We start from the raw sequence: 56,393 nt of genomic DNA, 5'->3' as shown, positions 1-56,393 counted from the left end.
CCGCGCGCCGCACAGGGCGGACAGCCGCTGCCCCAAGGGCCGGGACTCCTCTTCAGCAGCCCCCGCCGCGCCACAACCGGCACTCCTCCTCAGCGCCCCCGCCGTGCCTCAGCTTTGGCACTCCTCCTCAGCAGCCCCCGCCGCGCGGCAGCCGGTACGCCGAGTCCAGGCGGTACGTCCCGCCCTTCGGCACGGTCAGCCTCGTCCACTCACCGTCCTGCCGCAGGCAGCCCCCGGTGGCCCCGTCCACGCCGCGCACCCGCAGCCACGGTGAATGGGCGACGCGGATGGTCACCGATCCCGCCTCGGGCATCCGCACCACCAGCTCGGCATCGTTGCCGCCCGCGACCTCGGCGGGGGCCTCCACCAGCGGCCTCGCGTCCCGCACCCGGTAGATCGTCCAGCCCTCGTCCCGCCACACCCGCTTCAGCCAGGGCTGACCGGACCTGACCAGCGCCGCCTCGGCCTCGGCGGGGCCGTCGGGCTGTCCGTGGTGCAGCACCACGTAGCCCACGGCCCACCGGTCCAGCCAGGCCCGGTAGGCGGCGGGGGTCAGCGACCCGTCGTAGAAGAGCCGACCGCGTTCGACGTCGAGCTGGCGGTTCCAGCCACGCGCCATGTTCACGTGCGGGGCAAGTACCGTCGCCTCGCGGTGATTTCGGGCCGGGACGACCTCCACGCGGCCGAGCCCGGCGTCGAGCCGTCGGAGTTCACCGACCACACCCTCGGTACGGGACGCCCAGGGCGGCACCTCGGTGGACACCCGGAGATCGTCCACGGTCTTGTCGACCAGCCAGTTCGCGGACAGCACGAGCGCCACCGCCATCATGGCCGTCCGCGCCCACGCCTTCTCCCGGACGAGGGCGAGGATCACCATGACCAGTACGGGCACGGCGACGAGACCGAGCAGCCGTTCCACGTTCGTACCGATCGGGGACGCGACGAGGAAGGTGAGGAGCACGCCGGCGGCGTACACCATGGCGCCGTACCGCAGCAGCCGCCATTCCCGCCCCACTGGTGCCGCGACCGCGAGAACGGCACAGACGACGACCGGCATCCACAGCCTGTTGGCGGCCATGGGCTGTTCGCCCTGGAACGGGAAGAGCACCGTGGTGGCGCCCACGACGGCGAAGAACGGCACCATCAGCACCGCGCCCTTTCGCCACTGCCGGTCCAGGAGGTAGGCGGCCCCCGCCACCACCAGGAACAGCCCCGCGACCGGACTGGCCATCGTCGCCAGCGCCCCGGCCACCACGGCCGTCACCGAGCGGTGGACGTAGAGGCAGGCGACGAGACCGACGGCGACACCGAGCGCGAAGGTCGTACGCCCTGACGCGACGTTGCACCACAGGGCGAGCGCGGCGAGAACCGCGGGAAGGAGGGCATGCGGCACACCCCTGCGTACGAAGAGGAGGGCCATGAGCCAGGTGCCCGCGATCCCGGCGGCCACGGACACCGCCCGGACACCGAAGAAGGCCATCAAGTACGAGGAGAAGACGCTGTAGTTGGCCGTGTGCGTCCCTCCGTACCAGGAGAGGTTGTAGGCCGCGCCCGGGTGGCGGGCGGTGAACCCCGACCAGGCGAGCTGCGCGGCGAGGTCACCGCCGCCGGTGGCCAGAACGGCGGCCCACACGGCATAGAGCGGGATCACGACGGCCACGGCGACGACCGGCACACTGTGCCGCCGCCACCATGACTTCCCGGCTTCCGGCTTCCGGTCCCCCCGCTCCCCGTCCCGCTGGCGGGGGATGCGGCCCCGCTGGATGTCCCCTGCTGCTGTCCGCAACTCCCCGTTCGCATACACCCGGCAACCCTAGGTCAACACGCCCCGCAGGTGAGGGGCGATATTCTGAGGAGAGCGGAGACCGGCGACGGTCACCGCACGGCGGTGGGGCCCGCCGTACCCGAACCGCGGCCGGAGTGCCGTCAACGGTCCCTGCTTGCGTACGTGCGCAGCCGCGTCCGGCGGGTGCCCCGGCAGGTAGGAGACGTGTGCCCACGAAGTTCCGCAACCCGCAGACCGCAGTCGTCGCGGTGGTCGCGCTCGGCGGCGCGGTGGGCGCGTCCGCCCGCTACGGGGCCGCGCTCCTGTGGCCCACCGCGACGGGCACGTTCCCGTGGACGACCCTCGTGGTGAACGTCGTCGGCTGCGCTGTGATCGGCGTGTTCATGGTGGTGATCACCGAGGCGTGGTCGGTCCACCGTCTGGTGCGGCCGTTCTTCGGCACCGGGGTACTGGGCGGGTTCACCACCTTCTCCACGTACGCCGTGGACATCGAGCGTCTCGTCGACGGCGGCCGGGTCCGTACCGGTCTGGTCTATCTGGGTCTGACACTGCTCGCGGCACTCGCGGCGGTGGGGAGCGCGGTGTGGCTGACGCGCCGCGCACTGGCGTGGAGGCAGGCATGACGACACCGAGCACGGCACCGGGCCTGCGGCTGACCGTCCTGGTCGGCGAGTCCGACACCTGGCACCACCGCCCGGTCTGCACGGAGATCGTGCACCGGGCGCACGCGGCGGGTCTGGCGGGCGCCAGTGTGTTCCGGGGGGTCGAGGGCTTCGGCGCCTCCTCGATGATCCACACCCAGCGGCTGCTGTCGCTCAGCGAGGACCTGCCGGTCGCGGTCGTGATCGTGGACACGGAGGCGAGGATCCGCGCGTTCCTGCCGCTGATCGCCGAACTGACAGGCGACGGCCGGGTCACGCTGGACGCCTGCGAGATCGTCCTCCCGGGGCGGGATTCCGGGGAGCGCCCGTGAACTGGCTGCTGGTGATCGTCGGCGCGGCGGTCGGTGCCCCGCTGCGGTATCTCACCGACCGGGCGGTGCAGGCCAGGCACGACACCGTCTTCCCCTGGGGGACCTTCACGGTGAACGTCAGCGGCTGTCTGGTGCTGGGCCTGCTGACCGGCGCGACGGCGGCCGGCGCCGCGTCCTCGCACGTGCAGCTGCTGCTCGGGACGGGTCTCTGCGGGGCGCTGACCACGTACTCGACGTTCAGTTACGAGACGCTGCGGCTGGCCGGGGGCGGGGCACGGTTCTACGCGGCGGCCAATGCGGTGGCGAGCGTGGTCGCGGGTCTCGGCGCGGCGTTCGCCGGAGTCACGCTCGCCGAGGCGCTCTGGGCCTGACACCGCACGCGCCGAGGCCCGGCCTCCCTCTCGGGGAGACCGGGCCTCGGTGTGTGACGGTGCCGGCTCAGGCGTCCTGGCCGGGAGTCCCCAGTGCGGCCGAAGCCGCTTCCAGGGGGCTGAGCACCGCGGGTGCGGCGGGGGCCGGGACGGACCTGGTGGTGAAGCCGAGGCGCGAGAGCGCCCTGGTCACCTCACCGGCCGAGAAGTCGCGGCGGTCCTGCCGGGTGATGACCTCGCCCACCTGCTTGACGGGGTACACACGACGGCTGATGATCACCGATTCCCCGGTGACGGGTTCGGGCTTGATGCCCTTCATCGATTCCTCGACCTCGTGCTTGAACAGGTCGAACGGGAAGCGGGCGATGACGCAGCGCATAGTGCCTCAACGGGGTCGGGGAGCGGAAACCGGGCAGGGAACGCGGGTGGCAGCCTCTCAGGCGGCGCGGTCGCCGGAGGAACGGCGCGGTGCGCCGCCACTCCGCGACTGGGAGGAGGACGCCGCCGACGAGGACGCCGACGAGCGGCGCGCCTGGGACGGCCGGCTGCGCCGGCCGCGTGAGGAGGAGCCGCCCTTGGGACGCTCGGAGGGCGGCGAGGTGATGGTGACGGGGATGCCCGAGGGAGCCTGCGCACCGGTGATCCGGTTCAGCTCGGCCTCGCCGGAGCGGACCTCGGCGATCTGCGGGGTGATCCCGGCGTCGGACATCAGGCGGGTCATCTCACGGCGCTGGTTGGGCAGCACCAGCGTGACGACGCTGCCGGACTCACCGGCGCGGGCGGTGCGGCCGCCACGGTGCAGGTAGTCCTTGTGGTCGCTCGGCGGGTCGACGTTGACGACCAGGTCGAGGTTGTCGACGTGGATGCCGCGGGCCGCGACGTTCGTGGCGACCAGCACCGTGACGTGTCCGGTCTTGAACCGCGTCAGGGTCCGGGTGCGCTGCGGCTGGGACTTCCCGCCGTGCAGCGCCGCCGCCCGTACCCCGCTGCTGAGCAGGTGGTCGGTGAGCTTGTCCACGGCGTGCTTGGTGTCGAGGAACATGATCACCCGGCCGTCGCGGGCGGCGATCTCCGTCGTGGTGGCGTACTTGTCGGCGCCGCGGACGTAGAGCACGTGGTGCTCCATCGTCGTCACCGCACCGGCGGCCGGGTCGACCGAGTGGACGACCGGGTCGTGCAGGTAGCGGCGGACCAGCAGGTCGACGTTACGGTCCAGGGTGGCCGAGAACAGCATCCGCTGGCCCTCCGACTGCACCTGGTCGAGCAGCTCGGTGACCTGCGGCATGAAGCCCATGTCGGCCATCTGGTCGGCCTCGTCCAGGACGGTGATGGAGACCCGGTCCAGGATGCAGTCGCCGCGCTCGATCAGGTCCTTGAGCCGGCCGGGCGTGGCGACGACGACCTCGGAGCCGCCGCGCAGCGCGGCGGCCTGCCGGCCGATCGACATGCCGCCGACGACGGTGGCCAACCGCAGCTTGAGCGAGCGGGCGTACGGGGTGAGCGCGTCGGTGACCTGCTGGGCCAGTTCCCGGGTGGGGACGAGGACCAGGGCCAGCGGGCGTCGGGACTCGGCGCGCCGTCCCTCGATACGGGCCAGCAGGGCCAGACCGAAGGCGAGCGTCTTGCCCGAACCGGTGCGGCCGCGGCCGAGCACGTCACGGCCGGCGAGCGAGTTCGGCAGCGTGGCCGCCTGGATCGGGAAGGGCACGGTGACGCCCTCGGTCGCGAGCGCCGACAGCAGCGGCGCCGGCATGTCGAGGTCGGCGAAGGCCTCTACTGCGGGCAGTCCCGGGGTGATGGTCTTCGGCAGGGCGAACTCGCCCTGCTTGGCGGCGGGGCGGCGGCCGTAGCCACCACCGGAGCGCTGGGCCGGGGCGCCGAAGCGTCCCTGGCCGCCGCCCTGGCGGCTCGGGGCCTGCGAGCGGAAGCCGCCGCCACCCGAACGGGAGCCGCCGGAACCGGTGGCTCCACCGCCGCGGGTGGTACGGGAAAAACGGTCATTGGAGCGAGCTGTGCGATCGCGGTTCATACAGAACCTTTCCTCGATATGGCGCGTATCGAGGAATTCATTGCGGCGACGAGCGGCACAAGAATCGCAAGAACGGGCCGTTGGCATACGTGAACGAAGCCCGGCGGCCGGTCTTGAGCCGATACGGGCCCGGCAGAGCCGGGTCCGGCGCTTCGCAATGACGGACGAGCCGGCCCGGGACACGGGCCTGCGGGTCTCGTCACGGGGCTCCGGCGGACCGGTGGTCCGGGAGCCATGGCGGATCGTCCGCCGCACGGTGAAGAGCGTGGGTCCTGTGTGCTTCCCCGGCGGCTCGTGGCGGTGGAACCGGCACGGCGTGCACGGGGGCGGACCCGGGAAAAGCAACGAGCTGGGGCCCGCACCCAAGGTGCGGGCCCCAGCTGTGGATGCGCACTCAGCGCGTGAGCGCCGGTGTCATCAGATTCACGCGGGGGTGATGTTCTCCGCCTGCGGGCCCTTCTGGCCCTGCGTGACGTCGAAGTTCACCTTCTGGCCCTCCTGCAGCTCACGGAAGCCGCTGGCGGCGATGTTCGAGTAGTGGGCGAAGACGTCAGCGCCGCCACCATCCTGCTCGATGAAGCCGAAGCCCTTTTCCGCGTTGAACCACTTGACGGTGCCAGTAGCCATGTTTTATCTCCTTCTGGGGCAGAGCCCGGGGACTGGCACTGTGCCAATCCCGCGTCGCCGCGATGATTACCCCATCCGGATAATGAACCGGAAAATACAAAAGCGCACCCACCGGCCCATTTAGCCGAGGAGAGCACTTGGAGTCTTTGGGAACCACAACTGCAACTGAGATCTACAGTAGCACAATGAATGCGAGCGGGCGCGGCAAGTAATTTCACTCCGCCCGGCGCGTCATAAACCTTCACCGGACATTGCACAGAATTCTGTGCTTGCGGCTATAGATATTCGTCGCTCCGTGCTACGGCTCCTCGGGGCCGGCGTCCAGCCCTCCCCCCGGTCCGGGACCGGGGGGAGGGGCGTACCGGTCAGCCGCGCGTGAACCGCAGCGTGACCAGCTCGAAGGGCCGCAGCGCCAACTCCACACCGCCGTCGCGGAGTTCGGGCACCGCCACGTCGGCCAGCGGGCGCTCCAGCAAGTCGCACACCGTGACGCCGCCGGCCTCGAAGCCGGTCGCGAGCCGGAGCTTGGCGCGGCCACCCGTCGACTCGTAGAGGCGCACGACGACGTCGCCGCTCGCGTCGTCCGCCAGCTTGACCGCGCTCACGACGACCGCGTCGTTGTCGACGGCCGCCAGCGGGGCAACCGCCCGGTCGCCGGTGACCCGGCGCTCCGGCAGGTTGATACGGAAGCCCTCGCGGACCGCGTCGCCGATCGCCGCTCCGGGGACGAGCGCGTGCCGGAAGCGGTGCACGCCCTGGTCGGTCTCCGGGTCGGGGAAGCGGGGGGCGCGCAGCAGCGAGACCCGCACGGTGGTGGTCGTACCGGCGTCGGAGTCGCGGACCGTACGGGTCACGTCGTGGCCGTACGTCGAGTCGTTGACGAGTGCCACGCCCCAGCCCGGCTCCTCCAGGTGGACGAAGCGGTGGTTGCAGGCCTCGAACTTGGCCGCCTCCCAGCTGGTGTTGGTGTGGGTGGCCCGGTAGAAGTGCCCGAACTGCGTCTCGGAGGCGTACCGCTCGGCGTGGACGTCCAGGGGGAACGCCGCCTTGAGGAACTTCTCCGTCTCGTGCCAGTCGACCTCGGTGTCGATGTCGAGCCGCTTGGCGCCCGGCGTGAGGGTCAGCAGCTGGGTGACCTTCGAGTCGCCGAAGCCGCGCACGATCCGTACAGCGGCGGCGCCGCCGTCCTCGACGGGGGTGAGCTCGTCGAGGTCCGTCAGGTCGGTGACGGTGTTGCGGTAGAACTCGTCGACGTCCCACGCGTCCCACATGTTCGGGAAGTCGGGGTGGATCTGCAGCAGGTTCGCGGCCTGGCCCGGCGCCACCGTCTCGCGCTCGGCGCCGATGTCGTACGCCGAGACGACCAGTCCGCGGGCGTCGATCTCCACCCGGAGCAGACCGTTGTCCAGCACGTATCCGCCGCCCTCGCGCGGGGCGGGCGCCTGGCCGCTGCCGGCCCGGACGGCGGCCGCCGCGCCGGCGGCGACGCCGCCGCGCGCGTGCGGCGCGGAGTTGAAGACGAGGACCTCGCCCGTCGCGGAGTCACCGGCCAGGGCGCGCTGGGCGGCGTCGATGATGCCGTTCAGCTCCTCGGCGACAGCCGCGTACGTCTTCTCCGCCTCACGGTGCACCCAGGCGATCGACGACCCGGGCAGGATGTCGTGGAACTGGTGCAGCAGCACCGTCTTCCAGACCCGGTCCAACTGCTCGTACGGGTAGGCGGATCCGGTCCGCACCGTGGCGGTGGCGGCCCACAGCTCGGCCTCCCGCAGCAGGTGCTCGCTGCGGCGGTTGCCCTGCTTCGTCTTCGCCTGGCTGGTGAGGGTGGCGCGGTGCAGCTCCAGATAGAGCTCGCCGACCCACACCGGTGCGTTCGGGTATTCCGCCTCCGCCTTGGTGAAGAAGTCGGTGGGCGTCTCCCACGTGACCGTCGCCGAGCCCTCCAGGCTGCGCATCCGGGCGGCCTTGGCGATCATCTCGCGGGTGGTGCCGCCACCGCCGTCGCCCCAGCCGGTCGGGGCGAGGGAGTGCTGCGCGACTCCCTTGTCCTTGAAGTTCTTCGCCGCGTGGGCGATCTCGCTGCCCTTCATCGAGCAGTTGTAGGTGTCGACGGGCGGGAAGTGCGTGAAGATCCGGGTGCCGTCGATGCCCTCCCACTGGAAGGTGTGGTGCGGGAACTTGTTGGTCTGGCTCCACGAGATCTTCTGGGTGAGGAGCCACTTGGAGCCCGCGGCCTTGATGATCTGCGGCAGACCGGCCGCGAACCCGAAGGTGTCGGGCAGCCACGCCTCGTCGTTCTCGATGCCGAACTCGTCGAGGAAGAAGCGCTTGCCGTGCACGAACTGGCGGGCCATCGCCTCGGAACCCGGCATGTTCGTGTCGGACTCGACCCACATGCCGCCGGACGGCACGAACCGCCCGTCCGCCACGGCCTTCTTGACCTTGGCGTAGACCTCCGGGCGGTGCTCCTTGATCCAGGCGAACTGCTGGGCCTGCGACATCGCGAAGACGAAGTCCGGCTCGTCCTCCAGGAGCGCGGTCATGTTGGACGTCGTACGGGCGACCTTGCGGACCGTCTCGCGCAGCGGCCACAGCCAGGCGGAGTCGATGTGCGCGTGGCCGACGGCACTGATGCGGTGCGCGGACGGCTGGGCGGGCGTCGCGAGGACACCGGCGAGCTGCGCGCGGGCGGCGGCCGCGGTGCCGTTGACGTCCTGGAGGTCGACCGCGTCCAGGGCCCGGCCGATGGCGCGCAGGATGTCCCAGCGCCGGGCGCCGTCGACGGGCAGCTCCTGCATCAGTTCACCCAGCACCTCCAGGTCCTGGACGAGGTTCCAGACGTGCTCGTCGAAGACGGCGAGGTCCATCCGGGCGAGGGTGTACTGCGGTTCGCCGCCCGCGGTGTCCTTGTCGCCGAGGGTGGTCGGCAGGAAGGGGTGGTAGTCGAGGATGACCGGGTTGGAGGCCGCCTCGATGTGCAGCAGCACCTCCTCGCCACCGGCGGCGGGGGCCCCGACGCGCACCCACTGGTTGCGCGGGTTGAGGCCCTTCACCGGGGTGCCGTCCGGGCGGTAGACGAGGCCCTCGCACTGGAAGCCCGGCATGTTCTCGTCGAAGCCGAGGTCGAGGAGCGCCTCGACGGTCCGGCCCGCCCATGCCTCGGGGACCGTACCGGACACCCGGAACCAGCAGGTGCCCCACGGAGCGCCCCAGCGGTCGCCGACAGCGATCGGCTCGGTCGCACCGGCCAGCCCCTCGGCGACGGGGACGGGCTCACCCGGTGCGTTCCAGACGGCGACGTCCAGCGGAACGGATTCCGGGTATACGGCCGGCCGGATGCGCTCGTCGAGGACGCGCTTCAGACGGGCTTCGACCAGGCTGCGGTCGTCGTGCATGAGGGTGGCTCCGTTGCGAGGTGAGTGCGGATGGGGGGTGTGCGGTGCTTACCGGCGGTGCGTGGTGTCTGCCAACGGTGCGTGGGGCCTACCAGCGGTGCTTGGCCGAGGCCGCGCCTGATGTCGTGTAGAGCTCGCCAACGGCCCTGACCTGGAAACGAGCGGCTTTTTCACCCGGTTCCCGCTGGATGTCCGGAACGAAGAAGGCGGTGCCGCAGGTACCGCCGAGGAAGCGCCGGGTGCCGTCGGGGAGGACCCGGTGCAGCTCGTAGTGGCGCGGGGCGCCTGCCGCCCGCTGCCAGCGGAAGCGCAGAGCGGTGCCGTCCGGGCCGGACGACGAGCCGGTGATACGCAGACCGGCGGGCGCGGACGGGACCTCCGGCGCGTCACGGACGGCCAGAGCACCCAGCCGCCAGCGCACGGGGCCGGCCGCTGTGAGCCGTACTCCCAGCGCGTGGACGGTCCCGGAGAGGGAGTTCAGCCGGAGGGTGGCGGTGGCCCAGCCGGAGCCGCCCGCCCGCAGCTCGCCCGCCGGGACGTAGGTGTACGCGATCGGGTCACCCGGCCGGTCGGGCTCGTGCAGCGCGACGGCCAGTTCGACGGTCACCGGGCCTGATCCGGGGTCGGTCCTGTGCGTGAGCTCGACAACGGTGCGCCGGGAGAGCGGCAGCCGGGTCCCGTACAGCTCGACCGTGGCCGGGGCGTCGAAGTCACCGTCGACCAGAAGACTGCTGCCGCCGCGCCAGGCGTCGGCGAAGTCGAAGCCGACGGACGGGGTCCGGCCGTCGGTACGGACGACCCAGCGGCGGCCCGGCAGCCGGTCCTGCAGCCCGAGATGGTTCCACTCGGCGTCCGAGGTCGCCCGGCCGTTCTCGTACCAGCGCAGGCCATGGCCCGTGTTGAAGGTGGTGGCGAACGGCAGGCGGTCGACGGTGGAGCGGTCGGCGACCGCCGTGGCGGGGGCGCGCCAGCCGTCCGTGCGGTCCGGCCGGGCCGGGTCGAGCGACTGTCCGGTCCAGAACCGCTGGTCGGCGCCGTGGAACTGAGCGGGGGTCCGGCCCTCCGGAAGATGACTGCGGGTCCACTCCGGCCGGTAGAAACCGTACGAGACGGTGTGCGGCCCGTCGGCGGGGATGATCGCGTCCCAGTCGACGGCCTTGTTCCAGCCGGCCGATTCGACGTCGACGCCCGCCCACAGGTCGTAGCGGCTCCGGTCGACGGCCTCGGCGTTCGCACCGGAGGCGGTGAGCGTCCCCGGGGTCCAGCGAAAGTCCACGAACATCGAGTCCGCTTCCTCGAACAGCGCGGTGTTCTCGGCGTTCAGCGCCCCCTGCCAGCCGACCTCGCCGCGCACCGTCATCGCGTCGTACCAGGTGATGCGCAGACCCGCGGCGTCGCTGCGCGCCCGCAGATCGGCGACGAAGGCGAGCATCCCGGTGCCGAGCGCGGCGTCCCCGCCCTCGGTCTCCGCGTTGATGAACCAGCCGTCGAAGCCGTACGCGACAGCCACTTCCACGAGCTTCGCGGCCAGCGGGAACCGTCCGGCTCCGTCACGCTGCACGAGGTCGCGCGTCCACCGCAGATCGCCGCCGTGGTGCACGGGCGGCAGGAACACGGTGCCGAGGACGGGGACACCGTTACGGTGCGCCGCGTCCACGACCGGGGCGTTGGGCGCGAGGACCAGGCCCTCACCCGCCGAACCGCCCCAGAAGACGAGTTCGTCGATGTACGCCCAGTGGCTCAGGGCGTAGTGGTCGGCGGTGGCGGAACCCTGGGACGGGTTGCCCGCGGTGTTCCCGAAGGCGACCAGCGAGGAGATGCGGGCCTGGTCGGTGCGGGCCGTGGTGTTCACCGGGACCGGGGTGAAGCGGTCGGCGAGCGGGACGGTCGCGGTGTTGAACGGCAGGTCGGGGTCGTCCTCGGCGCGCCAGGCCTTCAGACTGCGCCAGGTGACGCCGTCACCGGGGGTGCCGGTGGGCAGCGAGTCGGGGAACCAGTAGGAGGCGAACGGCCGGGACGCGGCCTTCGCCGAGGCGGCGGGTGCGGCCTCGGCGGAGCCGGTGAAGGCCGGGGTCAGAAGGGCGGCGGCCGTTCCGGCGCCCGCGAGGACGACGGTGCGGCGGGTGGGGGCGGCCGGGCGGGGCTGGGGCTGGGGCTGGGGCTGGTTCATGGTGTGCTCCGTATCGTGTGAGGTGCGATTCCGGTGCTGTGCGGGCTGGTTCTGTGCGGGTGGTGCTGTGCCGGGGCGTGGTCACCGGACCTGGTCGGGCGTGACGACCTCGGTGATGCCGCGGGCGGCGAGGTGCCCGGCGTTGTCGGCGTTGCTCGCGAGGACGGCCGTGGGTCGGGCCCCGTCCGCGGTGAGCCTGGCGAAGGCCTCGAAGACGGCCCCGCCGGGGGCGCACACCGAGCGGTGGGGCGCGGTCGTGTCGTCGCCGGTGTCGACGACGACGGCCGTGGTCCGGGGAGCGGGGCGGCGGGTGCGGCCGCGGTGCTCCTCGACGATCCGGGCGATGGCCCGGCCGGCCGGCTTGACCTGCCGGTTGTTGGTCAACAGGCCGAGGCTGTATTCGAGTTCGGGGAAGTCGGCCAGCGAGCGCGACACGTCGTGGGAGCACCACCAGGTGACACCCCACACGTCCTCGCAGTCCAGGGCGTTCTCGACGGTCGCCTTCGTGAACGCGGCGGCGTGCCCGGCGGGGATCAGCGGGGCCGGTGCGCCGACCTCCTGGAGCCAGACCGGCCGGTGCGGGTCGAGCGCCCAGGCCTTGGAGAGTTCGATCAGGTAGGCGGCGTGGTGCTCGGTGGCCGTGCCGGTGCGGCCGTGCCGCTGGGCGGTGCCGTTGAAGACCCAGGAGTGCACGGCGGTGACGGCGCCGATGCGGGCCGCGTGCGCGGGGGTGAAGGCGTGGTCGTCCTGGTACCAGGCCGCGTCGTACTCGGCGTGCAGGTGGAGCTTGCCGGGCGCCCCCTCCTCGCAGGCGTCGAGCATCCTGGTCAGCCAGGCACCCGCCTGTTCAGGGGTGATGCGGTCCGGGTCGGGGTGCGGTTCCCCGGAGAACTGGTTGATCTCGTTGCCGAGGGTCATCCCGATGAAGTGCGGCCGGTCGGCGAGGGCGGCGGCGAGCGTGCGCAGGTACTCGGCCTGCCCGGCGAGCACGTCGGGGTCGGTGAAGAGGTTGCGCCGGTGCCAGGTCCCGGTCCAGGCGGGCAGGAAGTCGAAGCTCGACAGATGCCCTTGCAGCCCGTCCACGCTGACGTCGAGCCCGCGCTCGGCGGCGGCGTCGGCGAGCTGGACGAGCTGCTCGACGGCGCGCGGGCGGATCAGGGTGCGGTTGGGCTGGAAGAGAGGCCAGAGCGGGAAGACCCGGATGTGGTCGAGGCCGAGACCGGCGATCGAGTCCAGATCGGCCCGTACGGAGTCGAGGTCGAAGTCCAGCCAGTGGTGGAACCAGCCTTCGCTGGGCGTGTAGTTGGCGCCGAAACGCAGCGGGGATGAGCTCATACGGAACACGGGTCCTGGTTCTGTGGTGCGGGGGGGGCGGCGGCGGTGAACGGTCAGCCCTTGACGGCGCCTTCGCCGACACCCCGGAAGAAGAAGCGCTGCAGACCGGCGAACAGCACGATGAGCGGGAGCACGGCGATGATCGTGCCCGCGGCGACGAGCCGTTCGTCGTTCGCGAACGTGCCGTGCAGATAGTTCAGTCCGATGGTCAGGGTGAAGTTCTCCGGGTCGCTGAGGACGATCAGCGGCCAAAGGAAGTCGTCCCACGAGCCCATGAAGGCGAAGATCGCGACGACGGCGAGCGTGCCCTTGACCGAGGGCAGCGCGATCCGCAGGAAGCGCTGCCAGACGTTGGCGCCGTCCACGAAGGCCGCTTCCTCCACCTCCTCGGGGAGGTTCAGGAAGGCGTTGCGCATCAGCAGGACGTTCATCGCCCCGATGGATCCGGGCAGCAGCACGCCGAGCAGGGTGTTGTTCAGTCCGAGATCACGCATGGTGGTGAACTGGGCGATGATGATCCCCTCCACCGGTACGAGCATGGCGAGGATGAACGCCAGCGTCGCGGCCCTGCGGCCCCGGTAGCGCAGCCGGGCCAGCGCGTAGCCGGCAAGCGCGGCTCCCACACAGTTGGTGACCACGTTGGCGGCGGCGACCTTGAGCGAGTTGAACGCGTAGTCCCACACCGGGATGGTGTCGGCGACCCGGCTGTAGTTGTCCAGGGTCGGATCGCTGGGGAAGAACTTCGGCGGCGAGCTGAAGATGTCCTCGCCCGGGCCCTTCAGCGAGGTCGAGAGCTGCCACAGGAACGGTCCTACGGTCAGGACGAGTACGGCGAGCAGCAGCACGTACCGCAGGACCAGCTGCCACGCCGGGACGCGGCGCCCTTCGGCATCGGTGGTCTTCAGGATGCTCACGCGTCCTCCTTGCGGTCGGCGCGGAGCACCAGCAGCATCAGGCCGACGGTGACGACGAAGATGACGACCGAGATGGCGGAGGCGTAGCCGACCCGCCCGGTCAGTCCGGTGCCGACCCGCTGGACGAGCATCACCAGGGTGGTGTCCTCACCTGCCGGGCCGCCGGAGGGGCCGGCCATCAGATAGACCTCGGAGAAGACCTTGAACGCGGATACCGAGGACAGCGCCGCGACGAGCACCATGGTGGAGCGGATGGCGGGAACGGTGACGGTGAAGAAGCGGCGCACGACTCCGGCACCGTCCACGGAGGCGGCCTCGTGCAGCTCCCGCGGTACGTTCGCCAGCGCGGCCAGGTAAATGATCATGTAGTAGCCGAGGCCCTTCCAGACCGTGACCGTCATCGCACTGCCCAGCAGCAGCCACTGGTCGCTGAGGAAGCCGACCTTGCCGATGCCCACCGCCTCCAGGAGCGCGTTGATCAGCCCGCGGTCGTCGAGCATCCAGACCCAGATGAGTCCGACGACGACGATGGAGGCGACGACCGGCGTGTAGAAGGCCGAACGGAAGAAGGAGATGCCGGGGATGTGCCGCTGGACGAGCATCGCCAGCAGCAACGGCAGGATGACGAGTGCGGGCACGACGCCGAGGACGTACAGCGCGCTGTTGCGCAGCCCGATCCAGAACATCTCGTCGTGCAGCAGTTCCTGGAAGTTCGCCAGGCCGACGAACTTGCCCGGGATCAGGGTCCGTCGGTCCGTGAAGGCGTTGACCAGCGTGCTGAAGAACGGGAAGAGGCTGAAGGCGCCGACCACGATGAGTCCGGGAGCCGCGAACAACCAGGGACTGAGGGGCAGATGGCGGCTGATCCGGCCGGTGGGCGGGCCGTTGCGCCGGACCACCGTTCCCGCCGCGCCGGGGCCCGGCGTGCTCGCCGGGACTCCGGTACGGACGGTCCCGGTGCGGGACTTCGCGGGGGTGGGGGTGGGTGCGGGGGAGTTCACGAGGCGGCTCAGCTCTGCTGCAACAGCCGGTCACAGGCCTTGACAGCGTTGTCAAGAGCTTCCTTGGGGCTCTGCTTCCCTTGCAGGGCCTTGGCGATCTGGTTGCGCAGTTCGGTCTTCATCTGCTCGCTGAACAGGACCGGCGTGTAATTGACGGCCGTCTTCAGGGACTTGGCGGCGGCGACCCGGACGCGGGTCTCGTCCGTGCCGTCCTCCTTCGTGAAGTACGGGTCGTCGAGGGATCCGGCGGTGCTCGGGAAGATGGCGACCTGCTTGGCGAAGTCCATCTGCCGGGTCGCGTCGGTCATGTAGTGGGCGAAGGCCACGGCGGCGGGCGTCTGCTTCGTCTGCGCGTTCACCATGATGCCCATGACGTACATGTTGGCCTTGCCGGTGCTGCTGACCTGGTCGGTGATGCCGATGTTCTTGTAGAGGCTCGGGGCCTGCTTCTTGAAGTTGGCCAGGTCCAGCGCGCTGCCGGGGTTCATCGCCACGGACCCGGTGAGGAACTTGTGGCCGGACGACTCGGGGGTCGCGGTCAGCGCCTGCGCGTCGAGCGCCTTGGCGTCGTACAACTCCTTGTAGTGCGTCAGGAGTTCGACACCCTTGGCGTCGTTGAAGGCGAAGCCCGTGCCTTCCTTGTTCATCAGCTGCCCGCCGTAGCGGCCGAAGTCCTCGATGGTGGGCACGTTGGCGAGCGTGGCGACCTTGCCGTTGCTCCTCCCGGCCAGTTTCAGACCGTCCGCGAAGACCTGGTCGTAGGTGGTCGGGGGCTTCTCCGGGTCGAGTCCGGCGTCCTTGAGGAGGCTCTTGTTGTAGAACATCGGCCCGGTGTTGAGGTACCAGGGGAAGGCGTACGTCCCCTCGGTGCCCGGTATCTGATGGGCCTTCCAGGCGCCGTCCAGATACTCCTTGCGGTACTGCGGCGCCGCCTTGTCGAGGTCCAGTGCGATGCCCGCCTTGGCCAGGGGGGCCACCAGGTCCGGTGACACGTTGACGACGTCCGGCAGGGTGCCGCCGGCCGCGTCCGCGCTGATCTTGTCCGCGTAGCCCTCGCCGGGCCGGTCCACCCACTTGACGTCGGTGCCCGGGTACTTCTTCTCGAAGTCCGCGATCACGCCGTCGAAGTAGTCCTTGAAGTTCGCCTGAAGGTTCCAGGTCTGGAAGGTGATCTTCCCTTCGACCTTGCCGGAGGCGTCGGCCGAGCCCGGTCCGGACCCACCGCCACACGCACTCAACGGCAGGACGGTTGCGAGGACGGCGGCAGTGGCGACTGCTCTGCGGGAGATGCGCACGGTGAACGGCTCCTTTGCTCGGACCAGGCGTGCGGACGGCGAACCACGGTGCTGACCCGTCGGCTGCGTTCGCCCAGCAGACCCTGCAATGCCCCTGACTGAAAGTCAATACATTCATCGAAAATTAGCATCGCTCAACGACATACATGCAGGTCAGAGTGATGTTGAGGTCTATTCAAGTTCTTGGACTAATGCGCTTTAGGCATGCTCGGCTCAAGCGCATTAGTCACTGCCGTACATCGCTCGACCAATGATCCGGAAGCGCCTACGATGCCCCGGGGGCGAGCGAACCCGACGTCCGAAGAGCACCACTGGGAACGCAGGGAAAGAGGCACCGGGTGACACCGAAGCGGCCGCCGGCCGGGGACACTTCGCCGGTCAGACGCACACCCACGCGTCGGCCGACGATGAAGGACATCGCCCAGCGGGCCGGGGTCTCGGAGAGCGCCGTCTCCTTCGCACTCAACGACCGTCCTGGCGTCTCGGAGATCACCCGCGACCGGGTCCGGCGCGTGGCCGAGCAGTTGGGCTGGCGCCCGAGCACGGCAGCCCGTGCGCTGTCGGGCGAGGGATCGGCCACCGTGGGGCTCGTGGTGGCACGGCCGGCGGCAGGCCTGGGCGTGGACTCGTTCTTCCTGCAGCTGATCTCCGGCATCCAGGAGGTCCTGGCCGAGCGCCAACTCGGCCTGCTCTTCCAGGTGGTGGAGGACGTGGCGGCCGAATGCGCCGTCTACCGCCGCTGGTGGGCCGAGCACCGGGTCGACGGGGTGCTCGTCGTCGACCCGCGCACCGACGACCCCCGTCCCGGCCTCCTGGACGAACTGGGCCTGCACGGCGTCGTCATCGGGGCCCTCCCCGGCGGCGACACCGACCCCCATCCGGGCCTCTCACAGGTGCGAGCCGACGATGTGGGCGCCATGGCGGCCATCGTCGGCCGGCTGCACGAGCTGGGCCACCGCCGCATCGTGCACATCGCCGGCCTGCCCTCGCTCGCGCACACCGACCGGCGCATCCGGTCCCTGCGCGTCGAGGCCGACCGGCGCGGTCTGACCGAGGTCCACTCGGTGACCACGGACTACTCCGACACCGAGGGCGCGGCCGTGACCCGCAGGGTCCTGGAGCGGCCCCACCCGCCGACCGCCCTCATCTACGACAACGACGTGATGGCCGCGGCCGGGGTGGCGGTCACCGCGGGGCTCGGCCTCCAGGTCCCGGGCGATGTGTCGGTGGTCTCGTGGGAGGACTCGGCGCTGTGCCGGCTCACCGCTCCGTGGCTCACCGCGCTGTCCAGGGACACGGTCGCGTTCGGCCGGCTCGCGGCGCGGGAACTGACCGCGCTGCTCGACGGCGGCGAGGCGCGCACGGTCCAGGTGCCGCTGCCCCGGCTGATCGAGCGGGGCAGCACGGCGCTCGCGCACGGCGGCGGGGGCGACGCGCGCGGAGAGAACCGGCAGATGCGGGACGGGACCGACGCGCGCTGAGGCGGGCCCCGCGCGTGCGGCGCCCGCGCCCGCTCAGGCCGTGTCGCGGGACGGGGTCGGCCGGCGCAGCTCCTCGTTCAGCCGGAGCGCCTCTTCGAGCTGGTCCTCCAGGATCACGATGCGGCACGCGGCCTCGATGGGCGTTCCGCTGTCGACGAGCTCACGGGCGCGGGCCGCGATGCGCAGCTGGTAGCGCGAGTAGCGGCGGTGGCCGCCCTCGGACCGCAGCGGAGTGATCAGCCGGGCCTCACCGATCGCACGGAGGAATCCGGGCGTGGCACCGATCATCTCCGCGGCGCGGCCCATGGTGTAGGCGGGGTAGTCGTCGTCATCGAAACGGTCCGTGGCATGCGGAGGGGTTTCGGGGGGCATGTGCACCTGCCGCGTATCGCTGACTTCGTTGACCGAACGAGCAACTCTCATTGTGCGAGCCATCGTGTCTAGCATAGCCGCGACAGATTTCCAGGGCCGGACGGGGGAAATAATCTGATCCGACCCGGTCCCGACGCTCTTGGGCCCGTTGCCGGACCCCGTCTCCCGGACCTGTCCCGGGGCCACCGCGACCGCGCCCTCCGGGAGGGCGGTCCGGGGGCCCGCCAAGAACACTGACCGACCGGTCAGTTGATGGCTGCCTGGCCAGAGGTCATAATGCACACGTAGCCCTTCACGCATCCCCCGTCGTGAAGGGCTACACCCATGTGCGCGCCGGGCCCTCGCACACGTGGCGGGTTCGCGCAGGCGTTTTCACGGGCAAGGGACTCCCCTCGTGGTCCCCTGCCCATGTTTTTTCGAGTTAACAGTGACGTAGAGTGTTTACGCAAGCCCGTTCCGGACACCGGAGCAGGATGCTCCACTTCATCCCCTTACGGTGCCCCTCCAGGGCTCCCCGGGCAGCGGACGGCGCGCCGGGGTTGGTTACAGTACGAGCCCGTTGACCGAATCGAGCACCGCGCGGAGCCGGACAGACGCCCGGGCGGTGGACGTGAACGTGGGGGCCGGATGGACAACGGCGAAGAACGCGCGCCGGAGCTGCGAACGCTGCGGCAGAAGGTCGAGTACATGGTCGAGAAGACCTTCCCCGGCCGCAAGATCTCGGGACGGGTCTTCGCCGACCTGGTCAAGGAGCGCGGCGGGTCCCTCTCCCACAGCTACTTCTCCAACATCCTCGCCGGCAAGGTGACCCAGCCGTCCGAGGAGATCCTGAAGGCGCTCGGCCTCGGCTTCGGCGTGGACTGGCGCTTCTTCAAGGAGGAGTCCGAGGTCGTCGACGACGTCGTCGCGGGACTGCAGTTCCTGGCGAAGCGGCGGACCGGCGAGATCAACGGGCTGGCCGGACGGGGCCTGGACGAGGACGGACTTCCGCCGGAGCTGCTGCAGTTCGCGCTCGCCCTCCTCCAGGACGCGAAGGACCGGCAGCCACCGGCCGACGGCGAACCACGGAGCTGACGCCGTGTCCCTGCGCGAACTGCGGAAAGAGTGCGAGGCCGGGCTGGCCGGACTCCCGCTGCCCTCCCCCTTCACGGTCGAGGGGCTGGTGGCGAACATGGAGGCGGCCCGCGGCCGCACCATCGTGCTGCACGAGATGCCCGACCGGCTGGCCCGCGTCAATGCCGCCTGCGGTCTGCGGCTGAAGGCCGGCGGGACCAGCTTCGTCCTCTACCGCCGTCGCCCCACCGAGTACCAGACCCAGCACGTCATCCTGCACGAGCTGTGCCACGAGTGGTTCGACCACGGCACCTCGCTGGACGCGGAGCAGCTGCGGCGGCTGCTGCCCGTCTTCGACACCTCCCTGATCGCCCGGGTCGTCGGCCCGGACGCGCTGGAGCGCCCGGACGCCGTACAGGCCCGCGCCCAGTACGACACCCATGACGAACGCATGGCCGAATTGGGTGCCTCGCTCATCCCTCGCATGGCCAGGGACGTGACGAGCGATGACATGGTGGGGCGGCTCGCCAACTCGCTCTCGCGCCCCGTCGCCCACCGCCGCCGCGGCCTGTTCCGCCGTACGTAGCGCCGCTTTCCCCGATCCCCGTCCCCCCACCACAAGGACCTCCGCCGTGACCCCGCTCGACGTCGCCGGTTATCTGATAGCCGGCCTGATGACAGCCGTCGCCCTGTGGCGCATGCCTGCCGCTCTGTGGGGCGACGAGGAGGACCGGCGCCGCCGTGCCCTGTGGGGCTGTTACGCGGGATTCGCCGCCGCGCTGTGGACCAAGACCCGTGCGGTGCGCATCGGGCTCAACGACAGCCCGGTCACCGACCTTTCGGTGCTGATCAAGCACTACACGGCGACGATCGCGATTCTGGCCATTCTCAGCTACATCGTGGCGATCTACGGCCAGTACGCCGACGCCGGGGCCGTCCCGCGCCACGTACGGTTCGCCCGGATGATCCAGCAGGTCGCGGCGAAGGCCTCCGTAGCCACCCTCGTACTGTTGACGGTGCTGTTCTTCACCGTCGTCGACCGGTCGACGCCGTCGGACCGCTTCGTCGCCGACCACGCGGGGCAGTGGGGCGCGACGCTCTACATGAGCGTGTTCTATCTCTACCTCGGTGCGGCCTCCGCCGTCTGCGCCTACCAGTGGGCGCTCGCCACCGCGAGCGCCGAGCGGCGCCATCTGCGGGTGGGCCTGGGGATGATGACGTTCGCCATGTTCATCGGCGTCGGCTACACCGTCAGCCGGACACTGTTCCTCTGGGTCAGCGTCGTCGACCAGCCCGGCGAGGCCTTCGCCCTGAAGTTCGACGAGGTCACCGAGGCCGCGCAGGTGGCGCTGTTCGCCTTCTTCGCGATCGGCGCCTCCATCCCCGCACTGAGCAACGTCCGCCGCCGGGCGAAACTCTGGCGCGCCCAGACGCAGCTGCACGCGCTCTGGTACGAGCTGATGGCGGCCTTCCCCGACCAGCCCTTCGACCCCCCGGCGCCGCTGCTGCGCGAGCTGACCCGCTTCGGCACCCCGGCCGATCTGCGGGTCGACCGCTGGTCGGCGGACATCGCCGACGCGGTGGAGAAGCTGCGCCACTACGTCCCCGACGCGCTGCTGCCGGCCGCCGAGGCCGCCGCCACGGCCGGGAGTGCCGACCGGAAGCAGGCCGGGCCGCTGGCCGACGCCTACTGGATCAAGGCGGCGCTCTCGGCCCGGAGCGCCGGGGCACCGGCGGGCGAAGCGGCCGCAGTCGGCACCCAGCACGCCACCGACCAGGACGGCGAGGTCGCCTGGCTGGTCCGGGTGGCGACGGCGTACCGCACGGTCACGCCGGAGCAGGCCCGGCAGGTACTCGAATCCTCCGCGGCGGTCACGACCGGACGGTCCAGGGAGCAGGAGCAGCAGGCATGAGCACGAGCACCACCCACGACGCCGGAACGTCCGCCGCGCGCACCGTGACCGACGTCTTCCAGCCCCGCAACCTCCTGCTGACCGGCATGCCCGCCATCGGGCTGGCGGCGTCGGGCCACTGGACCGGGCTGCTCTGGGGACTCCTCGGCGCCCTGTGCGCCGGGCTCGTCCCGGCCGGCTACATCGAGTGGGAGCGGGGGCGCGGCACCTGGGGCGACCGCCATGTCGTCGACCGGACCAAGCGGGCCCCGATCTTCCTCGTCATCCTCGGCTCCATCGGCATCGGTTCGGCGGTCATGCTGCTGGGTGACGCCCCCTCGGGCATCCTGACCGCGATGCTCGGGCTGTGGGTGATGACCGTGGTCCTGCTGGCCGTCAACACGGTCTGGAAGATCTCGGTGGACGCCTCGGTCGCCTCGGCCGTGGTCGCACTGCTGGCCGCCGTGCACTCGCCGTGGTGGCTGTCCGGGTACGTGATGACGGCCGCCGTGTGCTGGTCGCGGGTCGCGCTCGGCTATCACACGGTGGGCCAGGTGACAGCCGGTACGGCGCTGGGCGCGGCGACGGCGGGCGCGTTCCTGTTCGTGTGAGCGGGGCGAGGCGTCGTTGAACGGGCCGCCCGCCGGGTCCATGGTGGGTCCGTGCCGACTTTCGAGATCACCACAGCAAGCGCGGACGACATCAGGATGATGGCGGACTGGGCCCATGCCGAGGGCTGGAACCCCGGGCTGACCGACGGTCAGGCGTTCTTCGCCGCCGATCCGTGCGGCTTCCTGATCGGCCGCCTCGACGGGGTGCCCGCCTCCTGCGTCTCCGTGGTCCGCTACGGCGCCGGCTTCGGCTTCCTGGGCTTCTACCTGACCCGCCCGGAACTGCGCGGACAGGGGTACGGGATGCGGCTCTGGACCGCCGGGACGGCGCGGCTGGCCGGACGGAACACCGGTCTCGACGGAGTGGTCGAGCAGCAGCCCAACTACCGCAGGTCCGGCTTCCGTCCGGCGTGGACGAACCTGCGGTACGAAGGGCTCGTCCCGGTCGACGTCGCGCCGCCGCCCGGCGTCACCCTGGTGGACGCCCGCACACTGCCCTTCGGCCAGGTCACCGCGTACGACCGCCGGTTCTTCCCGGCGGAACGGGACAGCTTCCTCGCCGCCTGGACGACCACGCCCGGACGCACGGCGCTGGTCGCGCTGTCCGAGGGCGAGGTGCGGGGGCTCGCCGTGCTGCGCGCCTGCCGTACCTCGTCGCGCATCGGCCCGCTGTACGCGGACACGCCGGAGATCGCGGGCTCGCTGGTGAGCGCACTCGCGGCCACGGATCCGTCCTCCCCCGTCGCCGTCGACGTACCCGGCGTCAACCCGGCGGCGGTGCGGCTGGCCGAACAGCTCGGGCTCACCCCGTCGTTCGAGACGGCCCGCATGTACACCGGTGCGGCGCCGGACGTCGATCACACGGGACTGTTCGGCATCACCAGCCTCGAACTGGGGTGATCCGAGGGACGGGCCCCGGGACTCAGCCGGTCGCGCAGTCGCCGTCCGGGGCCGCCGCCCTCGCCCGTGAGGCCATCACCGCGATGTCGTCCTCGGCTCCCGGGCCGAACCGGTCGAGCACCTCGTCCAGCAGCTCCTCCAGTCCGCCGCTCTCCGGCAGGGTCAGTCCCTTGAGCCGGCCGACGGACACGTCGATGTCCTCGCCGCGCCGCTCCACCAGTCCGTCGGTGTACATGAACAGCACGGTGCCCGGACCGCACTCCAGCCTCGTCGTCCGGTAGCCGCCGAACCCGGTGCCGAGCGGCGGGCCCGCCGACACATCGCCCAGCCGTGTGCCGGCCGGGCCGGGGTCGATGAGCACCGGCGGCAGATGGCCGGCGCTCGACACCTCGCACACCCCTCCGGTCCGGTCGACCACGGCGAGCAGGCAGGTCGCCGCCCGGTCGAGCCCGGACCGCTCGACCATCCGGTCGAGCTGTTCCAGGATGCGGTGCGGCGGCAGCTTCTCGTCGGCCAGCAGCCGCAGCAGGGAGCGGTAGTGGCTCATCGCGACGGCCGCCTCGACGCCGTGCCCCATCACGTCGCCCATCGCCTTGAGGTGGCGGCCGTCGGGCAGCGGGATGACGTCGAACCAGTCGCCGCCGACCAGCACGCTCCGGTCGGCCGGCAGGTAGCGGGTGGCGATCTCGATGTGCGGGTGCGGCGGACGCGGCTCGGAGAGCAGGGAGCGCTGGAGTTCCAGGGCGATGGTGTGCTCATGCGTGAAGCGGCGCGCGTGGTCGAGGTCGACGGCGGCCCGCCCGGCGAGCTCCCGGGCGACCACCACGTCCTCGTCCGTGAAGACGGGCGAGTCCCCGGCCCTGACCAGGCCGAGAATGCCGATCGGGCCGCCGCGCACGGCGACCGGCACGATGACCGCGGAGTGCATCCCGAGGGCCCGGTAGGCGGCGACCCGTTCGGGGGAGGGTGCGGAGCGGCCGAGCTGTTCGTCGCCGGTGTGGTTCTCGACCACGGGCTGGTTGGTGGCCAGGCAGCGCGGCACGGCCGCGTCCTCCTGGTAGTCGACGTAGTCGCCGACGACACCGAACTGCACGACCGCCTCGCGCAGCCCCGGCACCGCCGTCAGGGCCGCCCGCCGAAGCCGGAGAACCCCGGGCGGGGCGGGGCGCACCGGCGGGGCGACGTCCGGCGGGAAGACCTCGACGGTGGCGAGGTCGGCGAGCGCCGGGACGACGAGGTCGACGAGTTCGGCGCAGGTGGTGTCCATGTCGAGGGTGGTGCCGATGCGGGTGTTCGCGGTGTCCAGGAGGTTCAGATGGCGCCGGGCCTGGGCCAGCTGGCGCTGTTCCTCGTCGGATGCCATGACCTCCAGCACGATCCCGGCGACGCCCACGACCTGGCCGGCCACCTCCAGCCGGTGGTAGGCGCCGTGCCAGTAGCGCATGGCGGTGCCGGACTCGGCCGGGGTCCGGCCGCTGGAGGTGATCTCGCGCGCCCGGCCGTCGGCGAGGACCGCGCGCATCAGGTCCTCGCGTGCGTCGACGTCCGGAAGCACCTCGGGCACCGTGCGGCCCAGATGTGCGGCTGCCGGGATGCCGTTGAGCCGTTCGAGGGCCGGGTTCACGTACAGATAGCGCAGCTGGGTGTCGAGGACGCCCACCCCGGCCGTGGTGCCCTCGATGAGCGCCGCGAGCGCCACGATGTCGAGCGGCGACGGGACGTCGGCGTGCGCATCGGCCAGCAAGACAACCTCCTGGGGCAGGGCGCGGGCCGCCCGACTGCCCGGCCCTTCATCGTCGGCCGACCGCACCGCGCCCGCATCCGCAGACCACCCGCCGCACCGCCGGTTTCAGTGCACCGGCATCGCGCCCCCGGTCTCCGGCTTCCCCCGGGGCACCAGCACCGCGGACACCGCAGCGCAGCCGCCCGCGGCCACCGCGCACACGAGGAACGCGTCCGCGAAGCCGGTCACCGTGCCCGCCACCCCGCCGATCCCCGCGGCGGCCACCGTCGACACGACCGCGACACCGATCGACCCGCCCACCTCGTGGAAGGTGTTGACCACTCCGGAGGCGAGCCCCGCCTCCTCGTGCGCGACCATGCCCAGCGCCGTCGTGGTGGCGGTGACGAACACCGCGCCGAGGCCGAAGGCGGCCACGGCGAGACCCGGCAGCAGCACCCCGTACACACTGCTGTCCGCGTCGAGCCCGGTCAGCGGGGCGCAGGCGGCGGTGGCGATCACCATGCCGCCGACCGCGGTGGCCCGGCTCCCCACCGACGTGACGAGCCGCGAGCCCAGGTGCGCGCCGGCACCGACGGCCACGGCCACCGGCAGGAAGACGAGCCCGGTCTTCAGGGCCCCGAAGCCGCGGCCGTGCTGGAGGTAGACCGAGCCGAGGAAGAAGAACGCGATCAGCAGCCCGGTGGCGATCAGCATCAGGAACGCCCCGGCGAGCACCGGCCTGCGGATGAACATCCGCAGGTCCATCAGCGGCTCCCGGGCCACCCGCTCGACCGCCGCGAATCCCGCGTACAGGACGACGGCGGCCGCCAGCGGAAGCAGCGTGGCGGGAGCGCCCCACCCACCGTCCCCGGCCTTGACCAGTCCGTAGATCAGCGCGCCGGTACCGGCCGTGACGAGCACCGCCCCGGGCACGTCGAGCCGCGCCGACGGCTGGGGTGCGCGCGCCGGTACGAAGACGGGAAGGGTGGCGAGCAGGGCGATGCCGACGGGCACGTTGACGTAGAAGACCCAGCTCCAGCCGGGCCCGCCGGCCAGGGCACCGCCCACCAGCACCCCGACCGCCGAGCCGGTGCCGCCGATCGCCGCCCACACCCCGAGCGCCTTGTTGCGTGCGGGCCCGTGGAACGACGTGGTGACGAGCGAGAGCGCCGCCGGTGACAGCAGCGCGGCGCCCACACCCTGCGCGATCCGGCCGCCGATCAGCATCGAGGCGCTGCCGGCGAGCCCGGAGGCCAGCGAGGCGGCGGTGAAGACGGCCAGACCGGCCAGCAGGGTGCGCCGGGCCCCGAGGGCGTCGGCGAGGCGGCCGCCGAGCAGCATCAGCCCGCCGAAGCAGAGGGTGTACGCGGTGACCACCCAGGTCAGCGCGGTACGGCTGAGATGCAGATCGGCGGCCATGTCGGGGAGCGCGACGTTCACCACGGTGACGTCGAGCACCAGCATGAACTGGGCGACGCAGATGAGCGCGAGCATCACCCCGGGCCGGCGGACAGCAGGCGGCCGGTGGTGACCGTGCGCGTCGCCATGGCCGTGCGGTGTGCTGTCGCCGTGCGGTGGACCGTCGCCGTGGACGGAGGTCTTCGATGAGGTGTCATGAACCATGAACTGAACTGTACGGCTCAGTACATTTGAACTCAACTGTTCAGTTCAGCTCGCTGTTAGCATCGCCTCATGGACAACAAGCCCCGCCCCGCCGGCCCCCGCGCCGAGGCCAAGCGGCAGGCCATCGTGAAGGCGGCCCGCGAGGCGTTCCTCCGGGACGGGTTCGGTGTCGGCATGGACGCCATCGCCGCGGAGGCGGGCGTCTCGAAGGTGACGGTCTACAACCACTTCGGCAGCAAGGAAGCGCTGTTCACCGCCGTGATCGCGGGGGCGCTCGACGAGCCGCTCGGCGGCGCGTCCACGACAGCGCTCGCCGCCCTCGCCGACGCCCCCGACCTGCGGGCCGCCCTCGCCGACGCGGCCCGCGCCTGGGTGGCGGCCGTCCGCGGCAACGCCGATGTGATCGCCCTGCGCAATCTGGTGGCCGCGGAGCTGCACCGCTTCCCCGAGATCGCGCAGGCCTGGCAGGGCCATGGCCCCGAGGGCCACCACCCCGCCGTCGCGGACGCCCTGCGCGAGCTGGCCGGCCGCGGCCGGCTGGTCATCCCCGACCTGGAGACGGCGATCATCCAGCTGTACGCGCTGCTGGTCTTCCCGCACCTGGTCTTCGGCTCGTACGGCACGACGATCGACGACGACGCCACCGACCGGCTGATCACCCACGGGGTGGACATGTTCCTGGGCTACTACGCCCCGCCCGTGCCGCCCGACGCGTAGGACCCGGGCGCGTTCACGACCCGACGGCCGGCAGCAGCCGGTCCAGGTCCACCGTCCCCTCGTCGGCCGTGGCCCCGGGCGGCAGCCGCAGCGCCTCGGCCACGGGTCCGGGGAGCGGTGCCCGGTCCAGCAGCCCGGCGACCAGAGCGGTCGTCAGGCGGTGCCAGGCGGGGGCGCGCCGGAGCATCGCGTGGTCGCCGCCCTCCACGGTGACCAGGCAGGTCCGGGCGCCGTCCTTCCTGGCCCGTTCGGTGAGCGCGCGGGAGTCCGCGGGGTTCGTGACGCGGTCGCGGGTGCCGTGCACCAGGACGACGTCCCGTCCGGCCAGTTGGGCGACCGGGTCGCCCTCCGGGCACCACGGGGCGAGGCCGACCACGCCCCGCACCAGCGGATGTCCCCCGGCGGCCAGGGCGGCGCGGCCGCCCATCGAGTGCCCGAGCAGCACGACCGGGACCTCCCCCGCCTTACGCCACAGCTCGTCCAGGACGCGTACGGCGTCGTGCAGCGGATCCGCCCGGTCCCCGTTCCAGCCCCGGTGCCCGTACCGGACCGACCGCACCAGTACGTCGCCGGGCAGCGCGTCCCGCAGACCGCGCGCGAACGGCCGCATCCGCACCGCGGGCAGGTTGAGCGGGCCGGGCGGCGGCACCCCGAGACCGGTCTCCCGGCCACCGTGCAGCAGGAGCACCGCGGCCGCCGGCGGGCGTGGTTGCGTCATAGGTACCTCCGGGTGCGGTGATCGAAGCCGTACCGAGCATGCTGTACGGAGCACGGGCAGCACCCTCACGCAGCGCCGGACAGCGAAGGACATCACATGGGATCGTCACCTCAAATCGGCTCGCAGGTCCAGGACTTCACCCTCGCGGGAGGCGCCCTCGACGGGGACTCCTTCGAGCGCCGCGACTACACGCTCTCCGCCGCGCGCGGCCGGGCCGTCGTCCTCGCCTTCTACCCGGGCGACAACACGACCGTGTGCACCAAGCAGCTCTGCTCGTACTCCTCGGGCATGGAGACCTTCGAGGGGCTCGACGCGGAGGTCTGGGGAATCAGCCCGCAGGATGTGGACAGCCACGAGTCGTTCGCCCGCGGCCATCGGCTGCGCATGCCGCTCCTCGCGGACACGGGCCGCGAGACGGCCCGTGCGTTCGGGGTGGCGGCGCCCGGGATCGGGGTGCGGCGCGCGGTGTTCCTGATCGACGCCGAAGGGGTGCTGCGCTGGAAGCACGTGGCGCTGCTCGGTGCCACGTTCCAGTCACTGGACACCCTCGCAGGCCACCTCTCCGGCATCAACAAGGCGTAAAAGACTGCCGGATCCCGGCAGTGTCGCAAGACGGCCAGGTATGGGATCATCCAGCCAGTTCGACGGAAATGTTCGGGGGGTTCCGCAGCCGGGAGGGGTGATCACGTGACCTTGTTTCTCGGTCTCGGCATTGCGGGAGTCGCACTGCTCGCCCTGTCGCTGGTCTTCGACGGGATCCTCGAAGGACTCTTCGGGGGCTTGCTGGAAGGTCTCTTCAGCGGGCTGGTCTCCCTTCCGGTGATTGCCGGTTTCGTCTCGATGCTCGGATTCGGCGGCGCCATCGTGCTCGGCACGACCGGTGCCGGCACGATCGCCGCCACCGCCGCCGGAGTACTCGCCGGCCTGGTCGCGGCCTGGCTGACCTGGAAGTTCAGCCGGGCCCTGATGCGGGATCAGACCCATGTCACGCCGCGGGACGAGGACCTCGTCGGCACGTCGGGTTCCGTGGTCACGGCCATTCCGGCCGACGGCTACGGCGAGGTGCTGCTGCGACTCGGGGGGCAGCCCTTGAAGCTCTCGGCGAAGAGCCCGGTACCGGTCGAACGCGGCACCGAGATCTGGGTCGAGGCGACGCTCTCGACCACCTCGGTCTCGGTCCGTCCCGTCGAACGCTGAGCCGGCACGCCGGCCCGCACGCCACCGCTCGCCACAGAACTGCCGTCCCCGTCGGGAGGCAGAGGGGGACACCCTTATGAGTCCAGTCCTGATCGCCATCGCCGGAGTAGTCGTACTCCTCTTCCTGCTCGCCCTCGCCGTCATCACCCGCTACAAGGTCGCGGGCCCCAGCCAGGCGTTCATCATCACCGGCCGCCGGGGCAAGAAGTCCGTCGATCCGGTGACCGGACGGGCCAGCATCGACAACAGCGGCCAGAAGGTCGTCGTCGGCGGCGGCGTCTTCGTCGTGCCGTTCGTCCAGCAGAAGTTCACCCTGGACCTCTCCAGCCGGCACATCCCCGTCGCCGTGCGCGGGGCCGTCACCCTGCGCGGGGTCAAGTCCCACCTGGAAGGCGTCGCGATCGTCAAGGTCGGCGGCAGCGAGGACGCCATCCGGGCCGCCGCCCAGCGCTTCCTCCAGCAGCAGGACGGCATCGTCGGCTTCACCCAGGAAGTGCTCTCCGGTGCGCTGCGCGCCATCGTCGGCCGGATGTCGGTCGAGGACATCATCCGAGACCGGGCCGCGTTCGCCGGCCAGGTGGCGGAGGAGGCCGAGGCGAGCCTGTCCGGGCAGGGCCTGATCCTGGACGCCTTCCAGATCCAGGACATCACCACCGAGGGCTCCTACCTGGAGGACCTCGGCCGCCCCGAGGCCGCTCGCGCCAAGCAGGAGGCGGACATCGCCGAGGCGAACGCCCGCCGCGCCTCGGAGCAGGCCCGGCTGAAGGCCGCCGAGGAGATCGCCATCGCCGAGCGGACGTTCAACCTGAAGCAGGCCGAGATCAAGGCCGAGACGGAGGCGGCCGCCGCGAGGGCGAACGCCGCGGGTCCGCTCGCCGAGGCCGCACGTCAGCAGGAGGTCCTCCAGGAGCAGGAGAAGGTCGCCGAGCGCCAGGCCGCCCTGACCGACCGCGAGCTCGACACCAAGGTCCGCAAGCCCGCGGACGCCGCGCGCTACCAGGCCGAGCAGGAGGCGGAGGCCCGCCGCATCGCCCAGGTCAAGGAGGCCGAGGCGGACGCGGAGCGGTCCCGGCTGACCGGCCAGGGCGAGAAGCTGCACCGCTCGGCGCTCGCCGACGCCGTGCGCATCGAGGGTGAGGCCGAGGCCGCCGCCATCGCCGCCCGCGGTTCGGCCGAGGCGGAGGCCATGCAGAAGAAGGCGGACGCCTTCGCGCAGTACGGCGACGCGGCCGTCCTCCAGATGCTCGTCGAGGTGCTCCCGCAGGTCGTCGCCAAGGCGTCCGAGCCGCTGAGCGCCATCGACAAGCTGACCGTCATCTCGACGGACGGCGCGAGCCAGCTGTCGCGCACGGTCACCGACAACGTCGCCCAGGGCATGGAACTCCTCAGCTCCACCACGGGGGTCGACCTCGCCGCCCTGCTGCAGAACCTCAAGGGCGCGGGCGCGAAGCCGCAGGTCCCGGCCCAGCAGGACACCGCCGCCGCAACGAACGGCAAGATCGAGATCGGCGACTGACGCCTCGCATCGACCACCGCGTGCCCGGCCGGCTGCGCACCGGCCGGGCACGCGTGTGTTCGGGCCGGGAAGACCGGCCACAAAGGCGGCGGGACCCTCCGGATAGGGTAATGCGGAGCTAAAGAGATCACCAAGTACGTCAGAGCACACCGCGCTCCTCGGGAGGAAGCCATGGGAACCCACCGCACCACACTGCCCGGAGTCGGCGTGCAGTACGACTACACCACCGAGTCGGGGCAGCACATCTCCGTCGTCGTGCACCACGACGGACGCCGGTTCATCGGCTTCTACGACCAGGACGACCCCGATTCCTGTCAACTCTCCGTACCCCTGACTCCACAGGAGGCCACCGGGCTCGCCCACCTCATCGACGCGGCGCCGATCGACGCCGTGCGGACCGAGGGCATCGACCTGGTCACCGAGCACATCCCGCTCGGGACGCGTTCCCCGTACGGCGGACGGCTGCTCGGGGACACCCGGGCGCGGACCCGGACCGGGGCCTCGATCGTGGCGGTGCTGCGGACCCACAGCGCGCATCCGTCACCCGGGCCGGACTTCCGGCTCGCCATCGGGGACACGCTCGTCGCCGTCGGTACGAGGGAGGGCGTCGACACGCTCTCCGAGATCATTGCGGAGGGCTGACCGTGCACGACACGACCGCACTGCTGGTGGAGCTCGGCTCCGTCATCCTGGGACTGGGCATCATCGGCCGGTTCGCCGGCCGCGTAGGACTCTCGCCCATCCCGCTGTACCTGCTGGCCGGGCTCGCCTTCGGCGAGGGCGGCCTGCTGCCGCTGGGGGCGAGCGAGGAGTTCACCGCCGTGGGCGCCGAGATCGGCGTCATCCTGCTGCTGCTCCTGCTGGGGCTCGAGTACAGCGCCTCCGAACTCGTCACCAGTCTGAAGACCCAGTACCCGTCCGGCGCCGTGGACTTCGTACTCAACGCGACCCCCGGAGCCGTCGCGGCCCTGCTGCTCGGCTGGGGACCGGTGGGCGCCGTGGCTCTGGCCGGAGTCACCTGGATCTCCTCGTCCGGGGTGATCGCCAAGGTCCTCGCGGACCTGGGGCGCCTCGGCAACCGTGAGACGCCCGTCATCCTCGGGGTGCTGGTCATCGAGGACCTGTCGATGGCCGTCTACCTGCCGCTCCTCACCGCGATGCTCGCGGGCGTCGGCATCGCCGGCGGCAGCATCGCGCTGCTCATCGCACTCGGCACCGTCGGGTTCGTGCTCTACCTCGCGCTGCGGCACGGCCGACTGATCAGCCGGGCCGTGTCCTCCGACAACCCCGAGATGCTGCTGCTCGTCGTGCTCGGACTGACCGTCCTGGTCGCCGGTGTGGCCCAGCAGTTGCAGGTGTCGGCGGCCGTCGGCGCGTTCCTCGTCGGCATCGCGCTCTCCGGAGAGGTCGCGGAGGGCGCGCGCAAGCTGCTGACCCCGCTGCGGGATCTCTTCGCCGCCGTCTTCTTCGTGTTCTTCGGGCTCTCCACCAATCCCGCGGAGATTCCGCCGGTGCTGCTGCCGGCCGCGCTGCTGGCAGTCGTCACCGTCTTCACCAAGATCGCCACCGGCTGGTACGCGGCCCGGCGGGCGGGCATCGGATCGCGCGGACGCTGGCGGGCGGGCGGCACGCTCGTCGCCCGCGGTGAGTTCTCCATCGTCATCGCCGGTCTGGCCGTGGCAACCGAGCCCCGGATCGGACCCATCGCCACCGCGTACGTCCTCATCCTCGTGATCGTCGGCCCGCTCACCGCACGCTGGACCCAGCCGGCGGTCGAGCTGATCCGGAAGTGGCGCGGCAAGGGGGACGGCCCGGCCGCCACACCCGGTGAGCCCGGCGTGGTCCCGGCCGCGCGGGTGACCGCCCCCAAGGAGGAACTGGCCACGTCCGCGGACTGACTCCGCGTCCGTGCCGCCGTCAGCTGTCGTGGGGGGCGGGGAGATCGGGCGCCCAGCCCAGGGGGTAGGCGTCCGCGCCTCCCCCGGGCACGGGCGGTTCCCCGCCCGCCGCGGCGAACGCGTTCAGCGCCTCGATCAGCGCGGTGCACTGCTCCGGCGCGAGGCGTTCGACGATGGCGGCGACCTCGCGGCGGCGGGCGGATGTCACGTCCTCCACCAGCCGGCACCCCTCGGGGGTCACCCGTAGCGAGGTCTCCCGCCGGTTGGCCGGCTTGATCTGCCGTTCCGCCAGACCGGCTGCGATCAGCCGGTCCACCATGCGCATCGCGGTCGACGGGTTCACGCCGAGCCGCTCGGCGAGCGAGACGAGCTTGGCGTCCCCGTGCGTGGCGAGCACCACGAGCAGCCGGAACTGGGGCAGCGTCACCCGGTCCTCGACCGTCGCCAGCGACCGGGCGGACACCGCCACCAGCAGGCGCGACGCCGTGAGCACCGCACGCGTCACCGCGTCGACGTCGTCCCTGCCCGGGGCGGACGGTCGTTCCTCAGATGACTGTTCGCGCTCGGCCATGCCTCTTTTTACCGTGCGGAACGGCCGTACCCGAACCCGGCCCGCACCGAAGCCGGAACGGTGTCGAACCGGTACCGAATCCACCGCTCAGGACCATGACACCACCATTGGACTGTGCAACGTTTGCACAGTGATGCCTGAACCCGCACCTTCGCCCGGACCGCAGCGCCCTCCGTTGCCGACCGGACTGCGGCGCACCGCCGCCCGGCTGCCCGTCCACATGTTCCGCGCGGGGCTCGGACCGTTGTTCCGGGGCCGTCTGCTGCTCCTCGTCCACACCGGGCGCACCACGGGCCTCTCCCGGCGGACGGTGATCGAGGTCGTCGAGTCCGCGACCGTGGACGGCCGGCGGAGCTGGGCGGTCGCCTCCGGCTTCGGCCCCGGCTCCGACTGGTACCGCAACCTGCTCCGCACGCCGCACGCCACCGTGCAGGCCGGGCGCAGGTTCCACGCCGTGACGGCGCACGCCCTGCCTGTCGGCGAGGGCGGCGAGCTGATGGCGCGGTACGCGCCCCGCCACCCCAGGACCGCCCGCCGGCTCGCCGCGTTCATGGGGTTCGCGGTCGACGGCGGCGCGGAGGACTACCGGCGGGTCGGCGAGTCGATCCCGTTCGTCGCGCTGGTGGAGAGCGCCGGGCCCCGCGGGCACGGCCGCTGAGGAACGGGCCGCGTGCCGTCAGACCCGGGCCGCCCCGGTCTCCTCCACCAGGTGGGGCCGGGGCGCGCCCCGGCGGTAGAGGATCACCGTGACCAGCAGGCCGAGGGCGAAGAAGCCCGCCGACCACCAGTACGCGGTGGAGTAGCTCTCCAGCTGGGCCTGGGCGACGGCGGACGGGGTCGGCCTGCGGCCCACCAGGTAGTCGGCGGCGGCGCTGGTGGCCAGGGTGTTGAGCAGCGCCGTACCGATGGAACCGCCGACCTGCTGGCTGGTGTTGACCATCGCGGAGGCCACCCCGGCGTCCCGCGCCGCCACCCCGGCCGTGGCCAGGTTCATCGCCGTGGCGAAGATCATGCCGAGGCCGAGGCCCAGGCAGATCAACGGCGGAAGCACATGGGCGAGGTAGCTGCTGCTCAGATTCAGAGTGGTCAGCCACACCATCGCGGCCGCCGAGATGCCCATGCCGAGCGGCACGATCGGCTTGGCCCCGAACCGTGGCACCAGGGAGTTGGTCGTCGTCACGGACGTCACGATCATGACGGCGACCATGGGCAGGAAGGCCGCGCCAGTGGAGACCGGCGAGTACAGCAGGCTCTTCTGGAGGTAGTAGGTGAGGAACAGGAACACACCGAACATCCCGGCGCCGGAGATGAACATCGCGAGGAACGACGCCGCACGGTCCCGGTCCAGCACCACGCGCATCGGCAGCAGCGGGTGCGCGGCCCTGGTCTGCCACCACGCGAACGCGGACACGAGCACCGCACCGGCCAGCAGGAACCCCCAGGTCTGGGGCGAACTCCACGGATTCGTCTCGGCCTTGGAGAAGCCGAACACGATGCAGAAGAGTCCGGCGGAGACCAGCAGGGTCCCCGGGATGTCGAGCTTCGGGCGGTTCGCGGGCGCGCCCGCGGTGAGCAGGCGCGAGCCGCCGATGAAGGCGAGAGCCGCGAACAGCAGGTTCACGTACAGGCACCAGCGCCAGTCCAGGTACTCGGTGAGCACCCCGCCGAGCAGCAGCCCCACCGCACCGCCCGCACCCGCGATGGCGCCGTAGATCCCGAAGGCCTTCGCCCGCTCCTTGGGCACGGTGAACGTCGTGGTGAGGAGCGAGAGCGCGGCCGGGGCGAGGAGTGCGCCGAACATGCCCTGCAGGGCACGGGCCAGCACCAGGATCTCGAAGCTCGGCGCGGCGCCGCCGATGGCCGAGGCGACCGCGAAGCCGACCAGCCCGGTCAGGAACACCACCCGGCGGCCGACCAGGTCGGCGATGCGGCCGCCGAGCAGCAGCAGCGAGCCGAAGGCGAGCGCGTACGCCGTCACGATCCACTGACGGTTTCCGTCACTGAAGCCGAGGTCCTGCTGGGCGGAGGGCAACGCGATGTTCACGATCGTCGCGTCGAGGACCACCATCAGCTGGGCCAGCCCGATCACCCCCAGCACCCACCACCGGTGGGAGGGTCCGCGCTCCTGGCCGGGCGCCGCCCGGGGCGCCGGCTCGGTGACCACCCGCCCCCGCGTTCCGTCCTCGGCCGGTTCCCCCGGCTGACGTGCATGTCGGGCCATGGTGCGGTTCTCCCTCGCTGCACACCGGATTCCCCCGACTGATCACGCTAGGCGGAGGTCGGCATCCCCGCATGTGGGGAGCGGTGGCGACGAGTGATGCTGCCGGAACCCGGCAGCGGCCGGAGCGGCCGGGCCGCCTCCGGGGCTCAGACCTCCTTGGCCGGCCAGTCCAGCAGCCGGGCGCCGATGACCGCGGTCTGCAGGGTGTAGCGGTGCATCGGGTCGGACGGGTCGGAGCCGGTGAGCTGGTGGATCCGCTCCAGCCGGTAGGTGAGCGCCCGCACGCTCAGCGCCAGCCGCCGGGCCGTCTCGGCCGCGACACAGCCCGCGTCGAAGTAGACGGTGAGCGTCTTCAGCAGCGGTTCCGCGCCGCCCCGCGCCTGCTGGAGCGGGCCGAGTTCGCTGCGCACCAGATCGGCCATCGCCTGCCGGTCCCGGGTCAGCACGGGGTAGACCAACAGATCGGCGGAGTACAGCACGGGGTCGTCCAGGCCCATCCGGTCCGCGAGGTCGAGGGCGTCCAGCGCCTCGTCGTACGACTGGACCACTCCGCCGGGCCCCCGGTGGGCACGGCCGATGGCCACCCGGCCGCCGTCCGTCGCCGCGTGCGCCTGCTTGGCGAAGTACCGCAGGACATCGGGCTGGCTGCCGGGCGCGATGCAGATCAGCCGGCCGTCCTTCGTCGTGAGCAGGATCTTGCGGCCGCCGAACCGGGCCAGCAGCGCCGACTCCACCTGCCGCGGCACGGTGTCGGTCTCGGTGTACGCCTCCGGGCCCGTCGCCACCGCCACCGCATGGGCGCGGGAGAGCCGCAGCCCGAACCGGGTGGCGCGCTCGGCGAGCCGGCCCAGGTCGCTGCGCCCGTACAGCAGGTCGTCGATGAACTCCCGGCGGGCCGCCTCCTCCCGCCGGACGGTGAGGCGCTGGGCCCGCTCGAAACCCTCGGCGAACGCGTCGACGGCGTGTTCCACCGCGGCCAGCACGCTCTCGGTGGACGCGGCGGCGGCCGCCGGCGTCGCTCCGGGGGCAGCGGCCGGCCAGGTGCCGCGGGCCTCGGCCAGATGCATGCGGACCAGCGCGCGCAACTGGTGCCCGGCCTCGGCGGCCTCCCTGCCGAGGGTGCGGCGGGTGTCGAGCTCCTCCCGGGTGAGCCGGCGGCCCGAGACGGCGACCTCGCCCAGGATCCGGGCGTAGCCCTCCAGAAAACTGCCGGGAATCACCGGTTCCGCCACTCGCCCGCCTCCACTCCTGATGCGCCATTGATATTTACACAACGCATACGCGGGCATGCCGGTGCCCGGCACCGAGCGCGGAGAAAGATTGCCGGAATCCGGCAATGCGGCCGACCGGCCGTGGCTGACACGATCCTGTCAGCACCAACCGGGGGACCACGGGGGAAACACGGGGGTGCAGGGGGACGGGGGAAGACCCGGCTGTCGCGGTGCCGTTGGGACGGCGCCGCGACTCCGCGGTCACCGCCTGACCCCGCACGGACGGCAGGGGTGGACCGATGCAGGAGTTCCTGACCGCGGCGCAGTCCTTCCCGGCCGTGCTCTTCTCCGCGGCGCTGGTCGTCGTCATCGCCTTCTGGCTGCTCGTCCTGGCCGGTGCGGCCGACCACCACTCCTTCGACGCGGACCTCGACACCGATCTCGCCGGCATCGGCGGCGTCCCGGTGACCGTCTCGGTATCCGTGATGGTGGCCGTCGGCTGGTTCACCGCCCTGACCGGTTCGGTGCTGGTGCACCGCAGCGACGCCACCGGGACCGCCCGGGCCGCGCTCTCCTTCGGCGTCCTCGTCGGGGCACTGCTGGTCGCCTGGGCCGTGGCGCGGCTGCTGGTCCACCACTTCCGCCGCTTCTTCGCCGACCAGCCTCCTCCATCGCGCCAGGACTTCCTGGGCCGCGTCTGCACGGTCCGCACCGGCTCGGTCGGTACGGACTTCGGCCAGGCCGAGGTCGCCGCCGCCGACGGATCCACCGCGATCGTCCAGGTACGTCAGCTGGCACCGGCCGACACCGCGTTCACTGCGGGGAGTTCGGGGCTGCTGTACGCGTACGACGAAGCGGGCGAGTTCTTCTGGGTCTCCCCGTACGACCGTGCGCTCGACCCGGGACCGCCGCCGGCACTGCCGCGTCCGCACCGCCGTACGCCGCCCGGCCGCACCGCCTGATCCGGGCGTCCGCCCGCGCCCTGCGCCACACGCCTCGTCGTGCGCGTGCTGCCCGTGCCCGTACTGCCCGGCCCGTGCACCAGGCGCGCCCACGTCACCTCTTCCTTTCCTTTTCCGCACCACCAGCCGCCAAGGACTGTCATGGAAGCCATCTCCTTGGGCCTCGGCCTGCTCATCGCCGTGGTCCTGCTCATCGCGATCGCCCTGCTGCTGATCGTCACCCGGCTCTTCCGCAAGGTGGAGCAGGGCAAGGCCCTGATCATCTCCAAGACCAAGAAGGTCGACGTGACCTTCACCGGTGCCGTCGTCCTGCCGGTGCTGCACCAGGCCGAGTCCATGGACATCTCGGTGAAGACGATCGAGATCCGCCGCACCGGGCGCGAGGGCCTGATCTGCCAGGACAACATCCGCGCCGACATCCACATCACCTTCTTCGTCCGCGTCAACAAGACCGTCGAGGACGTCATCAAGGTCGCCCAGGCCATCGGTACGGCACGGGCCAGCGACAAGGTGGCGATCCAGGAGTTCTTCGCCGCGAAGTTCTCCGAGGCGCTCAAGACCGTCGGCAAGCAGCTGGACTTCGTCGACCTGTACACCAAGCGCGAGGAGTTCCGGGACCGGATCATCCGGGTCATCGGTACCGATCTGAACGGCTACCACCTCGACGACGCCGCGATCGACTTTCTCGAGCAGACCCCGATGGTGCAGCTGGACGGCGCCAACATCCTCGACGCACAGGGCATTCGGAAGATCACCGAGCTGACGGCGATCGAGCACGTACGCACCAACGAGTTCCAGCGCACCGAGCAGAAGGAGATCACCCGGCAGGACGTGGACGCCCGGGAGACCATCCTGGAGCTGGAGCGCCGGCAGGCCGAGGCCGAGATCAAGCAGCGCCGCGAGGTGGAGACCCTGCGCGCCCGCGAGGAGGCGGCCACCGCCCGGGTCCAGGAGGAGGAACGCCTGGGCGCCCAGGCCGCGTTCATCCGGACCGAGGAGCAGCTCGGCATCCAGCGGGAGAACCAGGCCCGGGAGATCGCCGTCGCGCAGAAGAACCGCGAGCGGGTCATCGCCGTGGAGAACGAGCGCATCGAGAAGGACCGCATGATCGAGGTCATCGGGCGCGAACGGCAGACCGAACTCAACCGCATCGCCGCGACGAAGGAGGTCGAGGCCGAGCGCCGCGAGGTCGCCGACGTGATCCGCGAGCGCATCGCGGTGGACCGTACGGTCGCCGAGCAGGAGGAGTCCATCAAGACGCTGCGGTCCGTCGAGGAGTCCGAGCGCACCCGCAAGTCGGTGATCATCGCCGCCGAGGCGGAGGCCCAGGAGCAGCTCGTCAAGGACATCAAGGCGGCGGAGGCCGCCGAGGCCGCGGCCACCCACCGGGCTGCCGAGCAGCTGACGCTCGCGGAGGCCCGGCTGAAGACCGCGGACCTGGACGCACGGGCGAAGCTGCGGCTGGCCGAGGGGATCCAGGCGGAGTCGGCGGCCCTCGGACTCGCGGATGTGCAGGTGCGGGACGCGGCGGCCGAGGTCATCGAGAAGACAGGTCTGGCCGAGGCCGAGGCGACGTCCGCCCGGCTCAGGGCCGAGGCGGAGGGCGCCCGGCTCAAGGCGCTCGCGGCGGCGGAGGGCACCCAGGCCCAGGCGACGGCCGACGCGGCGATGATCGGCGAGAAGCTGAAGGCCGAGGCGGCGGGGCTCACGGACAAGGCGGCCGCGATGGCGGCGCTGGACGACGCGTCGCGCGGGCACGAGGAGTACCGGCTGCGGCTGGCCGCGGAGAAGGAGATCAGGCTCGCGGGGCTGGAGGTCCAGCGCCAGGTCGCCGAGGCGCAGGCGACGGTGCTGGCCACGGGCCTGGAGAACGCCGACATCGACATCGTCGGCGGGGACTCGGTCTTCTTCGACCGGCTGGTTTCTTCCATCTCGATGGGCAAGAGCCTCGACGGGTTCGTCGAGAACTCGGACACGGCGAAGGCGCTGGGCGGGGCGTGGCTGAACGGCACGTCGTCGTTCACGGACGACCTGACCCGGGTGCTGGGCTCGGTGTCGTCGGGTGACGTGCAGAACCTGACGGTGTCGGCGCTGCTGATGCGGATGATGGCTGCGCCGGGGGTGGGGGGTGCGGGTGCGGACCAGGTCCGCGAACTCCTGGACCACGCCCGGTCCCTGGGCCTGGCGGATGTTCCGGTGGGCGCGGTGCCGAGCCCTTCGCCCTCGCGGAACGGTACGCCGGTGGGGTAGCCGGGTCCCTTTGTCCTCAATCGCCGGACGGGCTGGAAGTGACCGGACCAGCCCACTGGAAGCTCCCCCGAGCACCGTCCGCCCTCAATCGCTGGACGGGCTGGAAGTGGCCGCACTACGGGGATGCGGCCGGCCGACCGGGATCGCTCACCGCGGGCTCGCGACAACGGCGGGCAATCCAAGCCCGTCCGGCGATAGAGGACGGACAGCACGCCCGGAAACCCGCACGCTCAACCGCCCCGGGCCCCGATCAAGCCCGTCCGGCGATTGAGGACAACGCCGGCCGCAGGCCATCCAACCGCCCCTGAGGAGCCGCACGCATGGACACCGCCACCCCGCCGCCCCCGGACGGCCCCGAGGACGGGGCGTACGACGTGCTGCGGCGGCGGCTCCGCACCCAGGCCGCCGAGCTCGCCCGCCGCGCCGAAGCGCTCAACGAACGCCGGACCGAGGAGTTCGGCTCCACCGGGCTGCGGCTGCTCGGCAGCGAGCAGGTCCGGACGGCGCAGCCGTCCGTCCCCCGCGACCTCGTCGCGATCGGCGGACGACTCCTCTTCGGCTTCGAGCGCGGCCCCGGCCGGGCCGACGGGCCCGCCGTCGACGACGTACTCACGCTGTACGACGCCGAGTTGGCCCCCGCCACCGGCCCCCTCCTCGCCGACGAGGCCTTCGTACGCGAGTTCAGCGGCCTGCACCGCTACTACCGGGATGCCAGGCTGCTGCGGCTGCGCCGTACCGACAGCCGGCTCCTCGCCGTGTTCCGTACCGGCGAGACCGCCGAGGACATCCGCGTCCTGCGCTGGGCGCTCGACGCCGACGGCTCACCCGGTGCCTTCCTCGACGCCCGCGGCGAGCGCGACCACGTGTTCCCGCCGTCGCACGACTTCACCTGGACCGTCGCGGGCCGCGAGGCCCACATCGCGGGCCCGCATCCGCACATCGCCGTCGGCGGCCCGGGGGACGGGGCGCGTGCCCCGCTCTTCGTCTCCACGCTCGGCGGACATCTCACGCTCAAGACCGTCGACGACACGGAATCCCCCGACGGGATCTACCGCGAGCCGGTCACCGAACCCCTCCAGTCGCTCGCCGACGCCGAGGTCGAGTACGCGGAGTCCGGTCCGCTCGTGCTGCTGCGCATCCGGCCGTACAAGGAGGAGGCCTGGCGCCATCTCGTCTTCAACGGACTCCTCGGCACCGTGCAGCGGCTGGACGGGATCGGTCCCGCCTGCCACCGGCTCCCCGAGGACCAGGGAATCATCTTCCCCGGCGGCTACTACCTGACCTCCGGCACCGCCAAGACCTTCGACATCGCCCGGCCGCTCACCGACCCCGTCTTCGAGGGTGCCGTCCGCTCCCCCAACGGCGAGGACGTCCTGTACGTGTTCCGTTCGCGGGAGGACGGGCGCAGCCTGCTGCTCCCGTACAACGTGATCCGGCAGGAGGTCGCCACCCCGCTCCAGGGCCGCGGCCACGCACTGCTCGACGACGGCTCGCTCGTCGTTCTGCGGGACCCGGTCGAGGGCCCGGACGGCGGCCCGGCCCGTGTTCACCCGGTGCAGCGCTGGCAGACGCCGTACGTCTCCGACACCTGTGCCGCCTCCCGCCCCGCCGGGGCGGGCCCCCTCGCCCGGATCGGCAACGCCGATCTGGTGCGCGGCATCTCCGACTGTCTCGCGCTCGCGCACAGCGCCGACGGGACCACCCCGACCGGTGCCGTGTACGCACAGCTGGTGGCCGACTGCGCCCGCGCCACCGACCGGTACCACTGGCTGGACGAGAGCGAACTCGGAGCTCTCGGCGCGCCGTTGGCCGCGCTCCGCGACACCGCACAGCAGGTGCTCGCCGAGTTCGACGCCGTGCAGGAGCAGACCCGACGGGCCGCCGACGCGCTCGCCGAGACGGCCGAGCGGATCACCGCTCTCGTCCGCCGGGTCCGCGGCGAGGCCCCCCGGTCGGCCGCCGAATGGGTCGGACGGCTGACCGAACTGCGCGCCGCCCACGGCCACCTGTCGACGCTCTCCGAGATGCGGTACGCGGACACCGGGCGGATCGCCGAACTCACCGCCGCCACCGCCGACGACGTCACCGCGGCGGGCCGGCGTGCGGTCGCGTTCCTGTCCGGGGACGACGCGTTCGCCGACTACCACGAGGACGTCGCCCGGCTCACCGAGGAGGCCGCCGCCCTCACCACCGTCACCGACGCCTCCGCGCTCGGCGAGCGGCTGGCGGGGATGACGGACGGGCTGAGCACGGTGACGGACGTCGTCGCCGGGCTCGACATCGGTGACGGCGTGGTCCGCACCTCGATCCTGGAGCGGATCGCCGAGGTGCTCGGCGGGGTGAACCGGGCCCGCGCCACGCTCGACGCCCGTCGGCGCGCGCTGCTCGACCAGGAGGGCCGGGCCGAGTTCGCCGCCGAGTTCGCCCTGCTGGGGCAGGCCGTCACGGCCGCACTGGCCGCCGCGGACACCCCGGACGCCTGCGACGACCAGCTGGCGCGGCTGCTGCTGCAACTGGAGAACCTGGAGGCGCGGTTCACCGAGTTCGACGACTTCCTGGCCGAGCTGGGCGAGCGGCGGACGGAGGTGTACGAGGCGTTCTCGGCCCGCAGGCAGACCCTTCAGGACGCCCTCGCCCGCCGGACCGAACGCCTCGCGGCGTCCGCCGCCCGGGTGCTGGAGACCGTCGCGCGCCGCAGTTCCGCGCTGCCCGACGCGGACGCCGTGCACACCTACTTCGCATCCGATCCGATGGTCACCAAGATCCGCCGCACCGCCGGGGAGCTGCGCGGACTCGGCGACACGGTCAGGGCCGAGGAACTCGACGGGCAGCTGCTGGCCGCCCGCCAGGAGGCGGGACGGGCGCTGCGCGACCGCAGCGAGCTGTACGCGGACGGAGGGGCGACGATCCGGCTGGGCCGTCACCGCTTCGCCGTGAACACCCAGCCGTTCGAGCTGACGCTGGTGCCCCGGGGGGACGGACTCGCCTTCGCCGTCACCGGAACCGACTACCGGGCCCCGGTCACCGACCCGGACTTCCGGGCCACCCGCGCGTACTGGGACCAGCTGCTGCCCTCCGAGTCGCCGTCCGTCTACCGGGGCGAGCACCTGGCAGCCCGGCTCCTGTCCGAGCAGGGCGCGGACCGGCTGCGGTCCCTGGAAGCCGGTGAACTAGCTTCCCTGGTACGGGAGTCGGCTGCCGCCGCGTACGACGAGGGGTACCAGCGCGGTGTCCACGACGAGGACGCCACGGCGATCCTGGACGCTCTGCTGCGGCTGCACACGGCCGCGGGACTGTTGCGCTTCCCGCCCGCCGTCCGGGCGGCCGCCCAGCTCTTCTGGGCGTACGGGACGGACGAGGCGCGCCGGACGTCCTGGACGCGCCGGGCCCGCTCCCTGGCCCGCGCCCGCGAGACGTTCGGTCTCACCCCGGCCGTCGCCGCGCTTCAGGAGGAGTGGGCCGCGGCCATCCGGGGGGACGGCTCCCGCGCCGTCGCCGCCTACCTCTTCGAGGAGCTGACGAGCGGCCCGGAAGGGTTCGTCACAGGCGAGCCGGTCCGCACCTTCCTGGACAAGTTCCGTCGCACGACCGGCACTTCGGCGTACGACGAGGATCTGGCCGCTCTGGCGGACGATCTGCCGGCCCGCCGCCAACTCGTGGAGGGCTGGCTCACCTCGTACGCCCGGGCAAGCGGTTCGGATCCGGACGCGGGCGATCTCGCGGAGGCCGTCGCCGTCGAGCTGTGCCCGGAGCCGGTCCTGGCCCGCTACGAGGGCGACGCGCCCCTCACCACGACCGTGGACGGCCTCCTGGGCGTCCACCCGCGCATCGAGCGGGGCCGGCTGCCCGTCCGGATCGATGAACTCCTGGCCCGCACCGAGGAGTTCCGTACCGCCGTCGTCCCCGGCTTCCGCGCCTATCAGCGCCGCCGCACCACTCTGGTCACCACCGAACGCACCCGGCTGCGGCTGGACGACCACCGGCCCCGCGTCATGTCCGCGTTCGTCCGCAACCGGCTGCTCGACGAGGTGTACCTGCCGCTGATCGGCGACAGCCTCGCCAAGCAGCTCGGCACCGCCGACGCCGACCGGCGCACCGACTCGCAGGGCCTGCTGCTGCTCGTATCGCCGCCCGGCTACGGCAAGACGACGCTCATGGAGTACGTCGCCGACCGGCTCGGCCTGGTCCTCGTCAAGGTCAGCGGCCCCGGCCTCGGCCACGACGTGACCTCGCTGGACCCTGCCCAGGCCCGCAGCGCGACCGCGCGCCGCGAGATCGAGAAGATCAACTTCGCGCTGGAGGCCGGCAACAACACCCTGCTGCACATCGACGACATCCAGCACACCTCACCGGAGCTGCTCCAGAAGTTCATCCCGCTCTGCGACGCCACCCGCAGGATCGAGGGTGTGCGGGACGGCCAGCCGCGCAGCTACGACCTGCGGGGCAAGCGGTTCGCGGTGTGCATGACGGGCAATCCGTACACCGAGTCCGGGGAACGGTTCCGGATCCCCGACATGCTCGCCAACCGGGCCGACGTCTGGAATCTGGGCGAGGTGCTGAGCGGCCGCGAGGACGTCTTCGCGCTGAGCTTCGTCGAGAACGCGCTGACCGCCAACCCGGTGCTCGCCCCGCTCGCCGGACGGTCCCGCGAGGACCTCGCGCTGCTGCTGCGACTCGCCTCCGGCACCGACGCCGACGCCCGTGCGGACCGGCTCCAACACCCTTACGCACCGGCCGAGGTGGACCGGATCACCGCCGTGCTCCGTCATCTGCTGCACGCCCGCGACACCGTCCTCTCCGTCAACGCCGCGTACATCGCGTCGGCCGCGCAGACCGACGCGACCCGCACCGAGCCGCCGTTCCGCCTGCAGGGCTCGTACCGCAACATGAACCGGATCGCCGAGCGCATCGTGCCCGTCATGAACGACGCCGAGCTGTCCGCCGTCATCGACGACCACTACACGGGCGAGGCCCAGACACTCACCACGGGCGCCGAGGCGGCCCTGCTGAAACTCGCATCCCTGCGCGGCACGCTCAGCCCCTCGCAGGCAGAGCGCTGGTCCGCCGTCTCCGCCTCGTACGTACGCACCCAGGCGCTCGGCGGACCCGACGGTGATCCTCTGACCCGTGCGGTGGCCGCGCTCGGGCTGCTCGCGGACCGCATCGCGGCCGTCGAATCGGCGATCAGCCGGGCCGCGGACCCGCGCCACCTGCTCGCCTGGCCACCGTCCGGGACAGACGCCGGGCCACACGCCGGAACACCTCCCGGGACACCTCCCGGGAGACACGAGGACCGCTGACCGTATCGATCACGAGAAGGGAGCAGGGCATGCTGGGACATGTGCCTCCTCTTCCCCAGCAGCCCCAACGCTCCCCGTTCTCCGGACACATGGTCGTCTGCGGCGACGACGCGCTCGCGCAGCGGCTCGCCGTGGAGCTGCGTTATGTCTACGGGGAGCGGGTCACCCTCGTCCTGCCGCCGGAGCCCGGTACGGCCGGACCGGAGCTGCCGCTGACCGGGCGCGGCCGGGCAGCCGCCCTCTTCGGCCGGATGTCGTCGGCGATGAACCGCAACGGCGGGCCCGGACTCGGCAACGGCAACGGCGGGACCGGCGGCGGGGACGGCGACACCAACGCCGGAGTGGAGGCGGTCCGCATCCTCCAGGCCGCGGAACCCTCGTACGAGGCCTTCGAGGAGGCCGGTGTCGACACGGCCGCCGCCCTGGCTCTGGTCTACGACGACGACGAGCGCAACATCCGCGCCGCGCTGACCGCCCGCAGGCTCAACCCCCGCGTCCGGCTGGTGATCCGGCTCTACAACCGCAAGCTCGGCCAGCACCTCGAAGCCCTGCTCGACCAGGCGGCCGCCGTTGCCTCGCCGGGGCTGGACCCGGCCGCGCTGGACGCCTCCACCACCGTGCTCTCCGACGCCGACACCGCGGCCCCCGCCCTCGCGGCGACCGCCCTCGCCGGGTCCAGCAAGGTGATCCAGGCGGAGGGCCTGCTCCTGCGCGCGGCCGAACGCACCCCGCCCCCCGCGGGCCAGGCCGCCGACCCGGGCCTGTGCACGCTGGCCCTGCTCTCCTCCACCACCCATGACCCGGCCGGCACCGAGGGCTCCGACAGCAGCGGCGACGAAGGCCCCCGGCTCCTGCCCGACCAGGCGCAGGTGGCCGCCGCGACCGGGCGCGGAACCATCGTCCTGGAGGCCGTCAGCCAACCGGGCCCCACCGGCAGGGAACGCCGCATGGGCGGCCGGGGCGCACCGCTGAGCCAGGTCTTCTCGCGGCGGCTGCGCTGGTCCGCGCTGGGCGTCGGCCTGGCCGTACTGGGTCTGGCGGTGGCGTCCTCCTTCACGACCGGGGACGACCCGCTGCACGCCGCCTACCTGACCCTGCTCGACCTGTTCGCGATGGGCGACCCGGCGATCGGCGACAAGACGGCCCGCCAGATCATCCAGATCCTCTCGGGCGTCGCCGGACTGATGCTGCTGCCGCTGCTGGTGGCCGGAGTGCTGGAGGCCTTCGGATCGCTCCGTACGGCCTCCTCCCTGCGCCGCCCGCCGCGCGGCCTGTCCGGGCACGTGGTGCTGCTCGGGCTCGGCAAGATCGGCACGCGCGTCCTCGTCCAGCTCCGCGAACTGGGCATCCCCGTGGTCTGCGTGGAGGACGACCCGGACGCCCGCGGCATCCCCGTCGCGCGGCGGCTGCACGTGCCGGTGGTCCTCGGGGACGTCACGCAGGAGGGCGTCCTGGAGGCCGCGAAGATCCGGCGGTCCCGCGCACTGCTCGCCCTGACCAGCGTCGACACCACGAACCTGGAGGCCGCGCTGTACGCACGCTCGGTCAAGCCGGACCTGCGGGTGACGCTGCGGCTGTTCGACGACGAGTTCGCCACCGCCGTCTACCGCACCCTGCGCACCGCCCACCCGCACGCGCTGACCCGCTCCCGGTCGGTCTCCCACCTGGCGGCGCCGTCGTTCGCCGTCGCCATGATGGGCCGGCAGATCCTCGGGGCGGTGCCGGTCGAGCGGAAGGTGATGCTGTTCGCAGCGGTCGAGGTGGCCGGGCACCCGCAGCTGGAGGGCCGGACGGTGGAGCAGGCGTTCCGGGCCGGGGCCTGGCGGGTCCTCGCCCTGGACACGGCCCCGCCCGCCGACCGCCGGCCGGACCTGGCCGCTCCCGCCCCACCGCCGCATGCCCCCGGAACCGCCCCGGCCGGCGCCCCGCCCGGCGGTCTCGTCTGGAACCTGCACCCCGGTTACGTGCTCCAGCCCACCGACCGCGTCGTGATCGCCGCGACCCGACGGGGACTGGCGGAACTCCTGCGCAGGCGCGGTTCGATGGCCCGGCACTGACGAAGGGCCCCAAGGCTGTCCCGTAGGCGTGTATCGGGTCGTGATCAGTGAGCATCGCACCGGGGTGGGTGCCCCGTCCGGGGTGCGGGACCCGGCGGTCTGCGGCTGCGCCGTGTGGGTGCGCGTGACCGGAGGCGTTGCCGCAGGCAGGCAGCGAGGGGGCCCGAGGGTCCCGGGAGCGTGCCGCCGGGACGATGTGTCAGACCGTGACGAGCCGGTCCACCAGCAGTTCCACCCGCGGCCCGGCGTCCTCGGGCAGCAGGCGGCCCGCTCGGGTCAGGGTCGCCAGGCCGTGCAGAGCCGCCCAGAACACCTCGGTGAACAGCCCCGGGTGGACGCCGTCGCCGGCGGCCTCCGCGAGGCTCTCGAGCAGGGCGGCGAAGGCGTCCTTCAGCGGCTCGGGGGTGTCCTCCTGCGCGTACGCCAGGCCGCCGTCGAGCTGGAACAAGGCGTCGTAGACCGCCGGGTTGTGCTCGGCGAAGTCGAGGTAGGCGCGGGCGAGGGCGGCGACCCGCTCGCGCGGGCCGCTCGCTCCGGAGGCCGCGGCACGCACCGCCGCGGCCAGCTCGGCGGCGCCTTCCAGGGCGACGGCGCCGATGATCTCGCGCTTGCCGCGGAAGTGGCTGTAGAGGACGGGCTGGCTGTATTCGATCCGTTCGGCGAGCCGGCGGGTGGTGACTGCGTCCCAGCCCTGCTGCTCGGCGAGTTCGCGGGCTGTCGCCAAGATGAGGCGTTCGCGCTCCGCCCGTTCGCGCTGCTTGCGTTCCTGTACCGACATGGGTCGATCCTAGCATCGCTAGACAATCAAGCGGGACTAGTACTAGCGTTGCCTCATCATCTAGCGTCGCTAGCTCACAGGGGGATCGCCATGCTCGACACACTCCAGGTCGTCACCACCGTCGCCGTCGGCCTGATGGTGGGGGTGGAGTTCTCCGTCGCCTTCATCATGAACCGGATCCTGGACGCGCTTCCCGAGGACAGCGGCCAGCTCGGCCACGCCCACGGCGGCCGGATGCTCGGCACCCTGATGCCGTTCTGGTACATAGGCTCGCTCGTCCTCAGCGCGGTCTGGGCCGTCGCCGGATGGCACCACCACGGCGCCGGACTCGTCGTCACCGCCGCCGGACTGCTGATCCTGAGCGTGGTCATGTCGATCCTGCTGCTCGTCCCGATCAACAACCGGAACAAGACCTGGACCCCCGAGAACCGGCCCGCCGACTGGAAGGAGCAGCTGCACCGCTGGAACCGCTACCACTACATCCGCGTCGCCGTCCTCGTTGCCGCGTTCACCCTGCTGGTCGCCGCCCTCGTCTGATAGCACCGATGCCCCGACATGCACTGGTTCGCCTCTGCATGCCGACGGCTCTTGTCCCGTCACGTTCCACGAAGCTCACCAAGCTGACGAAGACTCGCATGGAGAAATCAATGTCGCTGAGGAAGATCAACACCGTCCTGGCCGCCGCTTTCATCCTCTTCATCCTCTGGTTCGGGACGGAGTACATCCTGAGCCCGGAGACGACGGCTCCGGGCTACGGCCTGCCGAGCTGGCCCTCCGGCGACGGCGACGGCTTCCTGATCATCAAGGGAATCCGCGACGTCGTCCTGGCCCTGGTCCTGGGCATCCTGCTGGTGACCGGCCACCGCCGGGCGCTGGGCTGGGTGCTGCTGGTGGAGGCCCTCGCCGCGTACGGCGACATGACCAACGTGCTGGCCCACCACGGCTCCGTGGCCACCGCGCTCGGCGTCCACTGCCTGACCGCGACACTGATGGTGGTCAACGGCCTGCTGATAATGCACGAGACCCGCAACGTCGCGGCCGCCCCGGAAACGCCCGCCCCACAGCCCGCCTGAGGTGCGCATCGGGCCGTGATCAATTCGCGGGTTTCGCCCCGTTCCAGGCCCTGGCCCTGACCCTGGGCCCGTAGACCGTCGTGTGTGACGCGCGCACAACTGACGTACGAGGAGTGGGAGTTCATCGAGCCGCACCTGCCGATCGGCGAGTACGGCCCGTACCTCAAGACCTGCGGCAGCAGTTCGAGGGACGTGATCCGGCGGTTCCGGCCGGCGGGCACCGGCGGGCACCGGCGGGAGATGCCGAGCGAGTTCGGTGCCTGGCCAACCGTCTGCACCGGGGCCAGGAGGTCCCGTCGGCCTCTACCTGCGCCCCTCGACGGTCTGGATCGAAGACCTCACCAGGGCGACTCATCGATCACGACCCGATACGCGTCCTAGAGCAGACCTCCCATTGCCTGCCTCACCTCCGTCAGTGTCGCGTCGGCGATGGCGTTGGCGCGTTCGTTGCCGGCCCGCAGCACGGACCGCACGTACCCCATCTCCCCGGCGTACTCGGCCCGCCGGGCCCTCATCGGCGCCATCCGGGTGTTGACCGCGTCGGTCACGGTCCGCTTGAGGGCCGCCGCACCTCCGCCGCCGATCTCCTCGGCCACGTCGTGCGGGTCGCGGTCGAGGCAGAGCGCGGCGAGCAGCACCAGCCCGGAGACCCCGGGCCGCCTCTCGGGGTCGTACGTGATGTGCCGCTCGGCATCCGTCGTCGCCCCCTTGATCAGGCGGGCGGTCATGTCCTCGTCGGCGCTCAGGGCAAGGGAGTTGGCCCGGCTCTTGCTCATCTTGGTGCCGTCGGTGCCGAGCAGCAGGGGCGCGGCGGAGAGCAGTACCTCGGGCTCCGGGAAGACGGGTCCGTACCGCTCGTTGAACCGCCGGGCGACTGTCCGGGCCACTTCGAGGTGAGGCACCTGGTCCTGGCCGGCCGGCACCAGATTGCCCTTGCAGAACAGGATGTCGGCCGCCTGGTGGACCGGGTAGGTGAACATCAGGCCGCTGACGGAAGCCTGGCGGGAGTGCGCGATCTCGTCCTTGACCGTGGGGTTGCGGCCCAGTTCGGCGACGGAGACCAGGCTCAGGAACGGCAGCAGCAACTGGTTGAGCGCCGGCACGGCACTGTGGTTGAAGATCACCGAGCGTTCCGGGTCGATGCCGACGGCCAGATAGTCCAGCAGCAGCCCCTCCATGGTCGCCGCGAGCCGCTCGGCGACGTCCCGGTCGGTCAGCACCTGGTAGTCGGGGATGACGATGAACGTCTCCACCCCGAGGTTCTGGAGCCGCACCCGGTTGTGGAGCGTGCCGAAGTAGTGGCCGAGGTGGAGCGCGCCGGTGGGCCGGTCGCCGGTCAGGACGCGGAAGGCGGCGGGGTCCCGGTGGATCCGCTCGTCGAGCGTGGCGGTGCTGTCGGCGTGGGTCGTGGTCATGGCTGGTCTCTCCTCGCGATGGTGTGTGCGTGGAGGACGGCCCCTGCCGGGCTCGGAGCCCGTACCGGAAAAGGGCAGAGAAAAAGGGCCGTCCGTAACGAACGGCCCTGGTCCCGCGCTGAAGAGGTGGCCGCTCCTAGAAGGAGCGCCACCAGTTCCGGCGCGGTACGGAGGTCATGGGGGCGAGCTTAGCCGAAGGCGCGGTCCCGGTCGCGAGGAACTCACCTGTGCCGGGGCCCGGTCAGGGCGCCGGCGCGCACGCTCCCCGGCAGCGCCTCCGCTACTTCTTCGCGTGCTCACCCACGTAGAAGAGGATCCAGATGAAGCCCGCGAACAGGTGCGTGGCGAAGACGTAGACGAAGACGCGCAGCGCGACGCCGCGTTCCTTCCAGCGCTCGCTCCCGCCCCCGCCCTGACGGTCGCCGGTGCGCTCGGGGAGGGTGCCGCCGTCGCCCGGTACTCCGGTGCCGCTCATGACCGCCTCCGTCCGCCCGGGGCTCGGACGGCCTCCGTACCGGGCCAGCGTACTCACCGCACCGCATCACACCGGCGATGATTACGGCATAAGCGATGACATGCGCGCATAGCCCGATCGAGTTCTACTGAGTTGTCATGAGCGAGGCGGGCATGAAGACGAAGCTGGGACGACCGACACCTTCCGATGTCTCGGCCGGCCTGGTCACCGGGCTCTTCTCGATCCCCGAGGGCATGGCCTACGCCGCGATCGGCGGCTTCAACCCGGTCACCGGCATCTACGCGGGTGTCGTTCCCACGATCCTGGGATCGTTCTTCGCCCGTACCGTCCTGATGGTCACGACCCTCACCTCCGCCATCGCGCTGACCTCGCAGAGCGTGCTGTCCGGGGCGCATCTGGACCCCAGGGACGCGGGGAACATCGCCACGGTCGCCGTGCTCGCCGGGCTGATCATGGTGGCGCTCGGGCTGCTGAAGCTCGGTGCGGTGATGAGCTTCGTCTCCAACGCCGTGATGACCGGCTTCTCGACCGGGATCGCCCTCCAGATCATCACCGGCTCGCTCGACGACGCCACCGGCTACAAGCCCGACGGCCACAACCGCCTCACCCAGTTGGCCGACTGGGTGATCCACGCCGGCGACTGGAGGCTCGCGACCACCCTGACCGCGCTGACCACGGTCGCCGTGTGGGCGCTCGTCCGGCTGGTCGGACGGCTGGAGCCGGTGTCCGTCCTGGTCGCCCTGGTCGCCGTCAGCCTGGGCGTCGGGCTGCTCTCCATCGATGTGGAGCTGGCCAGGGACATCGCGCACATCCCGGCGGCGCTGCCGCACTTCACCGCGCCGGACCTGTCCGTCGTCGGTTCGCTGCTGCCCGGCGCCTTCGCCGTCGCGCTGGTCGCGCTGGCCCAGGCGGCGTCGATCGGCCCGACCGTCCGCAACCCCGACGGCTCCAAGTCGTCCGTCGACGGCGACTTCGTTGCCCAGGGGATCGGCAACATCGGCGGCGGGCTGTTCGGCGCGCTGCCCGCCGGCGGTTCCATGTCCCGCACCGGGGTCGCCGTCAGCGCGGGCGCGCGCACCCGCTGGACCGGCATCTTCGCCGGGCTGTGGCTGGCGCTGCTGGTCCTGACGCTCGGCTCACTGGCCGAGCGGATCCCGATGCCGGTCATCGGCGGCCTGATCATCGTGATCGGCTGCGAGCTGATCTGGGGGCGCCGCAAGGACATCCTGCTGGTGCTGCGTACGTCCCCGTTGCCGGCCGCCGCGATGACCGTCACCTTCATCGCCACCACCCAGCTGCCCCTCCAGCAGGCCATCGTGATCGGGGCGCTGCTCTCGCTGCTGCTGTACTGCGTGCAGGCGGCCCGGCAGAGCGGACTGCGCGGGCTGGAGCGCGGCTCCGGCCCCGGGAGCTGGCGGTTCACCGACCCGCCCGCGCGGATCGGGCCCGGCGAGGTCACCGTCCTCTTCTACGGCGGGGCCGGCCTGTTCGCCGAGGTCCCCCGGATCGACGCCCAGTGGCCCGACGTCTCGCAGGCGCGGGGATCGGCCGTGGTGCTGGCGCTGCGAACCACACCGGAGGTCCCGTCCTCGGCGGTCGTGAAGCTGCTCAGCCGGTACGCCGAGGAGCTGGACGCGCACGGCGGCCGGCTCTATCTGTCCGGGGTCCAGCCGGGGCTGCTCGCCGTGCTGCGCCGGACCGGTCTCACCAAGGAGCTCGGCGATGACCAGGTGGTGCCCGCCCGCGAGGAGATCTTCGGGGCCCAGCACGAGGCGGTCGAGCGGGCCGGACGGTGGGTCGAGGAGCAGCGCGGGACCGGTCCGGTACCGGCGGAATAGGGAGGCGGGGCGCTCCGTTGTAGGGTGTGTTCACATAGTTCAACGTTCAACCATCTGTTTGAACACCTGAAGCGATCACCTGGAGGCGGGCGCCATGCAGTTCGGGATCTTCACCGTCGGCGACATCACCACCGACCCGACGACCGGCACGACGCCGAGCGAGCACGAGCGGATCAAGGCCACCGTCGCCATCGCACGGAAGGCCGAGGAGGTCGGCCTCGACGTGTTCGCGACCGGCGAGCACCACAACCCTCCGTTCGTGCCGTCCTCGCCGACGACCACCCTCGGCTACATCGCCGCCCGCACCGAGCGCATCATCCTGTCCACCTCGACGACCCTGATCACCACCAACGACCCGGTGAAGATCGCCGAGGACTACGCCACGCTCCAGCACCTCGCCGACGGCCGCGTCGACCTGATGATGGGCCGCGGCAACACCGGCCCGGTCTACCCCTGGTTCGGCAAGGACATCCGCCAGGGCATCCCGCTCGCCGTCGAGAACTACGCCCTGCTGCACCGGCTGTGGCGCGAGGACGTCGTGGACTGGGAGGGGAAGTTCCGTACGCCGCTGCAGTCCTTCACCGCGACCCCGCGCCCGCTGGACGGCGTACCGCCGTTCGTCTGGCACGGATCCATCCGCTCCCCGGAGATCGCCGAGCAGGCCGCGTACTACGGCGACGGCTTCTTCCACAACAACATCTTCTGGCCCATCGAGCACACGAAGAAGATGGTGAACCTCTACCGGCAGCGCTACGCCCACTACGGCCACGGCACCGCCGAGCAGGCCATCGTGGGTCTGGGCGGGCAGGTGTTCATGCGCAAGAACTCGCAGGACGCGGTACGGGAGTTCCGCCCCTACTTCGACAACGCACCGGTCTACGGGCACGGACCGTCGATGGAGGACTTCACCCAGCAGACGCCGCTGACCGTGGGCTCCCCGCAGGAGGTCATCGAGCGGACGCTGTCCTTCCGGGGCGCCGTCGGCGACTACCAGCGCCAGCTGTTCCTGATGGACCACGCGGGGCTGCCGCTGAAGACGGTCCTGGAGCAGCTCGACATCCTCGGCGAGGAGGTCGTCCCCGTGCTGCGCAAGGAGTTCGCCAACCTGCGCCCCGCCGGGGTGCCCGAGTCCGCGCCCCTGCACCCGGCCGTCACCGCGGCCGCCACCGCTACTGCCGCGAAGGAGAGCTGACACCGTGTTCGTCACCGAACCGCTGAGGATCGTCGCCGTCTCGGCCGGGCTGAGCAGCCCCTCGTCGACCAGGCTGCTGGCCGACCGGCTGGCCGCGGCCACCCGGGAACGGCTGGACGCCGAGCAGGACCGGCCGGTCGAGGTCCGGGTGATCGAACTGCGCGACCTGGCCGTCGACATCGCGGGCAACCTGGTGTCCGGATTCCCGTCGGCCAAGCTGGAGGAGGCCATCGGCGCGGTGACGGGGGCCGACGGACTGATCGCCGTCACCCCGGTCTTCACCGCCTCGTACAGCGGACTGTTCAAGTCGTTCTTCGACCTCGTCGAGAACACCGCGCTGACCGGCAAGCCCGTCGTCGTCGCCGCGACCGGCGGCACCGCCCGGCACTCGCTGGTGCTGGAGCATGCGATGCGTCCGCTCTTCGCCTACCTGCGGGCCGTCACGCTGCCGACGTCGGTGTACGCGGCGTCGGAGGACTGGGGCTCGTCGGGCGACGAGTACACCGAGGGCCTGCCGGCCCGGATCCGGCGTGCGGGCGGCGAGCTCGCGCAGGCGATCACGGGCGGCCGGGCCGTCTCCGGGGCGTCCAGGGCCCTCGGACTGGACGACGAGGTGGTCCCCTTCGAGCGGCAGCTGGCCGACCTTCGGCTGGACTGACCGACCCGGAGGCTGTGCTTTCGTCCGGTTTGACTACAGTTGCGCCAGAAGGTGCGTCGTGCGGGCATTCCGCACGACGCACCGGCACGACCGAGCAGAACCAAAGCGGAACCGAGCTGGAGGCAGATATGGGCAGGATCGTGGTGGGCGTTGACGGCTCCGAGTCGTCGATCAAGGCACTGCACTGGGCCGTACGCCAGGCGGAGCTGACCGGTGACACGGTGGAGGCCGTCAACAGCTGGGAGTACCCCGCGACCAGCTGGGCGTCCATGATGCCGGGCATGCCGGAGGACTTCGATCCACAGGCCCTGGCCACGGTGTCACTCACCGAGGCGCTGGAGGAGGCCGTCGGCGGTGCGCGCGCGGCCGAGATCAGCAAGGTCGTGGTGATCGGCAATCCGGCTCAGGCCCTGCTCGACCGGGCCGAGGGCGCGAATCTGCTGGTGGTCGGAGCGCGCGGGCGCAGCCCCCTCAAGGCGACCCTGCTCGGCTCGGTCAGCCTGCACGTCACCCAGCACGCCCCGTGCCCGGTGACCGTGGTCCGCGGCTGACGCAGGCTCCGCACACCGGTACGGGCCCGCGCAGCCGAGGCGCGGGCCCGTACTGGCAGAAGCCGTGGTGGGCTCAGTCCGCCCGCGTGTAGAAGTAGTAGAACGCGGCCACCAGCATGCCCGCCCCGGTCAGCAGGCCGAGCACCGACGCGGCCAGCACGCTCTTGCCGGACAGGCTGTAGAGGAAACCGATCGAACCACCGAACAGCGCACCGTACGAGGCCGCCGCGAGTTCGGGCGGCAGGCCCTTCTGCACCCGGCCCAGACCGAAGCAGAGCGCCGCGAGAACGGCGCCGGAGATCAGGCCGAGCGCGAGCCGCGTGCCGGTGAGCACACCGCCGTCGCGGGCGATGGACGTCGCGTAACAGCCGAGGATCACGCCGAGCGTGACGGGCACGGCCCAGCCGAGCGTGGAGGTGCGCTGGACACGCGCGTGTGTTCCGCGTGCCTGCGCCGAAGCGTGTGCGGCCATGGCAGCGAGCTCCTTCCGTCGCCCCCGCTTTCCTCCAGAGCACACCCGGCCGGGCAGCCCGGCAACTCGGATGGCCCACGGCCCGGGGCGCAGCGCCTGCATCCGCGGTTCCCTGGTGGTGTGCGGACCTACTTCTCGGCGGCTCTCTCGGTGGCATTCCTGGTGCTGCTCGCCGTCCTGGTGCCACTGAGCGCGCTCTCCGCCTGGGTCGATCTGGAGATCGACGACACGGACCGTTACGTGGCCGCGGTGGCGCCGCTCGCCTCCGACCCGGATGTGCAGAACACCGTGGCCGACCTGATCACCGACGAGGCGATGAAGCAGATCGACGTCGGCCCGCTCCAGGACACCGTCCGCGACTTCCTGCACCAGGCCGTGCAGTCCTTCACCACCACCGACGCCTTCCAGGCCGCGTGGAACGCCGCCAACCGCACAGCCCACGAGGCCGTCACGGCGGCTCTGGACGGGGACAGCGGCGAGAGCGTCACGATCGACCTGGCGCCCGTGACGGAGAAGGTGAAGCAGAACCTGGTGGACAACGGGGTGCCGTTCGCCGACCAGATCCCCGTCCAGCACACCGACATCCAGATCATCTCCGCCGACCGCGCGGACCAGATGCGCCAGAGCTTCCGCCTGCTGCGGGCCGCCAGTGTGTGGCCGGCCGTCGGCACGCTCGTGTTCGCGCTGCTCGCCGTCGTCCTGGCCTGGGTGCGCGGCGGACCCGGCCGCCGGGGCTCGGTCCTGGCCGCGCTCGCCGCCACCGCCGTTGCCGGGGCCGGCTTCGCCCTCGGCGCGCTGGTGCTGCGCGGGGCGCTCGCGCTGGCGCGCAACCGGGTGCTGGCCGAGGTTCCCGGCAGCGACACCGACGGGGCGGCGGCGGTGTACGACGCGCTGACGGGGTCGCTGCGCACCACGGTGTGGATCGTCTTCGGTACGGGCCTCGCGGTGGCCGTGTGCGCGGTGGCGGCGCGGATCTGGGCCCAGCGGGTGCTGCCGGTACCGTCCGGGGCATGACGGAACCGCTCCGCCGCCTCGCACCGAGGAACGCCCTGCTCTGCGGGGCCGTCCTCCTCCTGGCCGGGGTGAGCCTCGTGATCGGTTTCCGGGCCGCCGGCGCCGACGGCCCGACCCCCGTCCCGCAGGCCCTGGCCTTCCTGCCCTGGCTCCTGGTGCCCGGCGCCGCCGGTCTCGGGCTGGCGGCACTGGCCCGGTGGCGCGGCGGCCTGGTGTGGGCGACGGTGGCACTCGCGCTGACCGTGTGGTTCGTCCGCCCGTACGGTCCCGGCACCACGGGCTCCCATGGTCCGGTGGTGGCCCGGCTGGACGTCCTCACCTCGAACGTGGAGTTCGGTGACGCGACGGACGCGCTGATCGCGACGGTCCGCCGCGAGGAACCCGATGTCGTCTTCGTCCAGGAGTGCGACTTCGCGTGCGCGGACGCGCTCGCCGCCCGCGTCCCGGCCACCTCGTACCCGTACCGCGATGTCGTCCGGCTCGACGGTTCGCTCGGCTCGGCGATCCTCAGCAGGTACCCGCTGCGGCCGGCGGGCCGGATCGACGGCGCGATGGCAATGCCGGGGTCGGTCGCCGTCGTAGCGGGCCGGAACGTGCGGCTCCAGCTCGCGCATCCCATGCCGCCGGTCCCCGGCGGGGTACACGTCTGGCGCCGCGAACTCGGCCGGATCCACGACCTCGCCGCCGCCGTCCGGGCGGAGCCCGTCGTCATGGCGGGCGACTTCAACGCCTCCCAGGACCACGCCGCCTTCCGGGCC

General features: G+C 71.7%; 50 protein-coding genes (1 of these 50 only partly in view). 29 read left to right on the top strand and 21 right to left on the bottom strand.

Annotated elements, in window-relative coordinates; translation table 11 throughout:
- Positions 1–127 precede the first annotated feature (127 nt).
- Positions 128–1,675, bottom strand: a complete 1,548-nt coding sequence (locus tag ACIOEW_RS15665; RefSeq protein WP_401964458.1) for a hypothetical protein — start codon at positions 1,673–1,675, stop codon at positions 128–130.
- Between the two features lie 317 nt (positions 1,676–1,992).
- Between ACIOEW_RS15665 and crcB (ACIOEW_RS15660) the strand changes: the two genes are divergently transcribed.
- From crcB (ACIOEW_RS15660) to crcB (ACIOEW_RS15650), 3 genes are read left to right on the top strand one after another with little or no spacing between them, the layout of a single operon-like run.
- Complete coding sequence (gene crcB, locus ACIOEW_RS15660; RefSeq protein ID WP_401964275.1) at positions 1,993–2,409, top strand: fluoride efflux transporter CrcB; 417 nt, start codon at positions 1,993–1,995, stop codon at positions 2,407–2,409.
- Complete coding sequence (locus tag ACIOEW_RS15655) at positions 2,406–2,759, top strand: DUF190 domain-containing protein (protein ID WP_362539586.1); 354 nt, start codon at positions 2,406–2,408, stop codon at positions 2,757–2,759. The genes crcB (ACIOEW_RS15660) and ACIOEW_RS15655 overlap by 4 nt, the downstream gene beginning before the upstream one ends.
- The gene (gene crcB, locus ACIOEW_RS15650; RefSeq protein WP_401964273.1) at positions 2,756–3,130 is read left to right on the top strand and encodes a fluoride efflux transporter CrcB; all 375 of its coding nucleotides are present in this window, start codon (positions 2,756–2,758) and stop codon (positions 3,128–3,130) included. The genes ACIOEW_RS15655 and crcB (ACIOEW_RS15650) overlap by 4 nt, the downstream gene beginning before the upstream one ends.
- Before the next feature lie 67 nt (positions 3,131–3,197).
- On the opposite strand, the gene ACIOEW_RS15645 is transcribed toward crcB (ACIOEW_RS15650), so the two are convergent.
- The 9 genes from ACIOEW_RS15645 to ACIOEW_RS15605 form a co-directional block, all read right to left on the bottom strand.
- Entirely contained in the window at positions 3,198–3,509 is a 312-nt protein-coding gene (locus tag ACIOEW_RS15645; RefSeq protein WP_362539592.1) for an SCO5918 family protein, read from the bottom strand.
- A 57-nt stretch (positions 3,510–3,566) separates the two neighbouring features.
- Entirely contained in the window at positions 3,567–5,159 is a 1,593-nt protein-coding gene (locus ACIOEW_RS15640; protein WP_401964271.1) for a DEAD/DEAH box helicase, read from the bottom strand.
- 423 nt (positions 5,160–5,582) lie between these two features.
- A complete protein-coding gene (locus ACIOEW_RS15635) occupies positions 5,583–5,786 on the bottom strand; it encodes a cold-shock protein (protein ID WP_015609674.1) in 204 nt (67 codons plus the stop codon).
- A 365-nt stretch (positions 5,787–6,151) separates the two neighbouring features.
- Entirely contained in the window at positions 6,152–9,181 is a 3,030-nt protein-coding gene (locus ACIOEW_RS15630; RefSeq protein WP_401964269.1) for an alpha-mannosidase, read from the bottom strand.
- Between the two features lie 88 nt (positions 9,182–9,269).
- Positions 9,270–11,351 carry an endo-beta-N-acetylglucosaminidase gene (locus ACIOEW_RS15625; RefSeq protein ID WP_401964267.1) on the bottom strand — a complete coding sequence of 694 codons (2,082 nt, stop codon included), beginning with the start codon at positions 11,349–11,351 and terminating at the stop codon, positions 9,270–9,272.
- 81 nt (positions 11,352–11,432) lie between these two features.
- Entirely contained in the window at positions 11,433–12,686 is a 1,254-nt protein-coding gene (locus ACIOEW_RS15620; protein WP_401964265.1) for a glycosyl hydrolase, read from the bottom strand.
- A 53-nt stretch (positions 12,687–12,739) separates the two neighbouring features.
- Positions 12,740–13,600 (bottom strand): carbohydrate ABC transporter permease, encoded by an 861-nt coding sequence (locus ACIOEW_RS15615; RefSeq protein WP_362539607.1) that lies wholly within the window; start codon positions 13,598–13,600, stop codon positions 12,740–12,742.
- Positions 13,597–14,499 carry a carbohydrate ABC transporter permease gene (locus tag ACIOEW_RS15610; RefSeq protein ID WP_401964457.1) on the bottom strand — a complete coding sequence of 301 codons (903 nt, stop codon included), beginning with the start codon at positions 14,497–14,499 and terminating at the stop codon, positions 13,597–13,599. The genes ACIOEW_RS15615 and ACIOEW_RS15610 overlap by 4 nt, the downstream gene beginning before the upstream one ends.
- 110 nt (positions 14,500–14,609) lie before the next feature.
- Positions 14,610–15,896: an ABC transporter substrate-binding protein gene (locus ACIOEW_RS15605; protein WP_401964263.1), complete on the bottom strand. Its 1,287-nt coding sequence runs from the start codon at positions 15,894–15,896 to the stop codon at positions 14,610–14,612.
- A 407-nt stretch (positions 15,897–16,303) separates the two neighbouring features.
- Here ACIOEW_RS15605 and ACIOEW_RS15600 point away from each other — a divergent pair, with 407 nt between their 5' ends.
- Positions 16,304–17,377, top strand: coding sequence for a LacI family DNA-binding transcriptional regulator (locus ACIOEW_RS15600; protein WP_401964456.1), 1,074 nt, complete (start codon positions 16,304–16,306; stop codon positions 17,375–17,377).
- 33 nt (positions 17,378–17,410) lie between these two features.
- On the opposite strand, the gene ACIOEW_RS15595 is transcribed toward ACIOEW_RS15600, so the two are convergent.
- On the bottom strand, positions 17,411–17,749 hold the full coding sequence (locus tag ACIOEW_RS15595; protein ID WP_401964261.1) for a MerR family transcriptional regulator: 339 nt from the start codon (positions 17,747–17,749) through the stop codon (positions 17,411–17,413).
- A gap of 627 nt (positions 17,750–18,376) precedes the next feature.
- On the opposite strand from ACIOEW_RS15595, the gene ACIOEW_RS15590 reads away from it, so the two are divergent.
- From ACIOEW_RS15590 to ACIOEW_RS15570, 5 genes are read left to right on the top strand one after another with little or no spacing between them, the layout of a single operon-like run.
- Positions 18,377–18,823 (top strand): hypothetical protein, encoded by a 447-nt coding sequence (locus ACIOEW_RS15590; RefSeq protein ID WP_362539619.1) that lies wholly within the window; start codon positions 18,377–18,379, stop codon positions 18,821–18,823.
- A 4-nt stretch (positions 18,824–18,827) separates the two neighbouring features.
- Complete coding sequence (locus ACIOEW_RS15585; RefSeq protein ID WP_362539622.1) at positions 18,828–19,388, top strand: toxin; 561 nt, start codon at positions 18,828–18,830, stop codon at positions 19,386–19,388.
- A gap of 46 nt (positions 19,389–19,434) precedes the next feature.
- The gene (locus tag ACIOEW_RS15580; RefSeq protein WP_401964259.1) at positions 19,435–20,715 is read left to right on the top strand and encodes an MAB_1171c family putative transporter; all 1,281 of its coding nucleotides are present in this window, start codon (positions 19,435–19,437) and stop codon (positions 20,713–20,715) included.
- The gene (locus ACIOEW_RS15575; RefSeq protein ID WP_401964257.1) at positions 20,712–21,305 is read left to right on the top strand and encodes a hypothetical protein; all 594 of its coding nucleotides are present in this window, start codon (positions 20,712–20,714) and stop codon (positions 21,303–21,305) included. The genes ACIOEW_RS15580 and ACIOEW_RS15575 overlap by 4 nt, the downstream gene beginning before the upstream one ends.
- Positions 21,306–21,356: 51 nt before the next feature.
- Positions 21,357–22,205, top strand: a complete 849-nt coding sequence (locus ACIOEW_RS15570) for a GNAT family N-acetyltransferase (RefSeq protein ID WP_362539631.1) — start codon at positions 21,357–21,359, stop codon at positions 22,203–22,205.
- 22 nt (positions 22,206–22,227) lie between these two features.
- Here ACIOEW_RS15570 and ACIOEW_RS15565 read toward each other — a convergent pair whose 3' ends face one another.
- The gene (locus ACIOEW_RS15565; RefSeq protein ID WP_401964255.1) at positions 22,228–23,949 is read right to left on the bottom strand and encodes a SpoIIE family protein phosphatase; all 1,722 of its coding nucleotides are present in this window, start codon (positions 23,947–23,949) and stop codon (positions 22,228–22,230) included.
- A gap of 105 nt (positions 23,950–24,054) precedes the next feature.
- The gene (locus ACIOEW_RS15560; protein WP_401964253.1) at positions 24,055–25,551 is read right to left on the bottom strand and encodes an MFS transporter; all 1,497 of its coding nucleotides are present in this window, start codon (positions 25,549–25,551) and stop codon (positions 24,055–24,057) included.
- Between the two features lie 69 nt (positions 25,552–25,620).
- Here ACIOEW_RS15560 and ACIOEW_RS15555 point away from each other — a divergent pair, with 69 nt between their 5' ends.
- Positions 25,621–26,268 (top strand): TetR/AcrR family transcriptional regulator, encoded by a 648-nt coding sequence (locus ACIOEW_RS15555; RefSeq protein WP_362539637.1) that lies wholly within the window; start codon positions 25,621–25,623, stop codon positions 26,266–26,268.
- Between the two features lie 13 nt (positions 26,269–26,281).
- On the opposite strand, the gene ACIOEW_RS15550 is transcribed toward ACIOEW_RS15555, so the two are convergent.
- Complete coding sequence (locus ACIOEW_RS15550) at positions 26,282–26,986, bottom strand: alpha/beta hydrolase (RefSeq protein ID WP_401964251.1); 705 nt, start codon at positions 26,984–26,986, stop codon at positions 26,282–26,284.
- A gap of 96 nt (positions 26,987–27,082) precedes the next feature.
- Here ACIOEW_RS15550 and ACIOEW_RS15545 point away from each other — a divergent pair, with 96 nt between their 5' ends.
- The 5 genes from ACIOEW_RS15545 to ACIOEW_RS15525 all read left to right on the top strand — a co-directional run bounded on the left by ACIOEW_RS15545 (position 27,083) and on the right by ACIOEW_RS15525 (position 31,597).
- Complete coding sequence (locus ACIOEW_RS15545; RefSeq protein ID WP_362539642.1) at positions 27,083–27,568, top strand: peroxiredoxin; 486 nt, start codon at positions 27,083–27,085, stop codon at positions 27,566–27,568.
- 105 nt (positions 27,569–27,673) lie between these two features.
- Positions 27,674–28,183: a hypothetical protein gene (locus tag ACIOEW_RS15540; RefSeq protein WP_401964249.1), complete on the top strand. Its 510-nt coding sequence runs from the start codon at positions 27,674–27,676 to the stop codon at positions 28,181–28,183.
- A gap of 76 nt (positions 28,184–28,259) precedes the next feature.
- Positions 28,260–29,699 carry a flotillin family protein gene (locus tag ACIOEW_RS15535; RefSeq protein ID WP_401964247.1) on the top strand — a complete coding sequence of 480 codons (1,440 nt, stop codon included), beginning with the start codon at positions 28,260–28,262 and terminating at the stop codon, positions 29,697–29,699.
- A gap of 171 nt (positions 29,700–29,870) precedes the next feature.
- Positions 29,871–30,341: a cation:proton antiporter regulatory subunit gene (locus ACIOEW_RS15530; RefSeq protein WP_148019850.1), complete on the top strand. Its 471-nt coding sequence runs from the start codon at positions 29,871–29,873 to the stop codon at positions 30,339–30,341.
- 2 nt (positions 30,342–30,343) lie between these two features.
- Positions 30,344–31,597, top strand: a complete 1,254-nt coding sequence (locus ACIOEW_RS15525) for a cation:proton antiporter (RefSeq protein WP_401964244.1) — start codon at positions 30,344–30,346, stop codon at positions 31,595–31,597.
- Positions 31,598–31,616: 19 nt separating this feature from the next.
- Here ACIOEW_RS15525 and ACIOEW_RS15520 read toward each other — a convergent pair whose 3' ends face one another.
- On the bottom strand, positions 31,617–32,168 hold the full coding sequence (locus ACIOEW_RS15520; protein WP_401964242.1) for a MarR family winged helix-turn-helix transcriptional regulator: 552 nt from the start codon (positions 32,166–32,168) through the stop codon (positions 31,617–31,619).
- Positions 32,169–32,301: 133 nt separating this feature from the next.
- Between ACIOEW_RS15520 and ACIOEW_RS15515 the strand changes: the two genes are divergently transcribed.
- On the top strand, positions 32,302–32,826 hold the full coding sequence (locus ACIOEW_RS15515) for a nitroreductase family deazaflavin-dependent oxidoreductase (protein WP_401964240.1): 525 nt from the start codon (positions 32,302–32,304) through the stop codon (positions 32,824–32,826).
- An 18-nt stretch (positions 32,827–32,844) separates the two neighbouring features.
- On the opposite strand, the gene ACIOEW_RS15510 is transcribed toward ACIOEW_RS15515, so the two are convergent.
- Positions 32,845–34,389 carry an MFS transporter gene (locus ACIOEW_RS15510; RefSeq protein WP_401964238.1) on the bottom strand — a complete coding sequence of 515 codons (1,545 nt, stop codon included), beginning with the start codon at positions 34,387–34,389 and terminating at the stop codon, positions 32,845–32,847.
- A gap of 146 nt (positions 34,390–34,535) precedes the next feature.
- Positions 34,536–35,621 (bottom strand): PucR family transcriptional regulator, encoded by a 1,086-nt coding sequence (locus ACIOEW_RS15505; RefSeq protein WP_401964236.1) that lies wholly within the window; start codon positions 35,619–35,621, stop codon positions 34,536–34,538.
- A gap of 278 nt (positions 35,622–35,899) precedes the next feature.
- Between ACIOEW_RS15505 and ACIOEW_RS15500 the strand changes: the two genes are divergently transcribed.
- The 4 genes from ACIOEW_RS15500 (at position 35,900) to ACIOEW_RS15485 (ending at position 46,169) form a co-directional block, all read left to right on the top strand.
- On the top strand, positions 35,900–36,562 hold the full coding sequence (locus ACIOEW_RS15500; RefSeq protein ID WP_401964234.1) for a hypothetical protein: 663 nt from the start codon (positions 35,900–35,902) through the stop codon (positions 36,560–36,562).
- 141 nt (positions 36,563–36,703) lie between these two features.
- Positions 36,704–38,812: a flotillin family protein gene (locus tag ACIOEW_RS15495; protein ID WP_401964232.1), complete on the top strand. Its 2,109-nt coding sequence runs from the start codon at positions 36,704–36,706 to the stop codon at positions 38,810–38,812.
- Positions 38,813–39,132: 320 nt separating this feature from the next.
- On the top strand, positions 39,133–44,112 hold the full coding sequence (locus ACIOEW_RS15490; protein ID WP_401964231.1) for a DNA repair ATPase: 4,980 nt from the start codon (positions 39,133–39,135) through the stop codon (positions 44,110–44,112).
- A 29-nt stretch (positions 44,113–44,141) separates the two neighbouring features.
- A complete protein-coding gene (locus tag ACIOEW_RS15485) occupies positions 44,142–46,169 on the top strand; it encodes an NAD-binding protein (RefSeq protein ID WP_401964229.1) in 2,028 nt (675 codons plus the stop codon).
- Positions 46,170–46,368: 199 nt separating this feature from the next.
- On the opposite strand, the gene ACIOEW_RS15480 is transcribed toward ACIOEW_RS15485, so the two are convergent.
- Entirely contained in the window at positions 46,369–46,947 is a 579-nt protein-coding gene (locus ACIOEW_RS15480; RefSeq protein ID WP_401964227.1) for a TetR/AcrR family transcriptional regulator, read from the bottom strand.
- A gap of 90 nt (positions 46,948–47,037) precedes the next feature.
- Here ACIOEW_RS15480 and ACIOEW_RS15475 point away from each other — a divergent pair, with 90 nt between their 5' ends.
- From ACIOEW_RS15475 to ACIOEW_RS15465, 3 genes are all read left to right on the top strand, one after another.
- The gene (locus ACIOEW_RS15475; protein WP_401964226.1) at positions 47,038–47,484 is read left to right on the top strand and encodes an anthrone oxygenase family protein; all 447 of its coding nucleotides are present in this window, start codon (positions 47,038–47,040) and stop codon (positions 47,482–47,484) included.
- Between the two features lie 110 nt (positions 47,485–47,594).
- Positions 47,595–48,020, top strand: a complete 426-nt coding sequence (locus ACIOEW_RS15470; protein ID WP_401964455.1) for a DUF4267 domain-containing protein — start codon at positions 47,595–47,597, stop codon at positions 48,018–48,020.
- A gap of 84 nt (positions 48,021–48,104) precedes the next feature.
- Entirely contained in the window at positions 48,105–48,401 is a 297-nt protein-coding gene (locus tag ACIOEW_RS15465; protein ID WP_401964224.1) for a hypothetical protein, read from the top strand.
- Here ACIOEW_RS15465 and trpS read toward each other — a convergent pair.
- Together trpS and ACIOEW_RS15455 are read right to left on the bottom strand one after the other, a co-directional pair.
- Positions 48,398–49,435 (bottom strand): tryptophan--tRNA ligase, encoded by a 1,038-nt coding sequence (gene trpS, locus ACIOEW_RS15460; RefSeq protein WP_362539684.1) that lies wholly within the window; start codon positions 49,433–49,435, stop codon positions 48,398–48,400. The two genes, ACIOEW_RS15465 and trpS, sit on opposite strands and share 4 nt — an antisense overlap.
- Before the next feature lie 280 nt (positions 49,436–49,715).
- Positions 49,716–49,910: a DUF6126 family protein gene (locus ACIOEW_RS15455; RefSeq protein WP_401964222.1), complete on the bottom strand. Its 195-nt coding sequence runs from the start codon at positions 49,908–49,910 to the stop codon at positions 49,716–49,718.
- A gap of 137 nt (positions 49,911–50,047) precedes the next feature.
- Here ACIOEW_RS15455 and ACIOEW_RS15450 point away from each other — a divergent pair, with 137 nt between their 5' ends.
- The 4 genes from ACIOEW_RS15450 to ACIOEW_RS15435 all read left to right on the top strand — a co-directional run bounded on the left by ACIOEW_RS15450 (position 50,048) and on the right by ACIOEW_RS15435 (position 54,149).
- Entirely contained in the window at positions 50,048–51,748 is a 1,701-nt protein-coding gene (locus ACIOEW_RS15450; protein ID WP_401964220.1) for a SulP family inorganic anion transporter, read from the top strand.
- Between the two features lie 94 nt (positions 51,749–51,842).
- Positions 51,843–52,940 (top strand): LLM class flavin-dependent oxidoreductase, encoded by a 1,098-nt coding sequence (locus tag ACIOEW_RS15445; RefSeq protein WP_401964219.1) that lies wholly within the window; start codon positions 51,843–51,845, stop codon positions 52,938–52,940.
- Between the two features lie 4 nt (positions 52,941–52,944).
- Positions 52,945–53,598 (top strand): FMN reductase, encoded by a 654-nt coding sequence (locus tag ACIOEW_RS15440; protein ID WP_401964217.1) that lies wholly within the window; start codon positions 52,945–52,947, stop codon positions 53,596–53,598.
- A gap of 128 nt (positions 53,599–53,726) precedes the next feature.
- Positions 53,727–54,149: a universal stress protein gene (locus tag ACIOEW_RS15435; RefSeq protein ID WP_328895011.1), complete on the top strand. Its 423-nt coding sequence runs from the start codon at positions 53,727–53,729 to the stop codon at positions 54,147–54,149.
- 73 nt (positions 54,150–54,222) lie between these two features.
- Here ACIOEW_RS15435 and ACIOEW_RS15430 read toward each other — a convergent pair whose 3' ends face one another.
- Complete coding sequence (locus tag ACIOEW_RS15430) at positions 54,223–54,621, bottom strand: hypothetical protein (RefSeq protein ID WP_401964215.1); 399 nt, start codon at positions 54,619–54,621, stop codon at positions 54,223–54,225.
- A 120-nt stretch (positions 54,622–54,741) separates the two neighbouring features.
- On the opposite strand from ACIOEW_RS15430, the gene ACIOEW_RS15425 reads away from it, so the two are divergent.
- Both ACIOEW_RS15425 and ACIOEW_RS15420 read left to right on the top strand, forming a co-directional pair.
- A complete protein-coding gene (locus ACIOEW_RS15425) occupies positions 54,742–55,635 on the top strand; it encodes a hypothetical protein (protein ID WP_362539702.1) in 894 nt (297 codons plus the stop codon).
- A protein-coding gene (locus ACIOEW_RS15420) for an endonuclease/exonuclease/phosphatase family protein (protein WP_401964213.1) crosses the window boundary here: on the top strand, positions 55,632–56,393 show its 5' portion. 216 nt of this gene lie beyond the right edge of the window; the window shows 762 of its 978 coding nt (coding positions 1–762); the start codon lies at positions 55,632–55,634; its stop codon lies off the right edge, out of view. The genes ACIOEW_RS15425 and ACIOEW_RS15420 overlap by 4 nt, the downstream gene beginning before the upstream one ends.

The sequence above is a fragment of the Streptomyces sp. NPDC087901 genome (assembly GCF_044742205.1).
Taxonomy (GTDB): Bacteria; Actinomycetota; Actinomycetes; order Streptomycetales; family Streptomycetaceae; genus Streptomyces.
Note: the sequence above shows the minus strand (reverse complement) of the source record. Positions and strands in the feature narration are given on the sequence as shown.

What these genes read in the sequence shown, in the direction of transcription:
- ACIOEW_RS15495 (WP_401964232.1), top strand. Translation starts at nt 36,704, where the DNA reads ATGGAAGCCATCTCCTTGGGCCTCGGCCTGCTCATCGCCGTGGTCCTG.
- ACIOEW_RS15485 (WP_401964229.1), top strand. Translation starts at nt 44,142, where the DNA reads ATGCTGGGACATGTGCCTCCTCTTCCCCAGCAGCCCCAACGCTCCCCG.
- ACIOEW_RS15625 (WP_401964267.1), bottom strand. Translation starts at nt 11,351, where the DNA reads ATGAACCAGCCCCAGCCCCAGCCCCAGCCCCGCCCGGCCGCCCCCACC.
- ACIOEW_RS15430 (WP_401964215.1), bottom strand. Translation starts at nt 54,621, where the DNA reads ATGGCCGCACACGCTTCGGCGCAGGCACGCGGAACACACGCGCGTGTC.
- ACIOEW_RS15530 (WP_148019850.1), top strand. Translation starts at nt 29,871, where the DNA reads ATGGGAACCCACCGCACCACACTGCCCGGAGTCGGCGTGCAGTACGAC.
- ACIOEW_RS15595 (WP_401964261.1), bottom strand. Translation starts at nt 17,749, where the DNA reads ATGCCCCCCGAAACCCCTCCGCATGCCACGGACCGTTTCGATGACGAC.
- ACIOEW_RS15640 (WP_401964271.1), bottom strand. Translation starts at nt 5,159, where the DNA reads ATGAACCGCGATCGCACAGCTCGCTCCAATGACCGTTTTTCCCGTACC.
- ACIOEW_RS15475 (WP_401964226.1), top strand. Translation starts at nt 47,038, where the DNA reads ATGCTCGACACACTCCAGGTCGTCACCACCGTCGCCGTCGGCCTGATG.
- ACIOEW_RS15445 (WP_401964219.1), top strand. Translation starts at nt 51,843, where the DNA reads ATGCAGTTCGGGATCTTCACCGTCGGCGACATCACCACCGACCCGACG.
- ACIOEW_RS15630 (WP_401964269.1), bottom strand. Translation starts at nt 9,181, where the DNA reads ATGCACGACGACCGCAGCCTGGTCGAAGCCCGTCTGAAGCGCGTCCTC.
- ACIOEW_RS15435 (WP_328895011.1), top strand. Translation starts at nt 53,727, where the DNA reads ATGGGCAGGATCGTGGTGGGCGTTGACGGCTCCGAGTCGTCGATCAAG.
- ACIOEW_RS15590 (WP_362539619.1), top strand. Translation starts at nt 18,377, where the DNA reads ATGGACAACGGCGAAGAACGCGCGCCGGAGCTGCGAACGCTGCGGCAG.
- ACIOEW_RS15500 (WP_401964234.1), top strand. Translation starts at nt 35,900, where the DNA reads ATGCAGGAGTTCCTGACCGCGGCGCAGTCCTTCCCGGCCGTGCTCTTC.
- ACIOEW_RS15575 (WP_401964257.1), top strand. Translation starts at nt 20,712, where the DNA reads ATGAGCACGAGCACCACCCACGACGCCGGAACGTCCGCCGCGCGCACC.
- ACIOEW_RS15600 (WP_401964456.1), top strand. Translation starts at nt 16,304, where the DNA reads ATGAAGGACATCGCCCAGCGGGCCGGGGTCTCGGAGAGCGCCGTCTCC.
- ACIOEW_RS15560 (WP_401964253.1), bottom strand. Translation starts at nt 25,551, where the DNA reads ATGGTTCATGACACCTCATCGAAGACCTCCGTCCACGGCGACGGTCCA.
- ACIOEW_RS15620 (WP_401964265.1), bottom strand. Translation starts at nt 12,686, where the DNA reads ATGAGCTCATCCCCGCTGCGTTTCGGCGCCAACTACACGCCCAGCGAA.
- ACIOEW_RS15520 (WP_401964242.1), bottom strand. Translation starts at nt 32,168, where the DNA reads ATGGCCGAGCGCGAACAGTCATCTGAGGAACGACCGTCCGCCCCGGGC.
- ACIOEW_RS15655 (WP_362539586.1), top strand. Translation starts at nt 2,406, where the DNA reads ATGACGACACCGAGCACGGCACCGGGCCTGCGGCTGACCGTCCTGGTC.
- ACIOEW_RS15635 (WP_015609674.1), bottom strand. Translation starts at nt 5,786, where the DNA reads ATGGCTACTGGCACCGTCAAGTGGTTCAACGCGGAAAAGGGCTTCGGC.
- trpS (WP_362539684.1), bottom strand. Translation starts at nt 49,435, where the DNA reads ATGACCACGACCCACGCCGACAGCACCGCCACGCTCGACGAGCGGATC.
- ACIOEW_RS15470 (WP_401964455.1), top strand. Translation starts at nt 47,595, where the DNA reads ATGTCGCTGAGGAAGATCAACACCGTCCTGGCCGCCGCTTTCATCCTC.
- ACIOEW_RS15515 (WP_401964240.1), top strand. Translation starts at nt 32,302, where the DNA reads ATGCCTGAACCCGCACCTTCGCCCGGACCGCAGCGCCCTCCGTTGCCG.
- ACIOEW_RS15645 (WP_362539592.1), bottom strand. Translation starts at nt 3,509, where the DNA reads ATGCGCTGCGTCATCGCCCGCTTCCCGTTCGACCTGTTCAAGCACGAG.
- ACIOEW_RS15455 (WP_401964222.1), bottom strand. Translation starts at nt 49,910, where the DNA reads ATGAGCGGCACCGGAGTACCGGGCGACGGCGGCACCCTCCCCGAGCGC.
- ACIOEW_RS15450 (WP_401964220.1), top strand. Translation starts at nt 50,048, where the DNA reads ATGAGCGAGGCGGGCATGAAGACGAAGCTGGGACGACCGACACCTTCC.
- ACIOEW_RS15545 (WP_362539642.1), top strand. Translation starts at nt 27,083, where the DNA reads ATGGGATCGTCACCTCAAATCGGCTCGCAGGTCCAGGACTTCACCCTC.
- ACIOEW_RS15480 (WP_401964227.1), bottom strand. Translation starts at nt 46,947, where the DNA reads ATGTCGGTACAGGAACGCAAGCAGCGCGAACGGGCGGAGCGCGAACGC.
- ACIOEW_RS15510 (WP_401964238.1), bottom strand. Translation starts at nt 34,389, where the DNA reads ATGGCCCGACATGCACGTCAGCCGGGGGAACCGGCCGAGGACGGAACG.
- ACIOEW_RS15555 (WP_362539637.1), top strand. Translation starts at nt 25,621, where the DNA reads ATGGACAACAAGCCCCGCCCCGCCGGCCCCCGCGCCGAGGCCAAGCGG.
- ACIOEW_RS15490 (WP_401964231.1), top strand. Translation starts at nt 39,133, where the DNA reads ATGGACACCGCCACCCCGCCGCCCCCGGACGGCCCCGAGGACGGGGCG.
- ACIOEW_RS15550 (WP_401964251.1), bottom strand. Translation starts at nt 26,986, where the DNA reads ATGACGCAACCACGCCCGCCGGCGGCCGCGGTGCTCCTGCTGCACGGT.
- ACIOEW_RS15535 (WP_401964247.1), top strand. Translation starts at nt 28,260, where the DNA reads ATGAGTCCAGTCCTGATCGCCATCGCCGGAGTAGTCGTACTCCTCTTC.